Genomic DNA, 56,138 nt, shown 5'->3' with positions numbered 1-56,138 from the left:
ACGCCGCATACGCCGCTGGGACGTATTGTCGCGTCGGTGCTTATTTTGATTGGCTATTCGGTGATTGCGATTCCTACAGGACTGATTACCACGCACATGAGCAGCGCGTTTCAAAAACGTCACTGGCAGCGAAAATGTCCGCAGTGCCAGCAAAGCCAGCATGAACATAGCGCGCAATATTGTAACCGATGCGGCAGTAAGCTACCGGATTAAACAGGCTTGCCGGAGGGCGCAATCAGACGCCGTCCGGCCTGAACCGCTTATTCGCGCCAGAGAATATGGCACAGCTTGTGGTCCTTTTCCCGGCACAGCAGAACGCGGGCGAAAATGTCGTTAATTTCGCCGTCTTCGGTATCCGCCAGGCCAATCACCACCTCGGCAAAAAAGTCTGGATTCAGGTCAAAATCGACGTGCTCTTGCCAGTCTTCAGCGGGATCAAACAACTCCGCGCCGCCGCGCTCCTCGAATTGCAAATTGAACAGAATGATATCAGCCGGATCAAGATTATCCGCCGCCAGCTCAAGAAAAATATCGTAAGCCTGCTCAAGCGTTTCGTCTTCAGTCAGGCGATTGTTCAGATCCATTTCCATAGTGACTACCTGTTTACTCATGTTGGTCACGTTTTACAGCAATGGACTAAAGAAGTAAAACAATCGCTCGGTAATACGCTGCCATAACGGACGTTTTACCCACAAACGCGCATCTAACAGGCGGGAGCGCGAAATATAATCGTCTTGTACCGCAGCCAGATCGGCGCCGAAACCCGTATCATCAATGACCAGCGTAATCTCGAAATTAAGCCACAGGCTACGCATGTCGAGATTCACGGTACCGACCAGGCTCAGTTCGCCATCGACCAGCACGCTTTTGGTATGCAACAGCCCGCCTTCGAACTGATAGATTTTCACGCCCGCCGCCAGTAACTCGCTGAAAAAGGCGCGACTGGCCCAGCCGACGAGCAGTGAATCATTTTTACGGGGCAGGATAATACTGACATCCACGCCGCGCTGCGCAGCGGTACAAATAGCGTGCAGCAGATCGTCGCTGGGGACGAAATATGGCGTGGTCATAATTAAATATTCGCGCGCAGCATAGGTGGCGGTTAATAGTGCCTGGTGAATGAGGTCTTCCGGAAAACCAGGACCGGAAGCAATGGTATGAATGGTATGCCCGCTGGCCTGCTCAAACGGCATAATATTCACATCCGGCGGGGGAGGCAGAATGCGTTTACCCGTCTCGATTTCCCAATCGCAGGAGTAAACAATCCCCATTGCTGTCGCCACGGGGCCCTCCATCCGCGCCATCAAATCGACCCATTGCCCAACGCCGGCATCCTGTTTGAAAAAACGCGGGTCCACCATATTCATACTGCCGGTATAGGCGATGTAATTGTCAATCATCACCATTTTACGGTGCTGGCGAAGATCCATACGGCGTAAAAAGACGCGCATCAGATTCACCTTCAGCGCCTCTACGACTTCAATGCCAGCGTTACGCATCATGGCCGCCCAGGGGCTGCGGAAGAAAGCGACGCTACCCGCGGAATCCAGCATAAGCCGGCAGTGGATGCCGCGGCGGGCGGCGGCCATTAGCGATTCAGCGACCTGATCCGCCATGCCGCCTGGCTGCCAGATGTAAAACACCATTTCGATATTATGCCGCGCCAGTTGGATATCGCGAATAAGCGCCTGCATGACATCATCGGAGTCGGTAAGCAATTGCAACTGGTTGCCTTTGACGCCCGCAATCCCCTGACGTCGTTCGCACAGCTTAAACAAGGACGATGCGACGCTACTGTTTTCTTGCGCGAAAATGTGTTTGCAGGCTTTGAGGTCATTCAACCATTTGGCGGTAGACGGCCACATGGCGCGGGCACGCTCGGCGCGACGTTTGCCTAAATGCAATTCGCCCACGGACAAATAGGCGATGATCCCGACCAGCGGAAGGATATAGATGATTAACAACCAGGCCATTGCGGAGGGAACTGCGCGCCGTTTCATTAGAATACGTAATGTGACGCCGGCAATGAGAACCCAGTATCCCAAAATGACCAGCCAACTCACCACGGTGTAGAAGGTTGTCATAACTTTAAAAATCCTTTAGAAAGCGTGTTGTTAAGAGTTTACGCGTCAGGATTCACATGGCAAATAAAAACACGGGAAAAGCGCTGGTCTGCATCCGGCGAGGGGGTATAATGGCGCTTCTGTTACAGTGAGAGTCGTAAACATGAAGCGTAGTAGAACGGAAGTGGGGCGCTGGCGAATGCTACGTCAGGCGAGCCGCCGTAAAGCGCGTTGGCTTGAAGGGCAATCACGCCGTAATATGCGTATCCATACCATCAGGAAATGCATCTTTAATCGTCAGCGTAATTCATTACTCTTTGCGATTCACGGTGTGTGAGCCAGAAAGGGCACCGTATGCGGTGCCCAACAGGCCATCCTTTTCAAAAGATCTTCTTATACGGTTTGACCGAAACCTGCGCATAGACGCCCGCTGCGACGTAGGGGTCCGCATCAGCCCAGGATTGCGCCGCTTCTAAAGATTCAAATTCAGCAATCACCGTTGACCCGGTAAATCCGGCTACCCCAGGATCGTTACTGTCCACTGCGGGCATCGGCCCGGCAGTTAATAATCGCCCTTCATCATGCAGAAGTTGCAGGCGCGCCAGATGCGCGGGCCGTACCGAGAGGCGTTTTTCAAGCGAGTTGGCATTATCCTGAGCGTAAATAACATACAGCACGGGTAGAGCTCCTTAATCGGTAAAAGTTGCTGATTACGTTATTGGAAAGGGCCTTTATCTGCAATGTAAAGATACCGACTTTGTTAAACATGCACATTTTGTGTGGTGTTTTTGTGCGATATCATCTTTTAAATGCCGCTATCGGCAATGCCTTATTGAATATGATTGCTATTTGCATTTAAAATTCAGCTCTGGTTTTTCAACTGAAACGATTATGACTTCAATGACCCTTGATTTACCTCGTCGCTTTCCCTGGCCGACACTCCTTTCCGTAGGCATTCATGGTGCTGTAGTGGCAGGTTTGCTCTATACCTCGGTACATCAGGTTATTGAATTGCCTGCGCCAGCGCAGCCTATCACGGTGACAATGGTTTCACCCGCCGACCTGGAGCCGCCCCAGGCGGTTCAGCCGCCGCCGGAGCCGGTGGTTGAACCCGAACCGGAGCCAGAGCCGATCCCTGAACCGCCTAAAGAAGCGCCCGTGGTGATTGAGAAACCCAAACCTAAGCCAAAACCCAAGCCGAAACCGAAACCGGAACCGGTGAAAAAGGTTGAAGAGCAGCCGAAGCGCGAAGTCAAACCGGCCGCGCCGCGTCCTGCCTCACCGTTTGAAAATAGCGCCCCGGCGCGGCCAACAAGCAGCACCGCGTCGGCGACCAGCAAGCCGGCGGTGAGCGTGCCCACTGGACCTCGCGCTCTGAGCCGTAACCAGCCGCAGTATCCGGCGCGAGCACAGGCGTTACGTATTGAAGGCCGCGTAAAGGTGAAGTTTGACGTGACCGCTGCTGGGCGAGTGGAAAATGTACAGATTCTGTCCGCGCAGCCAGCCAATATGTTTGAGCGTGAAGTTAAGAATGCGATGCGCAAATGGCGCTATGAAGCAGGCAAGCCGGGTTCCGGGCTGGTGGTCAATATTATCTTCCGTCTGAACGGTACGGCGCAGATTGAGTAATCTCTGGCGCCGCCAGCCAGGAATATACCATCACCTGCTGGCGGCGTAAGCGGGTATACTTAACCCTGAACCGGGAGCGGGCGAGGTTTACCGTCCGGATCGACGGCAACATAAATAAACAGCGCCTCGGTGGCCTTGTAGCGCTGTCCAATCGGTTCTGACGCGACTTTTTTAACCCAGACTTCAATATTGATGCTAATAGACGTCGTACCGCGTTTAACGCAGCGCGCGTAGCAACATACGACATCGCCAACCGCGACGGGGCGCAGAAATGTCATTCCTTCCACGCGTACGGTTACAACCCGACCGTGCGCGATCTCTTTGGCTAGTATCGCGCCGCCAATATCCATTTGCGACATCAGCCAGCCGCCAAAAATATCGCCGTTCGCATTGGTATCGGCAGGCATGGCCAATGTACGTAAAACCAGCTCGCCCTGAGGAGTATTATCCATTGTTGTCATTGTAAAACCGACTATCAGAAAAAATTACAGCCGCGATGCTACTATGAATTTTGTGTGGAGAATAGTGGGAATAAAAGTACTGACGGGAAAGCGCAGGGCGTAAAGGCGGAGAAAATATCGCCAGGCGTTCGCAGTCTGGCGATGATAAGTCACGGGAGGGTTATGATTTATCTTCCTGTGGCAGATGCCGGTAGATATAGACGCCGCTCAGCAGGGTAAAAATGAGCGTCAGCGCCGTGAGTCCAAAGACCTTAAAGTTGACCCAGATATTTTGCGGCAACCAGAAGGCGATATAAATGTTAGCCAGACCGCACGCAATAAAAAACAGCGCCCACGCCAGGTTCAGCTTTGACCAGACCTGCTGCGGCAACGCCAGTTCTTTACCTAACATACGTTGGATTAACGGTTTTTTCATCACCCACTGGCTTATTAACAGCGCGCCGGCGAACAGCGCATAAATAACCGTCACCTTCCATTTAATAAATTCATCGTTATGGAAGAAGAGCGTCAGACCGCCGAAGACGGCAACCAGAACAAAGGTAATCAGCGCCATCTTCTCTATTTTCCGATAGCGCACCCAGCTATAAATCAGCACGATTGCCGTCGCGACAATCAGTGCGGAGGTCGCCGCATAGATGTCATAAAGTTTATAAAACGCAAAAAAGACAACCAGCGGTAAAAAATCCAGAAACTGCTTCATTCTTCAATTCCATCATCAACGAGCGTCGAATGCGCCGCGTAACGGCGCATTGCGGATTATTGGCGAATCAACATATACAGGCGGAATAAGTAGATAAGCAATACTGCGGAAATCAGATTGCTCAACGTATTCGCCAGTACAGCGCCTACATTTGGGGTCAGTACAGCGAAGCTGGGCGCGAACAGCAATAGCAATGTTTTAGCCAGTAACCAGCCTATCACCGCGGGCGCGACCAGTCTCATGTTAGCCCAGGCTAAACGCATACTGCTGCGCATTGCGGCAAACACGCCCATTTTCTCTTCAACCAACATCACTGGCGCAAGCGCCAGCACAATGGCCATAATAATCCCCGGAACGACAATCAGCATTATACCGATTTGCACTAACAGGGTAGTCAGAAAAATAAGAATAAACAGTTTAGGCAATGCAGGGGCGCTGGCGCCGATAGCGCGCAGCGCGCTAACCCGATGTCCCGCTGAAACTAACTGAATCATCAGGATGATACCGCCGGCCAGAATAGCATTGCCGATAAGCCCGGAAAACGTCGAGGCGGCAGAGGCGCGCAACAGGATCTGCTGCTGCTCCGGCGTCATATTTTGTACCAGCTCAAACAGGCCAGCGCTGCCTGCCAGATGTTCTCCTTCACTGAGTTGCGCGATTTGCGCATCGCTGGGTGAAAAGGCATGACCTAAGACCACCGTGATAAATGCGCACAGCAACGAAACCAGCAAGATAGTAATAAATTGATTTCGGAAAAAATTTCCGGCGTCACGGTAAACGGACTTCGCCGTGATAGACATGCACTCTCCTTGAGTTTTGCAGGTGTTAATTTGCGGGCAATTGTACCCTGGATAACTCTACAGTGGCAGCATCAGCAGTTGTATGGAAAAGCATATCTTTGTAAAGCGGCGGTAATCCGTATCGCGCGCGGGCGCGATTGCATGCCTCATTCACTTCGCCTCCTTCGCCCGATATCGAAAATTCGCGACAGGTTGAAGGGCGGTTTTCATAAATAGCGCAACTGACGTTTTCACCCGGCGTGCCAATTAGCGCTTTACAGTGCGGCTGTTTTTGGTTGGTACCGGCCATACAACGTAAAAAAGGGGTAACGGGCTCGGTTAATGACGCCGGAACGCGTCCGCTGGCATCGTCGCCTTCAGCCCAATAAAAGGAGACACGAAAATAGGCACAACAGGCACCGCATGTCATGCATGGGTTAAGAACGCTCATGATTCACCTGCAAAAAACTCACGTATCAATAGATTACAACGGAAATTAATCTGTCCCGCAGTGTTCGCGAATCTTAACGCCACGCGCCATTGCGGGACATTGATTACCTTAGCCAGCCTTTATCGCCAGGGCAACAGGAGCAGACAAATATTTGCATAGCGTGAATATGTCAAAATTGATCTGAATTCCTATAACCAGGATTTTCAATACAAGTTCTAAATTAATCTGGATCAATAAATGTTAAATTATAAGAACAAATGTGATCTGTGTTAGATCACTTATTACTTCATTGTGGGTATATTCATCACGCTTTTATAACCATAACGATGGAGCGGGTATGAAAAAATTTACAGTGGCGGCACTGGCGTTAACAACTCTTCTCTCAGGCAGCGCGTTCGCGCACGAAGCCGGAGAATTCTTTATGCGTGCAGGTCCGGCAACCGTCAGACCTACAGAAGGGGCGGGTGGTACGCTGGGGCATTTAAACGGGTTTGATGTGAGTAATAACACGCAACTCGGCCTGACATTCACTTACATGGCGACGGACAATATCGGGGTTGAATTGCTGGCGGCCACGCCGTTCCGCCATAAGGTGGGTACGGGCGCGACGGGTGATATCGCCACGGTCCACCTGTTACCGCCAACGTTAATGGCGCAGTGGTACTTCGGCGATTCCAGCAGCAAAGTGCGTCCTTATGTCGGCGTGGGGGTGAACTACACCACCTTCTTCGATAACGACTTTAACGATAATGGTAAAAAGACCGGGCTGTCCGATCTGAGCTTTAAGGATTCCTGGGGCGCGGCAGGGCAAGTTGGGGTAGATTACCTGATTAACCGCGACTGGTTAATTGGCGCCTCTGTCTGGTACATGGATATTGATACTACCGCCAATTATAAAATGGGCGGCGTGCAGCAGCATGACAGCGTGCGTCTGGACCCATGGGTATTTATGTTCTCGGCAGGCTATCGTTTCTAATCGCGTGATGTTGTGACGAAAAAAGACCCCGCCAGGCGGGGTCAAAAAAGGACATGACACACGGATTTTACTTGTCGGAACTCACTTGTCTTCTTTCGGTTCGCCGCAGCCTAGTTCTGCGCCAGTGAGAGGATCAACGGTGGGGTCCGATTTCGTTCTTTCTGCCATCGCTTTGAGCAGCGCCATCTGCTCGCGCGGCAATTTCACTGTCGCCAGGCCATCGCCGCCATCAACAGCAGGCATCGGTTCTGCGACATAGTTGAAGTTCTCATCGCTATTCCAGCTACCTCGCGGATCGTCGCCTTGCGACATGTTGTAGTACACGTCGGTATACTGTTCTACCGGCGGTAATTTACCCGGCGGGAAGTTGTTACGAATCGAATACAGCGCCTTTTCAAAAGAGAGCTGGTGCGCGACTTCACGGGTCATTAAGAAACTGAGCGTGTCTTTTACGCCAGGATCGTCGGTCAGATTAATCAGGCGTTCATAAATGATCTTCGCTCGCGCCTCTGCCGCGATGTTTGAGCGTAGATCGGCTGTGACTTCGCCGATAGTATCAATATAAGCCGCGGTCCACGGTACGCCGCCGGAGTTTGTCAACGCCGGGCCGCCGCCATACAGCAGAGAGGTGATATGGCTGTCATTACCATTCTGCGTCAGCGAGCGATAAAGTTCCGCTTCGTTTTCGGTACCTTCCGCCAGCTCGCCTTTAGCGCCTTTATTAAGCATTCCTACCAGTGAGCCGATAATTTCCAGATGACTCAGCTCCTCGGTGGCGATGTCCATTAACATTTCTCTACGACCGGCATCATCATCGCTTAAACCTTGCGTGAAGTAGCGGCAGGCGGCCGCCAGTTCGCCCTGCGGGCCGCCAAACTGTTCCAGCAGCAGGTTCGCTAATCCAGGATTAGGTTCGCTCACTCGCACAGTATATTGAAGTTGTTTTACGTGTCGAAACATATTGCCTCCTGCTTATTATTTATTTTTTGGCTTCAACGCCATCTGCTTCAGATCGCAGTAAAAATTGTTCCGTTGTCTGCGGAATATGTTTGATCAGCCAGTCAGCCATTTGCATTTCTTCTTTCAGAATGGCTTCAATCGTCGGAATTGAGGCAGTGTCGCCAGCTTTTTTTGCCGCCGCCAGCAGGGAGGTATAACAAGCAATTTCGAACTGCTCGAAAACATAACCGCTAATTGAACCTTTGACAATTTCATCGGAAGGGAACATGCCACCGATAGATTGCCCCATTGCTGCCATTTTACTCATGGAATCTTTCAACACCGAACGGGAAATGCCATTACGGTCCAACACTTCTTCGAGCATGGTAATTTGATGTTTGGTTTCACTAATATGTTGTTCAATTCTGGCTTTTATATCAGGATAATTTTCAATACGGCTGGCCATAGATTCAAGCATCGATTCTGCCTGTTTTTCCATGGCATGGGCGTCACGAAGCCAGTCATGATAATGTTCAGTATAATTCATTTTAAATTCCTCAATGCGTGATAATCTGCTCCGATAATAAAATCGGAATCATGCAAGCTGATAATTAAAAATATTATTTCGATTTGCGTTCAGCACTTTTATTAACATTGCTGACTGCTAAATCGGTAAGTTTTAAATCAGTTTGTTTTTCCTCGTCGAGGGTTTCTTTGAGCAGTTTTAATGCCTTGCTATAGCCGAGCTGCTCGGCCAGGGTGGCTAGCGTGCCGTAGCTGGCGATTTCGTAATGCTCGACTTTTTGCGCCGCGGCGATAAGCGCTGCATCGCGTACTTCGTTTTTCTCCGTACTTTCGATGACTTCATTGGCTTCTTCAATCAGCCCTTCCATAGCGACGCATTTCATTCTTTTCAGTTTAATGCCAGATTCAGATTCGACGATCTGATCAATACGTTCAATCTGACCCTGGGTTTCTTCAAGATGAGATTGAAAGGCCTGGCTTAATTTTTCATTGGACGTGGCTCTGGCAAGTTTAGGAAGAGCCTTGGTTAATTGTTTTTCTGCACTATAGGTATCTGAAAGTAGATGGATAAAAAGGTCTTCAACGGTTTTGATATTCATAAATCTAATTCTCCTGGGCAAAATACTGCGAGCCAGAAGACTCGCAGATTGCTTGATAAAAGCATGTGTTATATTTACATTACAGTAAATCAGGAATTATCGGATTTACGTCCGCCGTGACTATTCTGACCACCTTTTTTACCGGCTTCAGAAGCTCGTTGCGGATCGTTTTTGAAATTCCCACCGCTATGCTGACCGCCTTTGCGGCCCGCTTCAGATGCTTTTTCACGATTCTCGGCGAAATTTCCTGAACCACCACGATGTTCGGCCATATTATTTCTCCTGTCTCGTTGCTTGCTGAAAAAATCGGTTTTAACCGTGTCGACACCCTATTAAAATTAGTTGGTTAAACCGATTAGTCAAATTGACGGAAATAGTTGTGATTTACCGCGTAAATAACGCACAAAAAATGGTTTAGGGATAATATATTCTATATTTTCTTTTAGAATAAGCGATTTAACAGAAAATGCTTTGCATTGTTATTAATAACAAGCGTCACTATCTGCGGCCCTGGAAACGTTAATGCATTGTTTGTTGACATTTCTTTATATAAAGGCGGGGGAAATTGACGTGAAAACGCTAAATTTTTCGGCGTGATTAGGAGTTTTCTTAGCAAAAATTGACTTCAGACTTTTTGAAAGCTGGACGGGGAATAACACCAAAAAGATTGATGATCTACATCTGAATCGTGATTCTGGTTCGGTGCCAACCTCTCATTAAGCCGCCAGCGTTATGCTGACGGCTTAACCCGTTATGCGCGGCTGGCGGCTTTCATCGCTGAGACAAAGGACCTGAGCTCCGCCAACATCTGTTCGGGAGACGCGAGGTTTTTCTCGATAATCTTGACAATGGCTGAGCCGGAGATAGCGCCAGCCGCCCCGGCACGCACGGCCGCAGACACCTGTTCCGGCGAGGAGATACCGAAGCCCTGTAACGCAGGCGCGGCATGGTACTCTTTAAGCTTCTCAATGAGATGATGCAACGGCAATGCGCCACGGTTTTCCGCGCCGGTGACGCCCGAACGCGAAAGCAGGTAGGTGTAACCGCGGCCGTAAGATGCGACCTGGCGCAGAAGATCGTCATCCGCATTTGGCGGGCAGATGAAGATCGGCGCGATGTTATGCCGTAACGCCGCCTGGCGGAAGGGGGCCGATTCTTCAACCGGGACATCTGCGACCAGCACGGAATCTACGCCAACCTGTTCACAACGGGCATAGAACGCATCTATGCCGTTATTGAACACCAGATTCGCGTACATTAGCAGGCCAATCGGAATGGTCGGGTGTTTTTCACGAATCAGCGCCAGCATTTCAAAACACTGAGCCGGCGTGACGCCAGCGGCGAAGGCGCGTAAGTTCGCATTCTGGATGGTAGGGCCATCGGCCAGCGGATCGGAGAAGGGAACCCCCAGTTCCAGAGCGTCGGCGCCAGCGTCAATCAGTGTGTCGATAATTTTCAGTGACTGTTCAATGCCAGGGTCGCCCAGAGTTACGAAGGGAACAAAAGCGCCTTCCCGGCGATCGTTGAGTTGGGCAAATAAATTTTCGTAGCGTTCCATCAGATTTCCCCTCGCGCTTTCAGGATATCGTGTACGGTAAAGATGTCTTTATCTCCGCGGCCAGAGAGATTGACCACCAGCAGTTGCTCTTTTTCCGGCTGCTCGCGCATCATTTTCAGAGCGTGCGCCAACGCGTGGGAGGATTCCAGCGCCGGGATAATTCCCTCATGGCGGCACAACGTTTTGAAGGCTTCCAGCGCCTCATCATCGGTAATGGAGACATAATCCGCGCGTCCGATGCTATTCAGGTACGCATGTTGCGGCCCAACGGATGGGAAATCGAGCCCGGCGGAAATGGAATAGGACTCTTCAATTTGCCCGTCCGCTGTTTGCATCATCGGCGCTTTCATCCCGAAATAGATGCCAACGCGACCATGTTTAAGCGGCGCGCCATGCTCGCCGGTTTCAATACCGTGACCGCCAGGTTCAACGCCTATTAGCCCGACGTCGGTATCATTAATAAAATCCGCAAACATCCCGATAGCGTTTGAGCCGCCACCGACGCAAGCGATAACGGCATCTGGCAGACGGCCCTCTTTGTCGAGGATTTGCGCTTTCGTCTCTTCGCCAATCATGCGCTGGAACTCGCGAACGATGGTGGGATAGGGATGCGGTCCTGCCGCCGTGCCGAGCATATAGTGCGCGGTTTCGTAACTACCGGACCAGTCGCGCAGCGCCTCGTTACAGGCATCTTTTAGCGTAGCGGAGCCGCTATGAACCGGGATGACCTCAGCGCCCATCAGACGCATACGGAAGACGTTCGGCGACTGGCGCTCAACGTCTTTGGCGCCCATATAGATACGGCATTTCAGACCCAGCAGGGCGCTGGCGAGCGCAGAGGCGACGCCGTGCTGACCGGCGCCGGTTTCAGCGATAATCTCGCTTTTCCCCATCCGTTTGGCCAGCAGCGCCTGACCCAGTACCTGATTGGTTTTGTGTGCGCCGCCGTGCAGTAAATCTTCGCGCTTTAAATACAACGTGGTACGCGTACCGGCGGTAATGTTCTGGCATTTCGTCAGCGCGGTGGGGCGTCCCGCGTAGTTTTTTAGCAGATCGGCGAATTGCGCCTGAAATTCAGGATCTTTTTGCGCGCTGACGAAGGCCTCTTCAAGCTGGTTCAGCGCAGGCATCAGGATCTGCGGCACATACATGCCGCCGAATTCACCAAAGTAGGGATTGAGAAGTGTTGTCATGTTTTTTCCTTAATATGCGCGCAGTGTCTGAAAAACTGAGGCCAGAAGACGAGCATCTTTGATGCCCGGCTGTGACTCCACACCTGAATTAAAATCGAGACCGGCACAGCCGACTTGCGCCGCCTGGACGCAGTTATCGGCCGCCAGCCCGCCCGCCAGTAATACATTATCCAGCGGTTGCCCCTGTAGCAGTGACCAGTCGAAGCGCTGCCCGCTGCCGCCTTGCCCATTGTCGAAAATGTATTTATCGACATGGTGATAATCGCGTGCGGGAAGGGCATCGCTAACGCTCAGCGCCTTCCAGATTTGCACATTGCGCGGCAACGCCTCGCGCAGCGCGTTGACATACGCCTGGTCTTCGCTGCCATGTAGCTGTACGGCAGAAAGCGACAGGACGGCGGCTTTCTGGCAAACATCGGCGATATCAGCGTTCTTAAAAACGCCGACATACTGCAATGGCGCGCCGCTTATCACTTCTCGCGCCTGCTCAACGCTCACCGCGCGCGGAGATGAGGGTACAAAAATCAACCCGCCATATATTGCGCCAGCGTCACAGGCCGCTTTAGCGTCCTGGGCGCGGGTCAGGCCGCAGACTTTATTCTCGCCAAGCAGCACGCGACGGACGGCGGCGTTAAGATCGTCATGCGCCATTAACGCGGAGCCAATTAAAAAACCGTTGGCGAAGTGGCTCAGTTCGCGTACCTGACCATAGGTGTTAATCCCGGACTCGCTGATGACAGTCACGCCGTGGCCCAGCTTTGGCGCCAGCTGGCGGGTGCGATTCAAATCAATCGACAGATCGCGCAGATCGCGATTGTTGATACCTACCACTTTTGCGCCTAACGCTATCGCGCGCTCCCGTTCTTCGTCATTACTGACTTCCGTGAGCACGCCCATTTTCAGACTGTGCGCGACGGCGGAGAGTTGGCGATACTGTTCGTCATCCAGAACCGAGAGCATCAGTAAACAGGCATCGGCCTGATAGTAACGGGCAAGGTAGATCTGATAGGGATCGATAATAAAATCCTTACACAGAATCGGCTGCGGCGCGCTTTGGCTAACGACCGGCAGAAAATCGAAGCTCCCCTGAAAATATTTTTCGTCGGTGAGCACCGAGATCGCCGAGGCGTAATGTTTATAAATACTGGCAATACGCGCCGGATCGAAATCGTCGCGAATCACGCCTTTTGATGGCGATGCTTTCTTACACTCCAGAATAAAGGCGGTACGCGCGCCCTGGAGCGCATCATAAAAATGGCGTGTACTTGGCTGGATCTCATTTTGAAAGCTGGCCAGCGGCTGTTGCTGTTTGCGGGCTTCTACCCAAATCGCCTTGTCTGCGACGATTTTCGCTAAAACGGTTTGCATTATTTACCCTCTTGCCGCCAGTGCGGTGACTCTGTCATATGCGGTGCCGTTGCGCAGAACATCAAGCACGGTTTGCGCGTTGGCCTTGAGATCTTCCTGACCATGCAGACGCATCAGCATCGCCACGTTGGCGGCGACGGCGGCCTCATGCGCGGCATCGCCTTTACCTTGTAATAACCGCGTCAGAATGTCACGGTTTTCTTCCGGCGTGCCGCCAGCCAACTGATCCTGATGGTAAGGCGTCAGGCCAAAATCCTCCGCCGTAAGTTGATAGCTTTTAATTTCGCCGTCATGCAGCTCCGCGACAATCGTCGGCGCATGGAGCGAAACCTCATCCATGCCGCCGCTATGTACCACCGCCGCGCGCTGATAGCCCAGTACCCGTAAGGTTTCCGCAATCGGCAGCACCAGTTCCGGGCTATAGACGCCAATCAATGCCAGCGGCGGATGCGCCGGGTTGATCAGCGGGCCGAGTACGTTGAACAGGGTTCGCGTTTTTAACTGTTGGCGAACCGGCATCGCGTGACGGAATCCGGTGTGATATTTCGGCGCAAACAGGAAACAGACGCCCAGTTCATCTAACGCCTGACGTGATTTATCGGCGTTCATATCCAGATTAATACCGAACGCCGCCAGCAGATCGGATGACCCCGATTTGCTGGACACGCTACGGTTGCCGTGTTTCGCCACTTTCAGTCCACAGGCCGCTGCGACAAAGGCGCTGGCGGTAGAGATATTGATACTGTTACTGCCATCGCCGCCGGTACCAACGATATCCGCAAACAGATACTCCGGGCGCGGGAACGGGGCGGCATTTTCCAGCAACGCAGTGGCGGCGCCGGCAATTTCATTGGGATGCTCGCCGCGAATTTTCATGCTCACCAGCGCGGCGGCGAGCTGTTCAGGCTTAAGTTCGCCGCGGACGACCGCCGAAAACAACTGATGGCTCTCTTGTTGCGTCAGAGTTTGCGCCTGATAGAGTTTCTCCAGAATTGGCTGTAGGGTGTTGGTCGGTTCCAGCTTTTGCTGCGCCCAGGCTAATGTTTGCTCCAGTAGACGCGCGCCCTGTGTCGTCAGGATGGACTCAGGATGAAATTGAAAACCGCAAACGCGATCCGCATCATGACGTACCGCCATCACCATGCCGTTGAAATGGGCGTTAATGGTTAGCCCGGCAGGAACATTACTGCCGACCAGCGAATGATAACGCGCGACCGGTAGCGGATTCGCCAGCCCGGCGAACATCGCCTGACCGTCATGCTCAATGCTGGAGGCTTTGCCATGCAGGATTTCTCCCGCCTGACCGACATAACCGCCGTAAGCTTCGACAATCGCCTGATGCCCCAGACAAATGCCGATGATCGGTAACTTGCCGCGTAGTCGGGTCAGCAGCTCCGGCATACAGCCTGCCTCGCTGGGAACGCCCGGACCGGGGGAGAGCATTAGCACCGGATTTTTCATTGTCGCCAGGCGATCGATAAGCGTCTGTGCCGGAATATGGTTACGGTAAATCACCACGTTATGACCGTTGGTCCGTAGCTGATCTGCCAGGTTCCAGGTAAACGAGTCGATGTTATCGAGCAGCAGAATATCAGCCATCAGAAGGTCTCCTGTGCATGATGCGCGGTGGCGATAGCACGCAATACGGCGCGCGCTTTATTACGGGTTTCATCGGCTTCAGACTGCGGAACAGAGTCCAGCACGATTCCGGCGCCCGCCTGTACGGTGGCGATACCGTTCTCCACCAGCGCGGAGCGGATAACAATACAGGTGTCCAGATCGCCGTGGGCGGTGAAGTAACCGACCGCGCCGCCATAGCTGCCGCGGCGCTGTCCTTCCGCATCGGCAATCAACTGCATGGCGCGTACTTTCGGCGCGCCGCTCAGGGTGCCCATGTTCATGCAGGCGCGATAGGCGTGCAGCGCGTCGAGATCGTGACGCAGTTCGCCCACCACCCGGGAAACCAGATGCATCACGTACGAATAGCGGTCAACTTTTGTCAGATCGGCAACGTAGCGACTGCCCGGCGTACAGATGCGCGCCAGGTCATTGCGCGCCAGATCGACCAGCATCAGATGTTCGGAAAGCTCTTTATGGTCGGTACGCATGTCCAGCTCAATACGGCTGTCGAGATCTCTGTCCAGCGTACCATCAGCGCGGCGACCGCGTGGACGGGTACCCGCGATGGGGTAAATCTCAATCTGACGACTGGCGGCGTCATATTTCAGCGAGCTTTCCGGCGACGCGCCGAAAAGCGTGAAATCATTATCCTGCATAAAGAACATATACGGGCTGGGGTTGCTCTTTTTCAGCACGTAGTAGGCAGCCAACGGCGACGGGCAGGGCAGTGAAAAGCGGCGCGACGGCACCACCTGAAATATCTCCCCCGCGCGGATGGCTTTTTGCAACTGGCGTACCACCGCGCCGAACGCGTCATCGCTCTGATTGCATTCGCAGCGCATGTCCGGCACCGGCGTGACCGGCAACGGCGGCGCAGGCTGGGTTAACTGTTGGCTAAGGTACGCCAGGCGGGCGTTCAGGCGCTGTTTTTCCCGGTCGCTGGCGGTGAACAGACTGGCCTGAATACGGGTGCTTTTTTTCTGATGGTCTATCACCATCAGCGTTTCCGCTAAATAAAAGCAGTAGTCCGGGCAGTTATTGCCAGCCTCAAGGTGTGGCAGCGCTTCAAAGCCAGCGACCAGGTCGTAGGCAAACAGACCGCCGAAAAACATAGCCTCCCGCTCGTGCGTCGGTATGTTCACCACTCCCTGTAACAGGCGGAACGCATCAAATACCGACAGAGAGCATAAACGGGCGTCTTCATCTAATAATGGGCTGACGGGCGGGAAGCGTAGAACGCGACCGGCAGGCAGGACCTCGTTCTCCACGCCAGCGGGCAGGGCGGTATCCAGGAGCGGCAATAACGAGGCGCCATTATCAGATAACGCCTGAATAGTGACAGCGTCACCTAAAGCGGTAATGCGCAGCGCGCTATCTACCAGCAGCAGGCTTTTTAAATCGTCTTTACTGTCGATATCCGCGGATTCCAGCAGCAGCGTTGCCGGGCGATCGCCGCAGACCTGATGAAAAAGCGCCGTTGGGTTTTCCCGGTAGGCGGCATCGCAGGTCAATAGTTCGAGCGTGGGTTTTGGTGTTTGCATGGTTATTCTCATTATTTTGTTCAAAAAAAAGCCCGCTTAACAGGCGGGCCGGGTATCGTTTGGCTGATTACAGCTGTTCATACACCGCCCGCTATCAGGAAGTGCGCCACCAACCGTGTAATGCAAATGTCGCTGCCATTTTAGATACCCTCTTCATGTGAACTTTCGTACTAGTTAACTAGTTCGATGGAATAATGTCAACACCTATTTCAGTATATTTGCCGGAACCGTTATGATGTACATGACATACCTTTATCTCTATGGGAGCCGCCTTGAGCGACACGAATTACGCAGTGATTTACGATCTGCACAGTCATACCACGGCGTCCGATGGACTGTTGACGCCAGAAACATTAGTACACCGTGCGGTAGAGATGCGAGTCGGCACGCTGGCGATTACCGATCATGACACCACAGCCGCGATCCCTGCGGCAAGAGAAGAAATTTCACGTTGCGGGCTGGCCCTGAATCTTATTCCCGGCGTGGAGATTTCAACGGTCTGGGAGAATCATGAGATTCACATTGTGGGTCTGAATATTGATATTGCGCACCCGGCAATGCGCGATTTTCTGGCGCAGCAGACACAGCGGCGTCAGGCGCGTGGTCGGCTCATTGCGGAGCGTCTGGAAAAAGCCCATATTCCCGGCGCGTGGGAAGGGGCATTGAGACTGGCCAATGGCGGCGCGGTGACGCGCGGCCACTTCGCCCGCTTTCTGGTGGAGTGCGGCAAAGCCGCGACCATGGCGGATGTTTTTAAAAAATATCTCGCGCGTGGGAAAACCGGTTACGTTCCGCCGCAGTGGTGTACAATAGAACAAGCTATTGATGTCATTCATCATTCTGGCGGTAAGGCGGTGTTGGCCCATCCGGGACGCTACGACCTTAGCGCTAAGTGGCTGAAAAGATTAGTGGCATATTTTGCCGACCATCACGGCGACGCGATGGAAGTGGCGCAGTGCCAACAATCGCCCAATGAACGCACCCAACTGGCGACGCTTGCGCGTCAGCATCATTTATGGGCATCGCTTGGATCTGATTTCCATCAGCCCTGCCCGTGGATTGAGTTGGGGCGTAAACTCTGGCTGCCCGCTGGCGTTGAAGGCGTATGGCAGACATGGGAACAGCCGCAAATATCACAGTGAGGGAAGTATGAGCCAGTTTTTTTATATCCATCCGGATAACCCACAGCAACGGCTGATTAATCAGGCCGTCGACATTGTGCGTAAAGGCGGTGTTATTGTTTATCCAACCGATTCCGGCTATGCCCTGGGTTGTAAAATTGAAGACAAAGGCGCAATGGAGCGCATTTGCCGCATCCGTCATCTGCCGGACGGCCACAACTTCACGCTGATGTGCCGCGATTTGTCCGAGTTGTCGACCTACTCCTACGTCGACAACGTGGCATTTCGTCTGATGAAAAACAATACGCCGGGTAATTACACCTTTATCCTGAAGGGGACAAAAGAGGTGCCGCGCCGTCTGTTGCAGGAAAAGCGTAAAACTATCGGCCTGCGCGTACCGTCAAACCCGATTGCGCTGGCGTTATTGGATACGCTGGGCGAACCGATGCTCTCGACGTCGTTGATGCTGCCTGGCAGCGATTTTACCGAGTCGGACCCGGAGGAGATTAAAGATCGGCTGGAGAAGCAGGTGGATCTGATCATCCACGGCGGTTACCTCGGTCAACAGCCTACCACGGTAATCGATTTGACCAATGACTCCCCGGTGGTGCTGCGCGAAGGCGTCGGCGACGTTACACCTTTCTTATAAGGGCGTAAGCCTGTATACTACGCGGCCTTAAAATGGCGCGGCAACGCGCCGTTCATTCTCCTGTTCGACGCCTGTGAAGGCGACACCTGAAGGAAGCTCTATGAGCGAAAAGTTACAAAAAGTGCTGGCGCGCGCCGGCCACGGCTCTCGCCGTGAAATCGAATCCATTATTGAAGCGGGACGTGTCAGCGTTGACGGTAAAATCGCCACGCTTGGCGATCGTGTTGAAGTCACTCCCGGTTTGAAAATCCGTATCGACGGTCACCTGATTTCGGTGAAAGAGTCGGCGGAACAAATTTGCCGCGTTCTGGCCTATTACAAACCAGAAGGTGAACTGTGTACCCGCAATGACCCTGAAGGGCGGCCAACCGTTTTTGATCGCTTACCGAAACTGCGCGGCGCGCGGTGGATTGCGGTAGGACGTCTGGATGTCAACACCTGCGGGCTATTGTTGTTTACCACCGACGGTGAACTGGCGAACCGCCTGATGCATCCTAGTCGCGAAGTTGAACGTGAATATGCCGTGCGCGTGTTCGGTCAGGTGGATGAATCGAAACTGCGTGATTTAAGCCGTGGCGTACAGTTGGAAGATGGTCCGGCGGCATTTAAGACCATTAAATTCAGCGGCGGCGAAGGCATTAACCAGTGGTATAACGTGACGCTGACGGAAGGGCGCAACCGCGAAGTTCGCCGACTGTGGGAAGCGGTAGGCGTTCAGGTCAGCCGTTTGATCCGCGTTCGTTACGGCGATATCCCGCTGCCGAAAGGCCTGCCGCGCGGCGGCTGGACTGAGCTCGACCTCGCGCAAACGAACTATCTGCGTGGTCTGGTAGAGCTCCCGCCGGAAACCTCGTCGAAGGTTGCCGTCGAAAAAGACCGTCGTCGTATGAAAGCGAACCAGATCCGTCGGGCGGTAAAACGCCACAGCCAGATAGCTGGCGGACGCCGCTCCGGTGGGCGTAATAACAACGGGTAATCTCTACCGTGGTTTATAGGCCGAGAATCATCAGACAAGAGGGTTTGTGCCGGATGGCGGCGCAAACGCCTTAATCCGGCCTACGGTTAATAATCAATTCCCATCTGGGCTTTTACGCCCGCGTCGAAAGCATGTTTAACCGGACGCAGTTCGCTGACGGTATCCGCAAGATCAAGAATATCCCGGTGACAGCCGCGACCTGTAATAATCACCGTCTGGTGACCAGGGCGCGCGTTTAGCGCGCTTATGACCTCTTGCAGCGGCAAATAGTCATACGCCACCATATAGGTCAGCTCATCCAGTACCACCATATCAAGCAGCGGATCGGCCAGCATCCGTTTCCCATGCTGCCAAACGGCCATACATGCTGCGGTGTCTGCCTCGCGATTTTGCGTCTCCCAGGTAAATCCCGTTGCCATCACCTGAAATTCGACGCCATGCGGTTCCAGCAGATTACGCTCGCCGTTGGGCCAGGTGCCCTTAATAAATTGCACCACGCCTACGTTTTTACCGTGTCCTACGGCGCGGGCGGCAGTCCCGAAAGCCGCCGTGGTTTTGCCCTTACCATTGCCAGTAAACACGATAATAATACCGCGCTCTTCCTGTGCCTGGGCGACACGGGCGTCAACCCGATCTTTTACCTTCTGCTGGCGCTGCTGATAACGTTCATCACTCATTGGGCGATTCCTGGTTTACGGCCCGGTTGGGCGTCAAAGGTCATACCGGTTTTACGGCGACTGTCGTCGCCCATAAGCCACAGGTAAAGCGGCATAATATCGGCAGGCGTTTTTAATTTCTGTGGATCTTCCGTCGGAAAGGCGCTGGCGCGCATACTGGTGCGCGTGCCGCCCGGGTTAATGCAGTTAACACGCAGAGAACGGTTCTGGTATTCGTCCGCCAGCACCTGCATCATTCCTTCAGTAGCAAACTTCGAGGTGGCATAGGCGCCCCAGTTGGCGCGTCCCTGACGGCCAACGCTTGATGACGTAAAGACCAGCGAGCCGGCATCGGACTTCAGCAATAACGGTAACAGCGCCTGGGTGAGCATAAAGGTGGCGTTAACATTCACCTGCATGACATCCTGCCAGATCTGCGGATCTTGTTCGCTCATTGGACCGATTTCCCCCAGTAACCCGGCATTGTGCAGGACGCCATCCAGGCGGGGATAGTGCGCGGCGATGCGGTCGGCCACTTGCCGGCACTCTTCAGCGGTGCAGGTCAGCAGATCGAGCGTAAACCACTGTGGTTGAACATGTTGCTCGTCAGCAATGTGCTGCGCGACCCGACGCAGTTTCTCTTCGTTACGTCCCAGCAGAATCACCGTTGCGCCGTAACGCGCATACGTGAGCGCGGCTTCCCGCCCAATGCCATCGCTGGCGCCAGTGACCAGAATAATGCGGTTTTGCAATAGATCTTGTTTCGGTTGGTAATGCATGGCTACTCCTCAACGGCGTGGTGCACCGTCCTGCCAGGTTGTCTTATCTTCGCGTTAACTTTTCGGGTTTATGCCTGAAAGCGCCTTTTTTTTCAATCAGACAGGGGCGATAACGCCGTAAAATGAACGTCTTGTCATACTTTTTCTTCCTCAACAGGCACACGGATGAAGAGAGACTGACTTCGATGCCTGTTGTACACTGAGCGCAAGTCGCGTTATTTAATCAAGGTGGGAGTCGTGGAATTGTTGTCTGAATATGGCTTATTTTTGGCAAAAATCGTCACCGTTGTGGTGGCCATTGCCGTCATTGTGCTGCTGATCGTGAATGCTACGCAACGCAAACGTCAGCGCGGTGAGCTGCGCGTGACCAATTTGAGCGAGCAGTATCAGGAGATGAAGGATGACCTTGCTGCGGCGTTGATGGATGGCCATCAGCAAAAACTGTGGCATAAAGCGCAGAAAAAAAAGCATAAGCAGGAGGCGAAAGCCGCCAAAGCGAAAGCGAAGCTGGGGGACATTGCGACATCGGACAAACCGCGCGTATGGGTGATAGATTTCAAAGGCAGTATGGACGCTCACGAAGTTAATGCGTTACGCGAAGAGGTCACGGCGGTGCTGGCAGTGGCGAAACCCGGCGATCGGGCGGTTGTGCGTCTGGAAAGCCCCGGTGGCGTTGTGCACGGCTATGGCCTGGCGGCATCGCAATTGCAGCGCCTGCGCGATAAAAATATTCCGCTGACCGTGACGGTGGATAAAGTCGCGGCAAGCGGAGGCTACATGATGGCCTGCGTGGCGGAAAAAATTATCGCGGCGCCGTTCGCTATTGTGGGGTCAATTGGTGTTGTCGCGCAAATTCCGAACTTTAACCGCTTTCTCAAAAGTAAAGACATTGATATTGAACTGCATACCGCAGGGCAGTACAAACGTACCCTGACCTTGTTAGGCGAGAATACGGAAGAAGGGCGGCAGAAGTTTCGTGAAGATCTCAACGAAACGCATCATCTGTTCAAAGAGTTTGTGCAGCGGATGCGTCCGGCTCTGGACATTGAACAGGTCGCCACGGGCGAACACTGGTACGGTCAGCAGGCGCTGGAGAAAGGACTGGTTGATGAAATTAACACCAGCGATGAGGTTATCCTCGGCCTGATGGAAGGGCGCGAGGTGCTGAATGTGCGCTATATGCAGCGTAAAAAACTGATCGATCGTGTTACCGGCAGCGCGGCGGAAAGCGCGGATCGGCTGCTGCTGCGCTGGTGGCAGCGTGGACAAAAGCCGTTGATGTAAACCGCTATTGCCGGATGGCATTCAGCGCCATCCGGCATGGATTAATCCACCAGGTGATACTTCTCAGACAGCACATGCGCCAGGTGTTTAAACATGTTAAACACCGCGGTGCTTTTAGGGGTCGGTAACCCTTGCTCGTCTAAAAAGTAATCGCCGCTGAAAACCAGCACGCCATTTCTCTGCGTTACGCCGGTGGCGACAATACCTGCCATCGTGTCTTCATGTTCCCGAATAATTTTGTTGGCTTCAAGCAACAGTGTTTCGCGATCGATAGGTTGCGTCTCTTTATGCATTTTTTACTCCTTAAACAAGGAGATTAGTCTACGCTGAGCACTTCTGATGGGCAAATATTCTCACAGGAAATTGATGGATTTGTCATGTTGCGTTCACTGGCAAGATTTGTTTTTGCATGCTAATAAAGTTGCGTATCGAATTTTATCAGGTACAGTGTGACGCTTTCGTCAATCTGGCAACAGAATTGCTTGACATTCGACCAAAATTCCGTCGTGCTATAGCGCGTGTGTGCAAAAAAGCCTGTTAACTCAGTCACCTGAGGGTTACATTTCGTACACAAAGCCAGTACAAGGGGTTGATATCCGCAGACGCAGAGACCATATATCGTTGTCTCGTCGCCAGTGGAAGGTGAATCAACGTGCGACGCATTCCTGGAAGAATCAACTTAGGTAAAGGTGAATATGGGTAAAGCTCTTGTCATCGTTGAGTCCCCGGCAAAAGCCAAAACGATCAACAAGTATCTGGGTAATGACTACGTGGTGAAATCCAGCGTGGGTCATATCCGTGATTTGCCGACCAGTGGCTCAGCAGCTAAAAAGAGCGCCGACTCTACCTCCACCAAAACGGCTAAAAAGCCCAAAAAGGATGAACGTGGCGCTCTCGTCAACCGTATGGGGGTTGACCCGTGGCACAACTGGGATGCGCACTATGAAGTGCTGCCCGGTAAAGAGAAGGTCGTCTCTGAACTGAAACAGTTGGCGGAAAAAGCCGACCACATCTATCTCGCAACCGACCTTGACCGCGAAGGGGAAGCCATTGCATGGCACCTGCGGGAAGTGATCGGCGGCGATGACGCGCGCTACAGTCGCGTAGTCTTTAACGAAATAACAAAAAATGCCATTCGCCAGGCGTTTGAACAGCCGGGCGAGCTGAACATTAACAGGGTCAACGCCCAGCAAGCGCGCCGCTTTATGGACCGCGTGGTAGGCTATATGGTCTCGCCGCTGCTGTGGAAAAAGATCGCCCGTGGTTTGTCGGCAGGTCGCGTTCAGTCTGTCGCGGTCCGTCTGGTCGTTGAACGCGAGCGCGAGATTAAAGCGTTTGTTCCGGAAGAGTTCTGGGAAATTGACGCTAATACGACGACGCCGTCTGGCGAGGCGCTACCGCTACAGGTGACGCATCAGAACGACAAGCCATTCCGGCCGGTAAATCGCGAGCAGACGCTTGCCGCCGTCAGCTTGCTGGAAAAAGCGCGCTATAGCGTACTGGAGCGTGAAGACAAACCGACCAGCAGCAAACCTGGCGCGCCGTTTATCACCTCCACGCTACAACAGGCGGCCAGCACCCGGCTGGGCTTTGGCGTGAAGAAAACCATGATGATGGCGCAGCGTCTGTATGAGGCGGGCTACATCACCTATATGCGTACAGACTCCACCAACCTGAGTCAGGATGCGGTCAACATGGTGCGTGGTTATATTGGCGATAATTTCGGCAAGAAATACCTGCCGGATAACCCGAACCAGTACGCCAGCAAAGAAAACTCTCAGGAAGCGCACGAAGCGATCCGTCCTTCCGACGTTGCTGTCATGGCGGAGTCGCTGAAAGACATGGAGGCTGACGCGCAGAAGTTGTATCAACTAATTTGGCGTCAGTTTGTCGCCTGTCAGATGACGCCAGCGCAATATGACTCTACTACGCTTACCGTTGGCGCAGGCGAATTCCGTCTGAAAGCGCGTGGGCGTATTTTGCGCTTTGACGGCTGGACAAAAGTGATGCCGGCGCTGCGTAAAGGCGATGAAGATCGCACATTGCCTGCCGTGAATAAGGGCGATGCGCTGACGCTACTTGAATTGACGCCTGCTCAGCACTTTACTAAACCGCCAGCCCGGTTTAGCGAGGCTTCTCTGGTTAAAGAGCTTGAGAAGCGCGGTATTGGTCGTCCGTCTACCTATGCGTCGATTATCTCGACCATTCAGGATCGCGGCTATGTTCGCGTTGAAAACCGTCGCTTCTATGCGGAAAAAATGGGTGAAATCGTCACCGACCGGCTGGAAGAAAACTTCCGCGAATTGATGAACTACGATTTTACCGCGCAGATGGAAGATAGTCTGGATCAGGTTGCAAATCACCAGGCCGAGTGGAAAGCGGTGCTGGATAACTTCTTCAGCGATTTTACTCAGCAGCTCGATAAAGCCGAGAAAGATCCGGAAGAAGGGGGGATGCGTCCTAACCAGATGGTGCTGACCAGCATCGACTGTCCAACCTGTGGCCGTAAAATGGGAATTCGTACTGCCAGTACGGGGGTTTTCCTTGGATGTTCAGGTTATGCGCTTTCGCCGAAAGAGCGTTGTAAAACGACCATTAACCTGGTGCCGGAAAATGAAGTTCTGAACGTGCTGGAAGGCGACGACGCCGAAACCAACGCCCTGCGCGCCAAACGTCGCTGTCAGAAGTGCGGTACGGCGATGGACAGCTATCTGATCGATCCGAAGCGTAAATTGCATGTGTGTGGTAATAACCCGACCTGTGACGGCTACGAGATTGAAGAAGGCGAGTTCCGCATCAAAGGGTATGACGGCCCGATCGTTGAGTGTGAGAAATGTGGTTCCGAAATGCACCTGAAAATGGGGCGTTTTGGTAAGTACATGGCCTGTACTAACGACGAATGTAAAAATACCCGTAAGATCTTGCGTAACGGCGAAGTTGCGCCGCCGAAGGAAGATCCTGTTCCATTACCGGAACTGCCGTGTGAAAAATCGGACGCGTACTTTGTGCTGCGCGATGGCGCCGCAGGGATATTCCTGGCGGCCAATACGTTCCCGAAATCACGTGAAACGCGCGCGCCATTAGTCGAGGAGCTTTACCGGTTCCGCGATCGCCTGCCGGAAAAACTGCGTTATCTGGCGGATGCGCCGCAGCAGGATCCAGAAGGCAATAAAACCGTTGTTCGCTTTAGCCGCAAAACAAAACAGCAGTACGTTGCGGCGGAAAAAGACGGGAAGGCGACGGGATGGTCAGCGTTCTTCGTCGACGGTAAGTGGGTTGAAGGCAAGAAATAACCCCGGCCTGTCGCCACTGTAGTCAAGCGGGCCGCGTAAGCGGCCCTTTTTTATATCCCCTTCATATTTCAAGTGGCTGATGTGTTGGCTACGGATTACTCGGCCCATCTATAGGCCTCGCCCTGACGGGCCGTCGCACGCGACGTTCAAATCTGCTCCCGGCAGATTTGTCGCTCACCCCAGTCACCTGGTTATCTATGCTCCTGGGAACTCACTCGCTTGTTGCCTTTAATCACTCGAATTATTTTGGGTATAGCGGGCTTATTATTTTATCGCGCTGGCTATACAGTTCAGATATAAATGATATAGTGGTTATAGTTAACACCTTTTTTATTATTAAATCGTATTAGCAGCCCAATGATGTCTGCAGATAAACGATGGCCTGATGGCGCTAATCTGGATGATGTATTATGAAATTGCAGCAGCTTCGTTACATTGTTGAAGTGGTTAATCATAACCTTAACGTCTCCTCTACCGCTGAGGGGTTGTATACTTCCCAGCCGGGGATCAGCAAGCAGGTTAGGATGCTGGAAGATGAGCTTGGCATCCAGATTTTCGCCCGCAGCGGTAAGCATCTGACTCAGGTGACGCCCGCAGGTCAGGAGATTATTCGTATTGCGCGTGAGGTGCTTTCCAAAGTCGATGCCATTAAGTCGGTCGCCGGCGAGCATACCTGGCCGGATAAAGGCTCGCTCTATATTGCCACTACCCATACTCAGGCGCGTTACGCATTGCCAGGCGTGATTAAAGGCTTCATCGAGCGTTATCCGCGCGTTTCGCTGCATATGCACCAGGGGTCGCCAACGCAGATTGCGGAAGCGGTATCGAAAGGGAACGCCGATTTCGCGATTGCCACGGAAGCGCTGCATTTATATGACGATCTGGTGATGTTGCCATGCTATCACTGGAACCGTTCGATAGTGGTGACGCCGGATCATCCATTGGCGGCAACGTCTTCCGTAACGATCGAAGCGCTGGCGCAGTATCCGCTGGTGACGTATACCTTCGGCTTTACCGGGCGTTCCGAACTGGATACCGCTTTTAATCGCGCAGGATTAACGCCGCGGATCGTCTTTACTGCAACCGATGCGGATGTGATTAAAACGTATGTCAGGTTGGGACTGGGCGTTGGCGTCATTGCCAGCATGGCGGTCGATCCGCTTGCCGATCCTGATTTAGTGCGGATTGACGCGCACGATATTTTTAGCCACAGCACCACAAAAATTGGTTTTCGCCGTAGTACTTTTTTACGCAGCTATATGTATGATTTTATCCAGCGTTTTGCGCCGCATCTGACGCGTGACGTGGTGGATACGGCGGTGGCGTTGCGTTCTAATGAAGAAATTGAAGCGATGTTTCAGGATATAAAGCTGCCTGAAAAGTAATAGCATCGTCGGTTTGTGTCGTAGTGGCATGGCAGACAAAGCCGCCTTTTGCAATATCCCTCGAAGTATTACGGGTAATGATCAGCAAAATAGTGTTGAATTACCCGTCCCGCCAGTTTCTTTTTCCAAATAGTTATCTTGAGTCAAAAGATTGATTTATTCACTGGCAACGATTCGTAAATTGACTGGATTTTTGACTAAAGTTTATTTAGGATTTGTCTCATCTGATGATTAATTGTACCGATTGTTTGGTGCTGAAATGATAAGTGATACCGATAGCATGAGGTTAGTAATGCCTTCTGAAAACCAGGAACCGCGCCGCGACCCTGAGCTCAAACGTAAAGCATGGCTGGCGGTTTTTGTGGGTTCTGCGTTGTTCTGGGTAGTGGTAGCGCTTGTTATCTGGCATTGGTGGGGCTAAGTGAGCATTACGTCGGAACGCGAGCGCGTGATCGCGCCCCCGATTCAATCTTGTGACGATGATAACACCCCGGATACGACCGTTTTTCGGTCTGTTCCGCAACACTGGACGCTCACACCGCAGCAGCGGGCATTTATTGATGCTTTTGCTGATGAGGTGTCACAAAAATAATATTCGTCTTTTTATTGGCGTTACTGTTTTATTAACGCTGTCTTATTACACCGCAGCAACCGTGTGCTGAGCGCCTCTCAGTATTGATTAAACACAGTTGGTGTCGCCTATGTTAACGTCAAATATAAAGTATTGGTCATGGACTGGCGCGTTTATATTATCGCTACTGTTCTGGGCCGAGTTAATCTGGATTGCCGTCTAATCTCGTCAAAGCCCGATAATGCGTTATTTATCGGGCTTTTTCATCTTCGCTCCTCGCCTGTTAGGTTTCTCCTCTTTTAGCAATTTGGGTTGTTATCAAAACGTTACATTTTGTTTGTGTTATCTTTAATACAACCCTGTGGAGAATCAGGGTAACGCAACCCTGTCATTTAAGGAGGAGCTATGTCGTCAACCCTACGAGAAGCCAGTAAGGATACATTGCAGGCCAAAGATAAAACGTATCATTACTACAGTCTGCCGCTGGCTGCCAAATCCCTGGGCGATATCGCCCGTTTGCCCAAATCACTTAAAGTGTTACTGGAAAACCTGTTGTGCTGGCAGGACGGCGAATCTGTGACTGATGAAGATATTCAGGCGCTGGCCGGTTGGCTTAAAAATGCCCATGCCGATCGTGAAATTGCCTGGCGGCCCGCCCGTGTCCTGATGCAGGACTTTACCGGCGTGCCTGCCGTTGTCGACCTGGCGGCGATGCGTGAAGCCGTTAAACGCCTCGGCGGCGATACGTCGAAAGTGAATCCGTTATCGCCGGTTGATCTGGTTATTGACCACTCTGTGACGGTCGATCATTTCGGCGATGACGATGCGTTTGAAGAAAACGTGCGGCTGGAAATGGAACGTAACCATGAGCGTTATATGTTCCTGAAATGGGGAAAGCAGGCATTCAGCCGTTTCAGCGTGGTGCCGCCCGGCACCGGCATTTGCCATCAGGTTAACCTGGAATACCTGGGTAAAGCCGTCTGGAGCGAATTACAGGACGGGGAGTGGATTGCTTACCCGGACTCGCTGGTGGGGACTGACTCCCATACGACCATGATTAATGGTCTGGGCGTATTGGGGTGGGGCGTGGGCGGTATCGAAGCGGAAGCGGCGATGCTTGGTCAGCCCGTGTCGATGCTTATCCCGGATGTCGTCGGCTTTAAGTTAACCGGTAAACTTCGGGAGGGGATCACCGCCACTGACCTGGTGCTCACCGTCACGCAAATGCTGCGTAAGCATGGCGTAGTGGGTAAATTTGTTGAATTTTATGGTGATGGTCTGGATTCGCTGCCGTTGGCGGATCGCGCGACCATCGCTAATATGTCGCCGGAATATGGCGCCACCTGTGGTTTCTTCCCCATTGACGCCATCACCCTGGAATATATGCGATTAAGCGGACGTAGCGACGATCTGGTCGAGCTGGTTGAAACCTACGCGAAGGCGCAGGGAATGTGGCGTAATCCCGGTGACGAACCGGTCTTTACCAGTACGCTGGAACTGGATATGGGCCATGTCGAAGCCAGCCTGGCCGGGCCGAAACGCCCGCAGGATCGCGTAGCGTTAGGCGATGTGCCGAAAGCCTTTGCCGCCAGCGCCGAGCTGGAGCTGAATACCGCGCAAAGAGATCGCCAGCCGGTTGACTATACGATGAACGGACAGCCATATCAGCTTCCGGATGGCGCTGTCGTCATTGCCGCCATCACCTCCTGCACGAATACCTCGAATCCCAGCGTGCTGATGGCGGCGGGATTACTGGCGAAAAAAGCAGTAACGCTGGGGTTGAAGCGTCAACCGTGGGTCAAGGCTTCTCTGGCGCCGGGGTCAAAAGTGGTATCTGACTATCTGGCGCAGGCCAAACTTACGCCTTATCTGGATGAGCTCGGTTTTAACCTGGTCGGTTATGGCTGTACGACCTGTATCGGGAACTCCGGTCCGTTGCCGGAGCCTATTGAGACCGCGATTAAAAAAGGCGATCTGACGGTAGGGGCCGTGCTTTCCGGTAACCGAAATTTTGAAGGGCGTATCCATCCGCTGGTGAAAACGAACTGGCTGGCGTCGCCGCCGCTGGTGGTCGCGTATGCGCTGGCCGGAAACATGAATATTAACCTCGCGACAGACCCGCTGGGGTACGATCGTAAAGGCGATCCGGTATACCTGAAGGATATCTGGCCTTCGGCGCAGGAAATTGCTCGCGCCGTTGAACTGGTATCATCGGATATGTTCCGTAAAGAGTATGCGGAAGTGTTTGAGGGTACGGAAGAATGGAAATCGATTCAGGTTGAATCGTCCGATACCTACGGCTGGCAGTCGGATTCAACCTATATTCGCCTGTCGCCTTTCTTTGATGAAATGCAGGCCCAGCCTGCGCCCGTCAAAGATATCCACGGCGCGCGTATCCTGGCGATGCTGGGTGATTCGGTGACGACCGACCATATTTCCCCGGCCGGCAGTATCAAGCCGGACAGTCCCGCCGGACGCTATCTGCAAAATCACGGCGTTGAGCGGAAGGATTTTAACTCTTATGGATCACGGCGCGGCAACCATGAAGTGATGATGCGCGGTACGTTCGCCAATATTCGTATTCGCAACGAAATGCTGCCCGGCGTCGAAGGTGGGATGACGCGGCATTTGCCGGGTACGGAAGCGATGTCGATTTATGATGCCGCGATGCTATACCAGCAGGAAAAAACGCCGCTGGCGGTAATTGCCGGGAAAGAGTATGGGTCGGGATCGAGCCGTGACTGGGCGGCAAAAGGTCCGCGGCTGTTAGGTATCCGCGTGGTGATCGCCGAGTCGTTCGAACGTATCCACCGCTCAAACCTGATTGGGATGGGGATCCTGCCGCTGGAGTTTCCACAGGGCGTAACGCGTAAAACGCTGGGACTGACCGGGGAAGAGGTGATTGATGTCGCGGATCTGCAAAACCTGCGCCCTGGCGCGACCATTCCGGTTATGTTAACGAGAGCGGACGGCAGCAAAGAAACTGTGCCTTGTCGCTGTCGCATTGATACCGCCACCGAGCTGACTTACTACCAGAATGACGGCATATTGCACTATGTCATTAGAAATATGCTGAACTAAAGCCGTTTATCGGGCCTGCCGTAAACAGGCAGGCCCGCGCTTTAATACCGGTGGCTTACTTGCTTAGTAGGTGGCCCATTTTGGCCGCTTTAGTATCGAGATAATGCTCATTATTTGGATTACGACCCACAATGAGCGGAACGCGTTCGACGATATTAATTCCCGCCTCGGTCAGTATTTCGACTTTCTTCGGATTATTGGTCAGCAGGCGAACTTCATCCACGCCCAGTAATTTGAACATATCCGCGCACAGGGTGAAATCACGCTCATCGGCGGCAAAGCCGAGCTGATGATTGGCCTCCACCGTGTCATAGCCTTGATCCTGTAACGCATAAGCGCGAATTTTATTAAGCAGGCCGATATTGCGGCCTTCCTGACGGTGGTAAATCAGAATACCGCGTCCTTCTTCCGCAATATGCGTCAGCGCGGCTTCCAGTTGAAAACCACAATCACAGCGCAGACTAAAAAGCGCGTCCCCAGTAAGACATTCGGAATGAACGCGAGCCAGTACCGGCGTTTTACCTGAAATATCGCCAAAAACCAGCGCGGCATGGTCGTGTCCGGTTGCCAGTTCTTCAAATCCCACCATCAGAAAGTCACCCAATGGGGTTGGCAGTTTGGCTTCTGCCACACGTTTAAGCTGCATGTATTTCTCCAGATTATGCTGACGCCTGCGGTGTCGTCGCCTGTTGGCTTGTATCCCGCTATTTTGCCATAAGGCGGCGGACATCACCTAATCACTACCACGTAATTGCTCAGGAATGGCACAAATTTGTCAATTTTCCAGTCCGGCGAGAATTTTCAGTTATGATTGTGATACTTACTTATAAAAGGAGCATCCATGCTTTCAATTGCGAGGCGCACCGCGGCAGGCGCCGCCCTGTTGCTTATCATGCCGCTTGCCGTATGGGTATCAGGCTGGCAGTGGCAGCCAGGACATCAGGTCTGGTGGCTAAAAACGCTATTCTGGATAACGGAAACCGTGACCAAACCCTGGGGCGTTATCACGCATGTGATTCTTTGTGGATGGTTCTTATGGTGCCTGCGATTTCGCCTGCGCGCCGCCATTATGCTGTTTGCGATTCTCGGCGGGGCGATTATCGTCGGGCAGGGCGTGAAGTCATGGGTAAAGGAGCGCGTACAGGAGCCGCGGCCATTTGTGGTCTGGCTTGAAAAAACGCACCATATTCCCGTCGATGAGTTCTACACTTTAAAGCGTACAGAACGCGGACATTTAGTGAAAGAGCAGTTGGCCGGGCAACAGAACATCCCTGTTTTCCTGCGTCAGCACTGGCAAAAAGAGACGGGCTTTGCGTTTCCCTCCGGACACACCATGTTTGCAGCGAGCTGGGCGCTTTTGGCCGTGGGTCTGTTATGGCCGCGCAGACGGACTTTCACCATCGCGTTTTTGTTAGTCTGGGCGACCGGCGTAATGGGCAGCCGTTTGCTTCTGGGAATGCACTGGCCGCGAGATTTAGTGGTCGCCACGCTCATCTCCTGGCTATTAGTTACCCTGGCGACCTGGCTGGCGCAGCGAATTTGCGGGCCGCTTATGCCGCCTCGTGAAGAAGCGCAAGAAATTGCTGAACGCGAGCAGGAAAGCTGACAACGGTTGATTTTCTGACTATTGCCCTTAAATCATCTGATGGCGGGCGCATTTCCATTTCGCGCGAGGCGGGAAAATGGTAATTTAGAAGGCTGGATGCGGTAAGTTGGACACGATTTATTCGCGCAAACCACATAACGGGAAGTAATGTGAAATATTTACTCATTTTCTTACTGGTATTGGCGATTTTTGTTATTTCGGTGACGCTGGGCGCGCAGAATGATCAACAGGTGACGTTTAACTACCTGCTGGCGCAAGGGGAGTATCGTATCTCCACGTTGCTTGCTGTGTTGTTCGCCGTCGGTTTTGCGATTGGCTGGCTGATTTGCGGCCTGTTCTGGCTGCGGGTCCGCGTTTCCCTTGCCCGCGCTGAACGTAAAATTAAACGACTGGAAAACAAGCTCTCGCCAGCAACCGACGTTGCGGTCCCTGCCGATTCGTCGGTTGTAAAGGAATAATCATTTATGTTGGAGTTGTTATTTCTGCTGTTGCCTGTAGCCGCTGCCTATGGGTGGTATATGGGTCGCAGAAGTGCGCAACAAACAAAACAGGATGAAGCTAACCGTCTGTCGCGCGATTATGTCGCAGGGGTTAACTTCCTGCTGAGTAACCAACAAGATAAAGCGGTGGATCTGTTCCTCGATATGCTTAAAGAGGATACGGGCACCGTTGAGGCTCATCTCACTCTCGGTAATCTGTTTCGCTCACGCGGCGAAGTCGATCGCGCCATTCGTATTCATCAAACGCTCATGGAAAGCGCTTCATTGACCTATGAACAGCGTTTACTGGCTGTTCAGCAACTGGGGCGCGACTATATGGCCGCCGGTTTATATGACCGCGCGGAAGATATGTTTAACCAACTTACCGACGAAACGGAATTTCGCGTAGGCGCGTTACAGCAGCTCTTGCAAATCTATCAGCTAACCAGCGACTGGCAAAAGGCGATCGAAGTAGCAGAACGGCTGGTGAAACTGGGCAAAGATAAACAGCGTATCGAAATCGCCCATTTTTACTGTGAGTTAGCGTTACAGCAGATGGGCAACGACGACATGGATCGCGCGATGGCGTTGCTGAAAAAAGGTGCCGCCGCAGATAAAAATAGCGCCCGGGTGTCTATCATGATGGGGCGCGTTTATATGGCGAGAGGGGATTACGCCAAAGCGGTCGAAAGCCTGCAACGTGTGATCGTTCAGGATAAAGAGCTGGTCAGCGAAACGCTGGAGATGCTGCAAACCTGTTATCAACAGCTCGGTAAAAATGCCGAGTGGGCGGAGTTTTTACGTCGCGCCGTTGAGGAGAATACCGGTGCTGGCGCTGAGTTAATGCTTGCCGATATTCTGGAAGCACGTGAAGGTAGTGACGCAGCTCAAGTCTATATCACGCGTCAGCTACAGCGACATCCTACCATGCGGGTGTTCCATAAGCTGATGGATTACCATCTCAACGAGGCGGAAGAAGGGCGAGCGAAAGAAAGCCTGATGGTACTGCGTGATATGGTTGGCGAGCAGGTGCGCAGTAAACCGCGGTATCGTTGTCAGAAATGCGGTTTTACCGCCTATACCTTGTACTGGCACTGTCCGTCCTGCCGGGCATGGTCGACCATTAAACCTATTCGCGGACTTGATGGGCAGTAGTATATAAAAAAAGCTTCAATTTAGTTACAACATACTTAATGACATAAGACAAGAAACGACGCTGGCATCGGCGGCCAGGGCTTATCAGGTTGTCAATCGAACCTGTTAATTTCCCTGCGCCGCAGGTAGAATGCACGCCGTTTATCCAATTTGCGCCACTTCCGGTGCCCATCATCAAGAAGGTCTGGTCATGACGTTTACTGCTTCATCTTCTTCCTGCGCTATTACTGAATCGCCTGTCGTTGTGGCGTTGGATTACCATGAACGCGATAAAGCCCTGGCGTTTGTCGATAAAATCGATCCTCGCGATTGTCGCTTAAAAGTGGGCAAAGAGATGTTCACGCTGTTTGGTCCACAGCTCGTTCGGGATCTCCAGCAACGTGGGTTTGATGTCTTTCTTGATCTAAAATTTCATGATATTCCCAACACCACGGCCCGGGCAGTCGCTGCAGCGGCAGACCTGGGCGTCTGGATGGTAAACGTTCACGCGTCTGGCGGAGCGAGAATGATGGCCGCAGCGCGCGACGCGCTGGCGCCATTCGGTAAAGATGCGCCGTTACTCATTGCCGTGACCGTGTTGACCAGTATGGAAACCAGCGATCTGCGCGATCTGGGCGTGACGTTGTCACCGGCGGAACATGCGGAGCGGCTGGCGCGCCTGACGCAGCAATGCGGGCTGGATGGCGTGGTCTGTTCCGCTCAGGAAGCGGTCAGATTTAAACAGGTCTTTGGCGCTGCATTTAAGCTGGTGACGCCGGGCATTCGGCCCGCAGGCAGCGAGGCAGGCGACCAGCGACGCATTATGACGCCCGAACAGGCATTATCCGCCGGCGTCGACTATATGGTGATTGGCCGCCCGGTTACGCAATCGGTAGATCCGGCGCAAACGCTGAAGGATATTAACGCGTCACTGAAACGGGAGGCATAATGAGCGATTCCAATAGTCGTCTGGTTTATTCAACACAGACGGGGCGCATTGAAGAACCTAAAACGGCGCCGGTTCGTCCCAAAGGGGATGGTATCGTTCGCATTCAGCGTCAAACCAGTGGCCGTAAGGGTAAAGGCGTATGTTTGATTACCGGTATCGAGATGAATGATGCTGAATTAACCAAACTGGCGGCTGAACTGAAGAAAAAATGCGGCTGTGGCGGGGCAGTAAAAGAAGGGATTATTGAAATTCAGGGTGATAAACGCGACTTGATAAAATCATTGCTGGAAGCTAAAGGAATGAAAGTAAAATTAGCTGGCGGCTAATGAAAACGCCACGGTTGTAAATTACCGTGGCGTAAAAGTCAACTTTGTCTATTTTTGTAATCCAGACCTGAAAAGAATAAGCGTATTATTTTGAGCCGTTCAATATTTAAACGTCTGGATTATTTTCCAACCTGATGACCAATCACGCCGCCGACCGCCGCGCCGCCCAGGGTGCCTAATGTACTGCCGTCCGTTAACACTGCGCCGCCTAACGCCCCCGCACCTGCGCCAATAGCCGTGTTGCGATCGCGCTTGGACCAGTTTGAGCAGGCGCTCAGAGACATTGCTACGGTGATTGCCAGCACAGCAGCGGCCATTTTTTTGCTCGTCATAAACATAATACTCTCTCCTGAATTAACGATTCACGGAATTAAGCTCACTATAACTATAGTTAAAATAAAACCTGTTAAGAGATTTTCCGTAAAACCTGATTGCGCAGGGGTATATCACGCAGGTGATAGTCACTTCCTGTTATTTCGCTAATATTAATTTTACGACGTTACGCTCGTTACAACAGGTAAATAGTCTTAATTGGGATGTCAGAAAAGTCTTAGAGAGAGGATGATTTGCCATAGGGCAAACCATCGGGAAATATTTTAAACGGATGAGCCAATAACATTGACTAGCAGCCCCGCATGTTCTAACTGCATTTGATCGCTGGCGGAAATTTTGGAATCCGTAATGACACGATGGAAGCGAGAGAGCGGGCCCAGGGGATAGGGATGCACACAGCCAAATTTGGAGCTGTCGGTGAGGACAATCGCTTCTGAGCCTTTTTCCAGAACAGCGTTAACCACATCCGATCGCATCATGTCGCGTCCGGTAAAACCGGTATCAGCCTGCCAGCCATCAATACCGATAAATGCTTTGCTGAAATGCACTTGATGGATAAACTGTCGCGTCAACGGCCCTACCATGCTTTCACTTTTTTTCTGATAGATTCCACCGAGGAGAATGACTTCGCAAGGGGTCTCTTTGAGCAGGTGCGCGATATAACTGCTCACGGTGATGATCGTGACATCTTTTTGTTCCGCCAGCGTCCGGGCCAATAGCGCATTGCTGCTGCCATTTTCAATAAAAACGGATTCCCCTGGACGGACCAGCGAGGCGGCGAACTCCGCCAGTCGGCGTTTTAGCGTGTAGTTCGTCATCATGCGAGTCTCTACGTCATCGCTCTCAAGCGAAACGGCGAAACCGTGCGCACGGCGTAAATAGCTCTGTTTTTCCAGGGTATTCAGATCCTGACGAATCGTGACTTCAGATACGCCGGTAATTTTCGCCAGTTCAGCAACGCTCATCTGGCCTTTATCAACCACCATTTGCAAAATTGATTGTTGTCGGGAGTTCATAGTATTAATTTTATACGTTAAGAGGAGTCAACAGACAGTCAGAGAGCCGGGAAGGACTAACGGCCATCCCGGACAAATAATCGCTATCAGATTTCCCAGGGCGACCCGGGAGCCTGGGATGGCGAGATACCGTCTTTAACCTGATCTAACAGCTCTGCTCTCAATATTTCAAGGTTATTGATGGCCGAGTGGTAATCGCCAGCAACAAGGATATCCAGCACGGTATCAATGCGTGCGGCAATTCGTTGTGCTTCGATATCAGACATGTTTGTCATCCTTAATGTCAGAAAAGGTTTCAATTCATGATGCAGAAATTAATCTGAAAAGAGAAGGGAAAAATAGGGCTATGCCTGTCTGCACAGGCTGTTCTCCCTATTATCGCCGCCATTAACGCATTTTTTTCGTCTGATAACGTTTGTACCAGCGTTCAAAAGAAACGGCGGGCATAGGTTTAGCGAATAAAAAGCCCTGTCGTTCATTGACACCGTTTTTTGTCAGGAAGGCATCTTCTTTAGCATTTTCTACGCCTTCGGCAATCACTTGTAAATTTAGCGCCTGAGCCACCGCGACAATCGCCCGAACCAGAGATTGCGACAGCGGTTGCTTATGGATATCTCTGACGAAAGCCTGATCCAGTTTAACGGCATCAATAGGGAACCGGGCGAGTTGAGAAAGCGAAGAATACCCGGTGCCAAAATCATCCAGATGAATCTGGGCGCCGAGCTGACTAAATTGCTGGATAACCGATAGCGCCAGCGTGTCATTTTCGATCAGGCAGCTTTCCGTTAGCTCGACATCGATCGGGCAATACTCAAAATTCAGATCGTACAAAGCCTGTTTAAGCGCAGTAAAAAGCGTCTGGTCGGCCAGTTGTCGCGCCGAAAAGTTAACGGCTACGCGCAAGTTAATCCCCTTATCGCGCCATCTCGCAATCTGGCGAACCACATCCAGAATCACCCAGCGGCCCAGCGGGACGATGAGTCCTGACTCTTCGGCATATGAGATGAACTCCAGCGGCGGAATTAATCCGCGTTCCGGCGATTGCCAGCGTACCAGCGCTTCCAGGCTACGTACTTCGCCGCGCCAGGTAATTTTGGGCTGATAGTGAATAAGTAACTGGTCGTTTTCCAGCGCTTTTCGCAGGTTTGTATCCAGCCAGTGATAGTCAAATACGCGCTGATTCATTTCCGGCGAAAAAACGCAGAACTGACCGCGGCCACCTTCTTTGGCGTTATACATTGCGGTGTCGGCAGTGCGAATGAGACTTTCGCTGTCCTGTCCGTGCCGGGGGGCCAACGAAATGCCAATGGCGCATCCCGTGTAAACTTCAATGAGTCCAATACGAAACGGTTGCCGCAGACGGGTAAGGATTCGTGAGGCTACTGCTTCCAGCGCGGCCTGAGACGTATGGGCAGCGAGGACAATGAATTCATCTCCCCCCAGTCTGGCCAGCAATTGGTCTTCCTCCAGACAACTCAACAGCGCCAGCGAAACGGCCTGTAAGAGCTGATCGCCAAACATATGCCCATAGGCGTCATTAATTTTCTTGAAGTTATCCAGATCGAGATAAACGATACCCACCTGCGACTCGCCAGCCGAGGCAATAGCATGATTAATAAATTCATGAATAGCATTGCGATTGGGCAGGCCGGTGACGGTGTCTGTATTCGCCAGTATGCGTAAACGCTCCTGAGCCCGCCTTTCTTCGGTGATATCCGTGCCTGCGCAGATCAGGAAAATTTCGTTTTTTCCGCTACCGTTATGGACGAATTTATTACGAAATAAGAACAGGCGTTGGCCTTTACGGGTCTTTATCCAGCGTTCGATTTCATAGGCATTGCCATTGCGAAAAAAATTCTCAATGTAGTGCCGGGAGGCAACCGCCTCCCGGCGACTCATAAATAATTTAAAGACGCTTTGACCAATTACATCTCGCTCTTTTAAGCCTGTGTACTCTTCGCATAACCGATTAAATCGACAGATTTTTCCCCGACTATCCAGTATCGCAATGACTGAGTTGGCTTCTGATACGATTTGCTCGGCAAAAGAGAGCTCCTGCGCCTGCGTTGGCGCGATGGCAGGCGCATCAGGCCAGGTTGCCAGGCAGCCAGCCCATTCACGGTTATTAATCTTACGGCCTACCAGGTGCACTGCGGTAACCTGTTTTTCTATCAACAACGTTATCAGCAGACTGGACGTAATCGCCGTTATTTCCCGGATACGCCCGGCTTGCTCCGGCGATAGCTCGACCGTTTTTTCTGCATCCGTTTCACCTGTCGGGGAGAGATACAGCACGTTGCGGTCATCAGCCAGACGCCAGTGAGAGTGAAGGGGATTTAGCGCCGTTTGTTCCTGAATCTGTTTCATCATGCGTACCATCCCATTTAAGCGCCAGGTGCCCGAAAAGAAAGGTTAGCCATGTTATAAATAAGGGTAATTATGGCTGAACGTATTGTTTTATCTATGTATTCATATGTAATCCAGATTCTGGAAAAAGCATAGTCGCCAGCTAAAAATAACAAGAAATGGGGCGCTTGAATAAGATTAAACTTAGAGCATGACGGAAGGGAGAAGAAGAAAAGAAACGGCCTTTGCCTTCTCAGCAAAGGCCGTTGAGCGAGCTAAGCGTGGTTACGCTGCCGGTCGGGCAATAATGCTGCGGGTTTCCATGCGAACTTCCGCAATAGTGACATCAATGACATCCGTCACTTTATAAACCGTCTCACCTTTAATCTGTACCGTACCGTTTTCCTGGCTGCATACCAGTTCATCGCGAACGGCGTGCAGGAACGGAGCTGGGATAAAGGCGATAGCGCCGTTATCGACCAGTCGCACACGCATACCACCGCGGCTGACGTCAATAATTTCTGCCGCGAAACGGGTATTTGTCCCCGCCTTATCGTTAAGGAAGCGTGCATATAACCAGTCGCCGACATCGCGCTCCGCCATGCGGTTCAGGCGACGGCGTTCCGCCATTTGCTGGGTGATATCTTCCTGCGGACGCGCAATAGCTTCCCCCTTGATGACCGCTTTCAGCAGGCGATGGTTAATCATATCGCCATACTTACGGATGGGAGAGGTCCAGGTGGCATAAGCCTCAAGACCAAGACCGAAATGCGGCCCCGGCTCGGTGCTGATTTCCGCAAAAGACTGGAAGCGACGAATGCGGCTGTCAAGGAAACCGGAGGGCTGCGCATCCAGTTCGCGACGCAGTTTACAGAAGCCTTCCAGCGTCAGCACCTCTTCGGCATCGACATGCAGACCATGCGTTTTCAGCAGCGCGGCAAGCGCGTCGGCATTCGCGGGATCGAAGCCCGTATGTACGTTGTAAATACCGAAACCGAGCTTATCGCGCAGTACGCGCGCGGCGCAAAGGTTAGCGGCGATCATCGACTCTTCTACGATACGGTTAGCGATACGGCGCGGTTCCGCCACAATATCCAGTACTTCGCCTTTTTCGCCAAGCACAAAGCGGTAATCCGGGCGGTCTTTAAAGACTAACGCATGATGATGACGCCACTCACTGCGGCTTAGACAAATACGGTGCAACAGACGAATCTGCTGGGCAATGCCTTCGTTATCCGGCTGCCAGGTGCCGTTATTTTCCAGCCAGTCGGAGACATTGTCGTACGCCAGCTTGGCCTTCGATTCGATGGTGGCCGCAAAAAAGGCGATATCATCGTCAATGGTGCCGTCCGCGGCGATTATCATGCGACAGGCGAGCGCCGGACGCACTTCGTTGGCGCGCAGTGAGCACAGATCGTCAGACAGCTCACGCGGCAGCATAGGAATATTAAAGCCCGGCAGGTAGTTGGTGAAGGCGCGAATTTTCGCGGCGTTATCCAGCTTACTGCCTTCGGCAATCCAGGCGGTAGGATCGGCGATAGCCACCGTAAGCTGGAGTCTGCCGTCCGCTAATTCCTCAGCATATAGCGCGTCATCCATATCTTCAGTGCTGGCGCTATCGATAGTGACGAAATTCAGCGCGGTCAGATCCTGGCGCTCCAGCCCTTCGTCCAGCATCTCCGTCGCTACGCCGTTCGGTGCTTCTTTTTCCAGGTTGTGGCGGGCAAGCGTAACCCACCAGGGAACAAAGTGATCGTCGGCAAAGGTGATGTACTGCGTTAAATCGGCGTAAAACGAACGGTCGCCTTTAAGCGGATGGCGGCGCATTTCGGCAACCGCCCAGTCACCTTCTTTGAACTCATGCTGAACGCCGCGCGCGGCGCGGCAGGGAATCGCGTCTTTCAGCAACGGATGATCCGGCACGATGGACAGGCGGTCATTTTTACCCTGAACTTTTCCCACAAAGCGCGTCAGGAACGGTTCGATCAGTTCTTCCGGCTCGGCAGACTCCCGTTCTTTTTCCGTGTGGATGACCGCGACGATACGATCGCCATGCATCACTTTTTTCATCTGCGGCGGAGGAATGAAATAGCTTTTTTGCGCGTCAACCTCAAGGAAGCCAAAGCCTTTTTCCGTGGCTTTTACGACCCCTTCAGCGCGCGGCGTCTGGGAATGCAGTTGCTGTTTAAGCTGCGCTAGCAGCGGGTTGTCCTGAAACATATTCGTCTATTTTCGTAGCCAAAAGAGCGGCTGACAGTTTTACGCGATTCTGCCTGGCGCAGCAAGCGCTCTTTCAGTAATGGATGAGTTAATAGGTTTCGCCCAACGCGATTTTTAAACGATTTAACCATCCGCACACGCCGCACCAGCCTAACATATTAATGGCCTGCTCCGATGAAACTCCCCTGGCGAGTAGCGGGAAAAAATGCGCGGCGCTAAAGCGATCGGGCGCTCTGGTGAGCCATTGTATCGCCTGTGTCAGCGCAGGCTCAAGCTCCCAACGAGCGATATCGTCGTCTTCCTGGCGTAACGTGATGACAGCGCGACGCCACGCGCCAGGTTGGGTTGCCTGTTCGTTAAAGCAGGCGGCGCTGCCGTTGATACGTGATGTGAGGAGCGTGATAAGTGGAAGTAAAGAAGGGAGCGACGCGGTGTGTAATGTGCTGGTCAGTATGCGTTCGAGTAACGCGAATGAAGACGGATCGCGGATGAGTACCGGCGCCATCATTTGGCATTGTGAAGACGAATATTGCCGCCGAATTTTGGTATGGGCTGGAGGATATTCTACCAGACTGGCGGCGGGCCGCCATATCGTCTGGGGGTTTTGAAACCGCGCGGCCCTGGCAAAGCGCTGCATCTCCTGGCCGGGCAGTTCGCGCACGGGCAGACGGCAAAACGCCTGAAATATCGCCGCTACCCGCGCCTGAAAACCGATAAACCCAATGATCTGATTGATGAGTACGGTATCCCGGGCGGTTAATCCCACCTCTGCAAGCTGTTCGCGGGCCCGCGTATTGATAACGGAGGGGGAGCCGGCAAGCTGACGAGCGTATTGCGTAATTTGCGCCAGCCGTTGATTGCTCTCTCTTGAGGCGTCAGGGCCAGGTAGCGGCGCCAGACGCGCGGCATAATGGCGGCACAAACGCTGAACCCCAAATACCTGAGCGGCGGTCAGCGCGGTGCACATACGTTCATAGGTGCTAAACGTATGAAGCCGGTCGTTGAGAACCGTGCGGGGAAATAAGACATCCGCCAACTGGCGAGCGGGCTTTAACCATGACTCAAAAGGCGTCAACGCGGTTTCTGATACCGTTAAATCCAGTAAAAAACGATCGTTAACATACGCGGCTTCCGGCATCAGCGAAAGCGGGGTTTGTGACGACATAGTGGATTGTGTTTCATGATACCAGTGGCTTTTACCCGCTTTTCGGCATTGTTCCATAGGGTTTCCCGAGGATGAAATGGCGATCGATAATGATTCGGCGTCGGATCGTTTATGCTGGATTATCCTGGCGTATGCGGGAAAGGGATGAAAGATTGTTAGGTGATAACAAATATCAGAACGCTATATAACGAGATGAGTGGTGAGTGAGGGGAATGGGGCAGCACAGCCGTGCCGCCCGCTAATAAACTTAATGCGCTTACTTCAGTTCCAGTTCATTCATTGCCGCAATGCTGAACCCGCCGTCAACATGGACGACTTCGCCAGAAATGCCTGCCGAGAGATCGGAACACAGAAACGCCGCTGAGTTACCCACATCTTCAATAGTCACGGTGCGACGAATTGGCGTAACGGCCTCACAATGCGCCAGCATTTTACGGAAGTCTTTAATACCGGACGCCGCCAGCGTGCGGATTGGACCCGCAGAGATGGCGTTGACGCGAACCCCTTCCGGTCCCATAGCGTTTGCCATATAACGCACGTTGGCTTCCAGAGAGGCTTTCGCCAGACCCATGACATTGTAGTTCGGGATGGCGCGCTCCGCTCCCAGATAAGACAAGGTCAACAGCGCAGAACCCGGATTCAGCATGGTGCGGCAGGCTTTCGCCATGGCAACAAAGCTGTAAGAGCTAATATCGTGAGCGATTTTAAAGCCTTCGCGGGTAACCGCATTAACATAATCGCCGTCCAGCTGATCGCCAGGCGCGAAACCGATCGAGTGTACAAAACCGTCAAATTTCGGCCAAACGTTACCCAGCTCCGCAAACATAGCGTCAATGCTGGCATCTTCAGCGACATCACACGGTAAAACGATGCTGGAACCCAGCTGGGCAGCAAATTCTTCTACGCGGCCTTTCAGTTTGTCGTTCTGGTAGGTGAACGCCAGTTCAGCTCCTTCGCGGTGCATCGCCTGTGCGATACCATAGGCGATGGACAGTTTACTGGCCACGCCAGTGACCAGAATGCGCTTACCGGAAAGAAAACCCATAGCTTTAATCCTTATAGTCATTGCTTATTTTTTGCTTTTACGAACAATGGTTAACAGCAACTTTTCAACATTATTCGAAATTAGTCTGAAATTATATCCCACTCCTGGCCCCGTGTGTCACGCTATTTTTCCGCCGCTCTCTCCGGCAGGTGACGTTCTAAAACCACACGGTAACAAAGTCCCTGAGGATTTTGAGCACTCCCCAGGGCCAAACTGGCAAATCAAAGAGTCTAATGGGACAGGCCCTACGGTGCAGTATACCAGCTGGTGTAAGGTTCGCCTCATCCAACCAGAGACACCGGGACGGATAGCAAGTACGATAGCGATGCGCCTTCCACCAGACAAATAAAGGTTCTGTAGGAAGCCTGAATATTCATCCGAATGGTTTACCTCACCTATTAGCAATGTTATGGACATGTAATTTTAACCAGCAAATGCTTAACAAAAATAATTTCTTTTTTAGGTGCTGAAGGTTTTCTCTATTTATTGATGCAGAGTAATACTGAATATGAAAAATTTTGGAAATCAGGTGATTACAGTAGTTACAAATCAGGTTTTTATATGTTTGCATGTATATTATAATAAATTTTCAGAGGATGAGACATATGCCGTTTACATTTCAGATCGGAAATCATAGTTGCCAGATATCAGAAAGGTATTTAAGAGATATCATCGATAATAAAAGAGAGCATGTTTTTTCAACGTGTGAGAAATTTATAGATTTTTTCAGGAATATATTCACCAAGCGAAGTTTAATTTCTGACTATAGAGAAATATATAATCTACTGTGCCAAAAAAACGAGCATCCCGATATTAAAGGGCCTTTCTCTCCAGGACCATTTTCGAAGCGAGATGAAGACTGTACACGATGGCGCCCCCTTCTTGGATATATTAAACTTATTGATGCCTCCAGGCCTGAAACAAGAGATAAATACACTGTAGAAGTATTAGCGTATCAAGAAAATATGTTACTACTACAGATGTTTTACGATGGAGTATTAGTGACCGAGACGGAGTGTTCTGAGCGTTGCGTCGATTTTTTAAAAGAAACGATGTTTAATTATAATTCCGGGGAAATTACGCTTACCGCTTTGGATAATGATAACCAGCCGCCGAGCGAAGCAGGTAGTAATGGAATCTATGAGGCTTTTGAGCAACGTTTGATAGACTTCCTGACCACGCCCGCCACGGCGTCTGGTGATGAGAGCGGCGCTACTGATCAGACGGATGCATCACAACCAGCGGCAATAGAGGCGTTTATTAACTCGCCGGAGTTTCAGAAAAATATTCGCATGCGTGATATTGAAAAAAATAAAATAGGTAGCGGAAGTTATGGGACAGTCTATCGGTTACATGAAGAATTTGTTGTTAAGATTCCAATTAATGAGCGGGGAATAAAAGTGGATGTTAACTCTCCGGAACATCGTAATTGTCATCCTGATCGTGTCAGTAAGTATTTGAACATGGCCAATGGCGACAAGGATTTTTCTCGTTCGGCCTCCATGAATATTAATGGTAAAGACGTTACGGTTTTAGTTTCAAAATATATTCAAGGTCGGGAGTTCGATATTGAAGATGAAGACAACTATCGAATGGCGGAGGCGCTTCTTAAATCCCGGGGGGTTTTTATGCATGATATAAATATCTTAGGTAATATTCTGATTAAAGAAGGGGTTCTTTTCTTTGTGGATGGCGATCAAATCGTGTTGTCACAAGAATCCCGGCAACAGCGAAGCGTTTCTCTTGCAACAAGGCAACTGGAAGAGCAAATTAAGGCCCATCACCTGATAAAATTAAAGCGGGCAGAGACCGAAGAAAATACTGAAGATATTGAATATTATAAGTCACTTATTGCGGATCTTGATGCGTTAATCGGAGAGGAAGAACAGACACCTGCGCCAGGAAGACGTTTTAAACTAGCCGCGCCTGAGGAAGGGACTCTTGTGGCTAAGGTATTAAAGAATGAATTAAAAAAATAGCATTTAGTTCAGTTCTTTTCTGCGAATCGCCGGGGGCTCATTCGCTACAGATTTGCCGATCAATTATTGAGAGTTGCTATTCGCTTAAAGGTCGTTCGGGGGATCTGGACAGCCTGTAGCGGAGATGCAACTCGCCATTAGGGTTGGCGATGCCGCGCTGCCATAGTGGGTGAAATGCCACGCGATGGTGCAACACCATTAACTCGCCTTGATTTTTCCCCTCTGCCTGACAAGAAAAACCTGGCTTTACGGATGGTCTCATGCCGTCGTATTAGCGTTGTTCGGCGTAGTATGTAAATTTCCTTATAGCAATAGAAGAACATTCTCAAAACATAAAATTAGCAAGTTATCATGAAGTTAACATATATTGTTTTTTTCGATCATTTTTTATATATTGATCGTTTTTATTGATTGATTTGCGTTAAAAGCGCATTATCAGGGAGTTAAGATCAAGTGGAGTGGTCACATGCGCTATTTTTTTATGGCAGAGCCGATAAGGGCAATGGAGGGGGATTTACTGGGTGTCGAAATTATTACCCATTTTGCATCGTCGCCAGCTCGTCCGCTACACCCTGAGTTTGTTATCTCGTCATGGGACAATTCGCAGAAGCGCCGTTTTCTGCTTGATCTGTTGCGGACAATCGCGGCCAAACATGGCTGGTTTCTACGCCACGGCCTGTTCTGTATCATAAATATCGATCGGGGTATGGCGCAGTTTGTCCTTCAGGACAAAGATATTCGCGCATTACTACACGCCATGCTATTTGTGGAGCTGCAGGTCGCTGAACATTTTTCATGTCAAGATAACGCCTTAATCGATCCTTTAATACACGCGCTTCATAAGCAACCTAATCCATTATGGCTGGGCGACCTGGGCGTAGGGAACGCAACCGCTGCGCCATTAGTTTGCGGGTGTTTTAGCGGCGTAAAACTTGACCGCAGCTTTTTTGTCTCACAAATTGAAAAAATGACGTTTCCGCTGCTCGTCAAACATATCCGGCATTATTGTGACAAGATTGTGGTGGGTGGCCAGGAAAACGCACGCTATTTGTCGGCGTTAAAAACGGCAGGCATTTGGGCAACCCAGGGCACGTTATTTCCTTCCGTTGCGTTAGAAGAGGTTGAAACATTGCTGTTGGGCAGTCGCATGAACACCCTCAGAGAATCGAACTGAGGGTATTTGTTTCGCTTAGCGATCCTTTCGCCATGCGTCAGCGGTCAGCGCCTCGCCAAAATGGCCTGCGATTAAACGGCGGGTAAGCTCATGTAGCGGAGAGGCGAGCACATCGGCGGTGCTGCCGCGTTCAACCACTTCCCCCTGATGCATCACTAATACCTGATCGCTAATATGTTTCATCATGCCGATATGCTGCGTGACATAGATATAGGAGATGCCTTGTTTTTCCTGCAATTCAAGCATCAGATTGATGAGCTGCGAGCGCATGGACATATCAAGCGAAGCCAGCGCTTCGTCCGCGATAATGACTTTAGGGCGTAAAATCAGCGCGCGGGCCAGGCCCAGACGCTGTTTCTGCCCCGGCGCCAGCATATGCGGGTAGTAGCTCACGTGATCGGGCAATAGCCCCACCATACGCATCGTCTCGACAATCTGTTTGCGCCGCTGTTCCGGCTCCAGATCGGTATTAAGGCGCAGGGGGAAGTCAAGGATCTGCGAAATACGTTGACGTGGATTCAGTGACGTTGAGGGGTCCTGAAAAATCATTCGAATACGTTGGCTTCGAAACGAATAGTCGCCGTAATGCAGGGGATGATCGTCAATGAGAAGCTCGCCGCTGGTGGGTTCAATCATGCCGGCCAGCATCTTTGCCAGCGTGGATTTGCCGGAACCGTTTTCGCCGATAATGGCCAGAGTCTGACGCTCACGAAGCGTAAAGCTTAATGGTTTCACGGCGTCGACGGTCTGGCGGCGAAACCATCCTGTCCGGTAGCGAAAGGTTTTACTCAGGTTGCGCACTTCAAGCAGAGTTTCCACCATATCACTCTCTCTCCATATTCAGCGGAAAATGACAGGCATAGAGATGATTTTTCGCGCCGGTTAAGCGTGGCGTGATAATGCATTCTCGTTGCGCGTAAGGGCAGCGCGGCCCCAGACGACAACCTATCGGTAACTGTTCCAGTAGCGGGATCGCACCCGGCAGCGTATTGAGACGGCTTTTATGCGGCATCGCGCTGCCAAAATCCGGAATCGCGCGGATAAGCGCCTGCGTATAAGGATGATGTGGCGTCGTCACCAGATCTTTACTTGGCGCGGTTTCTACCGTCTGGCCGCAGTATAAGACGTTGATTTTGTCAGCCCACTGACTCAGCATTTGCAGGTCGTGGCTAATCAACAGAATGGTGGTATTACTGTTTTGATTCAGTCGGGTCAGCAGGCGAAAAATTTGCGCCTGCGTCGTTGGTTCCATTGAGTTGGTGGGTTCATCAGCGATCAGGAGTCGCGGTTGATTCGCCAGCGCGATAGCGATCATAACTTTCTGACATTCGCCATCGGTTAGTTCATAGGGAAAACTGCGCATCGCGTCTTTATGATCTTTAATTCCCACCCGGTGCAGTAATTCAATTGCACGCCGTTTACGCCAGCCAAAACGCTGCCACCAGCGGCCTTTATAGGTCCAGGCGGGAATATTTTGCATTAACTGGCGGCCGACGCGTTCGGAAGGATCAAGGCACGACTGCGGCTCCTGGAAGATCATCGACACATTATGCCCGACCAGCTTACGCCGTTCACGAGAGGAGAGGCGCAGCAGATCGATATCATCAAAACGCATACGGTCGGCAGTGACTCGCCAGTTGTCTTTCGCGACGCCGCAAATAGCTTTAGCAATCAAGCTCTTTCCGGAACCCGATTCACCTACCAGGCCGCGAATTTCACCTTCGCTTAATGTCATACTGACGCGATCGACCGCTTTTACCCAACCTTCGCTGGTTTTAAATTCAATGGTGAGATTGCGGATATCCAGTAACGGCATTATTCCACCCCCGCAATAATCGCACGACGAATCCCATCTCCGAGCAGGTTTACCAGTAAAACACTGAGCGTTATCGCCGCGCCGGGTAGCATAACGGTCCACGGCGCGACATAGATTAGCTCCAGCGCATCCCCCAACATGGCGCCCCATTCAGGAGAGGGAAGCTGCGCGCCGAGATCTAAAAATCCCAGCGCGGCGATGTCCAGAATCGCCATCGACAGCGCCCGGGTAATTTCGGTGACCAGACCGGCGGTAATATTCGGTAAAATGGCGAACCACAGAATATTCAGCGTTGTCGCGCCATCCAGACGGGCGGCAATGACGTACTCTTTTTCCAGTTCATCATGCACCATGCTGTAGACGGAACGTACCATTCGCGGCAACAGGGCCAGCCAGACGGCAAACATCGCGTGTGACAGATGTGGGCCGGCAAATGCCACGACGATAATCGCCAGCAAGAGCGAAGGGATGGAAAGCAGCGTGTCCAGAATATGGTTCAGTACGGCAGAGCGTAAACCGTGAGTCGCGCCTGCCACTACGCCGAGGACTAATCCACATAGCGTAGCCGCCAGCGTTACGATAAACGCGCCGCCGACCGTGGGCGCCGCGCCGCTTAACAGGCGGCTCAGCACATCGCGCCCCAGATCGTCAGTCCCCAGAAAAAAGGAGACTTCGCCATAGCGTGACCAGGAGGGCGGCAGTAGCTGATAGCCCAGAAATTGCTGATCGATACCATAGGGCGCGATCCAGCCGCCAAAAATACACAGCAACGCCAGACCGGCACATCCATACAGACCCACCATCGCAGGCGCGTCGCTATAAAATTTGCGCCAGGCAGTGCGCAGGGTGCCTGGCGGGCGCTTTTCGCTGTATACGCTATCGTAAGGCATACCATTCCTTATGTTTCAGAGGGTTAGCCATAGCACCCAAAATATCGGAAATCACATTGACCACAATAACCAGCGAGCCAATGACCATCACGCCAGCGGAAATAGCGGCATAGTCCTGCTGACGAATGGCGTGAATTAACCATCGTCCCAGTCCTGGCCAGCTGAAAACCATTTCGGTAATCATCGCCAGCGTTAACATGGTTGAAAACTGCAGGCCAAGACGGGGAATGACCGGCGGCAGCGCATTATGCAACACGTGACGGCGTAAAATCGTAAAGCGCGACAAGCCGCGCGTGGCCGCCGCTTTAACGTAGTTCTGATCGTAGACCTCAATAGTGCTGATTCGCATCAGGCGGATCACTTCTGTGGTCGGCGCGACGGAAAGCGTGAGCACCGGTAAAACCATATGCCGTATGGCGCTCATCACCATTTCATCACGCCACGGCGAATCTGAAATCCAGGCGTCAATGATGGCGAAACCGGTAACCGGTTTAACTTCATAAAGCAGGTCAAATCGCCCGGATACCGGCAGCCACCCTAGCGTGAGCGAAAAGAACAGTGTGAGCAGAAGCGCCAGCCAGAAAACCGGAATTGAGAAACCTAATAGCGCCAGCGCGCTGATAAAACGATCCGGCCATTTGCTACGCGTCACGCCAGCCAGCATCCCGACCGGGATGCCGACCATTAGCGCAAAACCAAAGGCGAGAATGCACAGCTCCATCGTGGCGGGAAACACCTCTTTAAGCTGTTCGGAGATCAGTTGGCCGTTAATGCTGGACACGCCAAAGTCCCAGTGCAGCAGACCGTTGAACCAGAAAACCCAGGCATTCCATAATGATGCGCCTTGTAGCGGCGCGTGCGGCGTAAAATAGCTCAGGCTAAAGCCGATAAAGGTCAGGAAGAAGAGCGTCACCAGCAACAGCAATAACCGACGCAGGGTGAAGATAATCATGGTTTTTTCACCTCTTCGTGTTTTTCGCGGGAGACGCCGGCAAAAGACGCATTGCCGAACGGGCTTAACACCAGCCCTTTAATATCGTAGCGGTAAGCCTGCAGGCGTAGTGATGATGCCAGCGGCAGTATCGGCAGCTCTTTCTCCAGGATATTCTGCGCTTCCTCATATGCTTCTATGCGCGAAGCCAACTGCTGCGACGACAGTGCTTTACGCAGCACGCTGTCAAATTCAGGGTTACACCAGTGGGCGAAATTGGTTTGCGAATTGATGGCCGCACAGCTTAACAGTGGTCTGAAAAAGCTATCCGGATCGTTGCTGTCCGTGGCCCAGCCGGATAAGGTCAGATCGTGATTCATATCCATCAGGCGCGCCTCCTGAAAACGACCTTCAACCGGCACAATGACCACTTTTACGCCAACCTGCGCCATATCCGCCTGAATAAGCTCCGCCGTTTTTAGCGGACTTGGGTTCCAGGCCTGAGAACTGGTCGGCACCCAGAGATGCAGCGTAAGATTCTCAATGCCCAGCGCTTTTAGCTGTTCGCGCGATTTTTCCGGATTGTACTCCGTAATTTTGGCATCGTTATCGTAAGCCCATGAGGCTCTCGGTAAAATGGAGGCTGCGGTTTCCGCCGTGCCGTAATAAATCGACTGCATCAGACGCTGGTTGTTGATCGATAAGGCCAGCGCATGGCGCACTGCGGGATTATTCAACGGCGGCTTATCGGTGTTAAAGGCCAGATAGGCGATATTCATCCCCGGGCGCAACGTCAGACGTAAACGCGGATCGTCGCGTAAAATAGTTAGCTGGCTGGCGGCGGGCCAGGCCAGAACATCGCATTCACCGGTCAGTAATTTCGATAAACGCCCGGTACCGCCGGAGCCTAAATCCACCACCACTTGCGGCATCAGCGGTTTGCCGCGCCAAAACCCATCGTGGCGCTGGAGACGAATAAACTGTCCGGCACGGTACTCCGAAAGCTGGAAAGGCCCGGTGCCGACCGGTTGGCGGTCTAGCAGTTCCTGGCGATCTTTTCGGCTAAGCTGCGCGGCGTACTCAGCGGACATGACGGAAGCGTAGTGTGTGGCCAGATGCCATAAAAAGGAGGCGTCTGGCTGCGTCAGGCGAAACTCAACGGTGTTATTGTCCAGCTTACGCACGCTTTTTACATTGTCGGCGAACTGTAGGCTATCAAAGTAGGGGAAGCTACTGCCGTTGATGTTATGCCACGGATGCCGACGATCGAAAATCCGCTGAAAGGTAAAGACGACATCATCAGCATTGAGTTTTCGGGTCGGCGTAAACCAGGCTGTTTTTTGAAAGGAAACGTCGCGGCGCAGGTGAAAACGGTACGTTGCCCCGTTATCCAGCACTTCCCAGCTTTCTGCCAGCTCTGGGACTAAACGATAAGTATAGGGATCGACATCCAACAGGCGGTCATATAACTGGGCTGCCAGGGTATCGACGATGAGGCCGCTGCTCGCTTTTTGCGGATTAAAGGTGTTGACCTGCCCGCTGACACAATACACAAAGCCGCTATCGCGAATATCTGCACTCGCAGTTTGTTCGGGCGCAGTCGCAGCCGTAGCCTGACTACTCAGTAGACCCGCTATCACGATCAGAGACGATAAAACCAGGCGCATAATAGTTAAGTTTTTGAAGTTCAATTTGCAAAGTGTATCGCACTTCGGCCCGCCACGTAAAAATGTCGGTGGATAACTGGCGTAAATGTCGTCAATTAGCCGGAGAAATAGCTAAAGCTGATGCTTTTTAAGCAAGGCGCGAAACTGGTGGTAGGTGAGCGCCAGCAAATCGGCGGCTCGTTTCTGGTTAAATTTCGCCTGCTGTAAGCTACGTTGCAGCAGCGCTTTTTCCTGTTGCAGTTGAAACTCACGTAATTTGAGCGGCAGGTCAGGCGTGACGGATGCCGCTGGCAGGGCGGGCGCGGGCGGTTCAGCGGGATGGCGTTGAAAAGGATCGATAACAATTTCATCCAAAGGATGTTCACTGCTGCCGTGGCGATACACTGAACGTTCGACTACGTTTTTCAGCTCGCGGACATTACCCGGCCAGGCGTAATGCAACAACGTTTCTTTTGCCCGATCGGTAAAACCGGGAAATAAGGGCAGACGTAGCTCACGACACATCTGAATAGCAAAATGCTCGGCCATCAGCATGATATCGCTCTGGCGTTCGCGCAGCGGCGGCAGTTGTACAACATCAAAAGCCAGCCTGTCGAGCAGATCGGCACGAAATGTCCCTTCCTTCACCATGGCGGGTAAATCGGCATTAGTGGCGCATACTAATCGCACATTAACCTGTAACGGCTGGCTGCCGCCGACGCGCTCTAGCTCGCCATATTCAATCACCCGCAGCAGCTTTTCCTGTACCAGCATCGGCGCTGTCGCCAGTTCATCCAAAAACAGCGTGCCGCCATCGGCGCGTTCAAAGCGACCGGGATGGCGTTTTTGCGCCCCGGTAAAAGCACCCGCTTCATGACCAAACAGTTCGGAGTCCAGCAGGTTTTCGTTAAGCGCCGCGCAGTTAAGCGAGATAAGCGGCCCCTGCCAGCGTGAAGAGAGATAGTGCAGGCGATTGGCGATAAGTTCTTTACCCGTACCGCGTTCGCCAATAATCAGCACTGGCTTATCCAGCGGCGCGAGCCGGGAGACTTGTTCCAGTACTTCAAGAAAACGGTTTGCCTCGCCGAGCAGGTTATCTTTAAATTCAGCCATGATGAAAATCGCCACTTGTTAGTGTTTTTCACCACTTTATCCTTTTTTGCTGGCGAGGTAAAACGAAACAATTTCTTTATTATCAGTGATATGAAAAGTTGGCACGCAAATTGTATTAATCATGTAGCAGGGCATCGCCCGTTATCAGAACATTATGTGAGGATTGAATTATGGGTATTTTTTCTCGTTTTGCCGACATCGTGAACGCCAATATCAATGCGTTGTTGGAAAAAGCGGAAGATCCGCAGAAGCTGGTGCGCCTGATGATTCAGGAGATGGAAGATACGCTGGTGGAGGTTCGCTCGAACTCCGCGCGTGCTTTAGCGGAAAAGAAACAGTTATCCCGTCGTATTGAACAGGCCACGACTCAGCAGACCGAGTGGCAGGAAAAAGCGGAACTGGCTCTGCGCAAAGATAAAGACGATCTGGCGCGCGCCGCATTGATTGAAAAACAAAAGCTGACCGATTTAATTACTACGCTTGAACAGGAAGTCACGCTGGTGGATGACACGCTGGCGCGCATGAAGAAAGAGATTGGCGAGCTGGAAAACAAACTCAGCGAAACACGCGCTCGCCAGCAGGCGCTGATGCTGCGTCATCAGGCGGCGAGTTCTTCCCGTGATGTCCGTCGTCAGCTTGACAGCGGCAAACTGGATGAAGCCATGGCGCGGTTTGAATCCTTTGAACGTCGTATCGATCAAATGGAAGCGGAAGCGGAAAGCCATCGTTTTGGTAAGCAGCAATCGCTGGACCAACAGTTTGCCAACCTGAAAGCCGATGATGAAATCAGCGAGCAGCTGGCGCAGTTGAAAGCCAAAATGAAGCAAGATAATCAATAATGACAATGGCGGCGCCGATACGCGCCGTCGCTCATCAGCTTTAGGTGTAAGGAGAACGCATGAGCGCGCTATTTCTGGCCATCCCGTTAACCATTTTTGTGTTGTTTGTGTTACCGATTTGGCTGTGGCTGCATTACAGCAACCGCGCTGGTCGGGGAGAACTGTCGCAAAGCGAGCAGCAACGCTTACTGCAACTCACAGACGACGCGCAACGTATGCGCGAGCGCATTCAGGCGCTGGAAGACATTCTTGATGCAGAGCATCCGAACTGGAGAGAGCGCTAATGGGTGGAATCAATCTGAATAAAAAACTATGGCGTATGCCGCAAAAGGGCATGGTGCGTGGCGTTTGCGCCGGGATCGCCGACTACCTTGATGTACCGGTAAAACTGGTGCGTATTCTGGTCGTGCTGTCGATTTTCTTTGGGCTGGCGTTTTTTACCGTAGTGGCCTATATCGTTCTGTCTTTTGTACTGGACCCTATGCCGGATAATCTGGCCGCAGGCAAACCGCAGCCGACCAGCGGCGAACTGCTGGATACCGTAGACAGAGAGCTTGCCGCAGGCGAAAAGCGTTTGCGAGAAATGGAACGCTACGTCACGTCAGATACGTTCACATTGCGTAGTCGTTTCCGTCAACTGTAAGTGATATATCTGGAAGGTGAAGATGAATACTCGCTGGCAACGCGCCGGGCAGAAGGTGAAGCCCGGCTTCAAAATAGCAGGTAAGCTGGTTCTGTTGACCGCGTTACGCTACGGGCCTGCCGGCGTGGCGGGATGGGCGGTAAAATCCGTCGCCCGTCGTCCGCTAAAAATGTTGCTGGCGTTTGCGCTGGAGCCAGTACTTCGTAAGGCGGCGAATAAAATTTCGCAGCGTTACAAATAGCGAGTCTGGTCATAATATTTCGTTAAGCTCTGGCGTATAGTGTGTGCGAAATACATTACGTGTCAGGACGGAAGTATGTTGAAAAAAGGAATATTTGCGTTAGCGTTATTCGTAGCCATGCCGCTTTATGCCGCAGAATACTGGATAGATGTCCGCATTCCGGAACAATATCAGCGTGAGCATATTCAGGGCGCGATTAATATCCCATTGAAGGAGATTAAATCTCATATCGAAACGGTAGTTCCAGACAGGAACGATACGGTAAAGTTATATTGCAACTCCGGACGACAGTCGGGCATGGCAAAACAAATGTTGCTTGATATGGGGTATACGCACGCGATGAATATGGGCGGCATCAGTCGTCTTGATATGCCGAAAGTAAAAAAATAGATAATCTATTGCTCAATACTCATACTAACCGCGGCGCTTAATGCGCCGTTGTTGATCTCTCCGGGTAGTTGATAATAACGTTTTTGCACATATCTATAACGCAGGCTCGTTATTATTTTTTCTTCTCTTCAGGCTCAACAGGATGTCAATGAAGCGACTTAAAACTGAACTCAACGCGCTGGTCAATCGTGGGGTAGACAGGCATTTGCGTCTTGCCGTAACCGGGTTGAGCCGCAGCGGTAAAACAGCGTTTATCACGGCGATGGTTAACCAGTTGCTTAATGTCCACGCGGGCGCGCGCTTACCGTTGCTCAGCGCGGTACGCGAAGAACGCCTGCTTGGCGTAAAGCGCGTGCCTCAACGTGATTTTGGTATTCCCCGTTTTACCTACGACGAGGGGATACTTCAGCTTTATGGCAATCCTCCCGCCTGGCCCACACCGACGCGCGGCGTCAGTGAGATTCGGCTGGCGTTGCGCTATCGCTCAAACGACTCGCTGCTGCGCCATTTTAAAGATACCTCGACATTGTATCTGGAGATTGTGGACTATCCAGGGGAATGGTTACTCGATCTGCCCATGCTGGCTCAGGATTATTTAAGCTGGTCCCGTCAGATGAACGGCTTGTTACAAGGACAACGCGCTGAGTGGGCCGCAAAATGGCGGCAACTTTGCGACGGGCTCGATCCGCTGGCGCCCGCCGATGAAAACCGGCTGGCGGAGATTGCCGTCGCCTGGACGGATTATTTGCATCAGTGTAAATCGCAGGGATTGCACTTTATTCAGCCTGGACGGTTTGTTTTGCCGGGCGATATGGCGGGTGCGCCAGCGTTGCAGTTTTTCCCGTGGCCGGATGTGGACGCCTTCGGCGAGTCAAAACTGGCGCAGGCGGATAAGCAGACCAACGCTGGAATGCTGCGCGAACGCTTTAACTACTATTGCGAAAAAGTGGTCAAAGGGTTCTATAAAAATCATTTTCTACGCTTTGATCGCCAGATTGTACTGGTCGACTGTCTGCAACCACTTAATAGCGGGCCGCAGGCGTTTAATGATATGCGTCTCGCTTTAACGCAGCTGATGCAAAGTTTTCACTATGGCCAGCGAACTCTGTTTCGCCGCTTGTTTTCGCCGGTGATTGATAAATTGCTGTTCGCCGCGACGAAAGCCGACCATGTCACCCTCGACCAACATGCCAATATGGTGGCCTTGCTCCAGCAGCTTATTCAGGATGCCTGGCAAAATGCCGCGTTTGAAGGCATTAGTATGGATTGCCTGGGGCTGGCGTCGGTACAGGCGACCACCAGCGGCGTGATTGAGGTCAACGGTGAAAAAATCCCGGCTTTACGTGGAAACCGTTTGAGTGACGGCGCGCCGTTAACCGTGTACCCCGGCGAAGTGCCTTCGCGTTTGCCAGGGCAAGCGTTTTGGGATAGTCAGGGTTTTCAGTTCGAAGCCTTTCGTCCACAGGTGATGGATGTTGATAAACCGTTACCACATATTCGTCTGGACGCTGCGCTGGAGTTTTTAATAGGAGATAAGCTGCGATGAGCGAACCGTTAAAACCGCGTATTGATTTTGCAGAACCGCTAAAGGAGGAGTCTACGTCGGCCTTCAAAGTGCAGCAAACTTTCAGCGAAGCGGAGTCGCGTACATTTGCGCCTG

Annotated in this window: 62 protein-coding genes, 1 pseudogene and 1 other annotated feature (2 of these 64 cut by a window edge); of the genes and pseudogenes, 27 read left to right on the top strand and 36 right to left on the bottom strand. The window is 52.1% G+C overall.

Annotated features, from left to right (window positions below; all coding sequences use genetic code 11):
• Positions 1-213 carry the 3' portion of an ion transporter gene (locus tag NBA72_RS03215; protein WP_000059074.1) on the top strand. It extends 624 nt beyond the left edge of the window, so only the last 213 of its 837 coding nucleotides appear in the window; its start codon lies off the left edge, out of view; its stop codon occupies positions 211-213.
• 47 nt (positions 214-260) lie between these two features.
• Here the strand turns inward: NBA72_RS03215 and NBA72_RS03210 are convergent, their stop codons facing one another.
• Together NBA72_RS03210 and cls are read right to left on the bottom strand one after the other, a co-directional pair.
• Positions 261-590, bottom strand: coding sequence for an HI1450 family dsDNA-mimic protein (locus NBA72_RS03210; protein ID WP_000425070.1), 330 nt, complete (start codon positions 588-590; stop codon positions 261-263).
• Between the two features lie 33 nt (positions 591-623).
• Positions 624-2,084 carry a cardiolipin synthase gene (gene cls / locus NBA72_RS03205; RefSeq protein ID WP_000206886.1) on the bottom strand — a complete coding sequence of 487 codons (1,461 nt, stop codon included), beginning with the start codon at positions 2,082-2,084 and terminating at the stop codon, positions 624-626.
• Between the two features lie 142 nt (positions 2,085-2,226).
• Between cls and NBA72_RS03200 the strand changes: the two genes are divergently transcribed.
• Positions 2,227-2,400 carry a YciY family protein gene (locus NBA72_RS03200; protein WP_001531561.1) on the top strand — a complete coding sequence of 58 codons (174 nt, stop codon included), beginning with the start codon at positions 2,227-2,229 and terminating at the stop codon, positions 2,398-2,400.
• A 43-nt stretch (positions 2,401-2,443) separates the two neighbouring features.
• On the opposite strand, the gene NBA72_RS03195 is transcribed toward NBA72_RS03200, so the two are convergent.
• Positions 2,444-2,740, bottom strand: a complete 297-nt coding sequence (locus tag NBA72_RS03195) for a YciI family protein (protein WP_000967605.1) — start codon at positions 2,738-2,740, stop codon at positions 2,444-2,446.
• A gap of 223 nt (positions 2,741-2,963) precedes the next feature.
• Here NBA72_RS03195 and tonB point away from each other — a divergent pair, with 223 nt between their 5' ends.
• The gene (gene tonB / locus NBA72_RS03190; RefSeq protein ID WP_001534062.1) at positions 2,964-3,692 is read left to right on the top strand and encodes a TonB system transport protein TonB; all 729 of its coding nucleotides are present in this window, start codon (positions 2,964-2,966) and stop codon (positions 3,690-3,692) included.
• Positions 3,693-3,751: 59 nt separating this feature from the next.
• On the opposite strand, the gene yciA is transcribed toward tonB, so the two are convergent.
• The 4 genes from yciA to NBA72_RS03170 all read right to left on the bottom strand — a co-directional run bounded on the left by yciA (position 3,752) and on the right by NBA72_RS03170 (position 6,083).
• On the bottom strand, positions 3,752-4,153 hold the full coding sequence (yciA, locus tag NBA72_RS03185; protein ID WP_000210317.1) for an acyl-CoA thioester hydrolase YciA: 402 nt from the start codon (positions 4,151-4,153) through the stop codon (positions 3,752-3,754).
• 160 nt (positions 4,154-4,313) lie between these two features.
• Positions 4,314-4,853 carry a septation protein A gene (locus NBA72_RS03180; protein WP_000808682.1) on the bottom strand — a complete coding sequence of 180 codons (540 nt, stop codon included), beginning with the start codon at positions 4,851-4,853 and terminating at the stop codon, positions 4,314-4,316.
• Between the two features lie 56 nt (positions 4,854-4,909).
• Positions 4,910-5,653, bottom strand: a complete 744-nt coding sequence (locus NBA72_RS03175) for a YciC family protein (protein WP_000028507.1) — start codon at positions 5,651-5,653, stop codon at positions 4,910-4,912.
• Between the two features lie 25 nt (positions 5,654-5,678).
• Entirely contained in the window at positions 5,679-6,083 is a 405-nt protein-coding gene (locus NBA72_RS03170) for a YkgJ family cysteine cluster protein (RefSeq protein ID WP_000114955.1), read from the bottom strand.
• A gap of 337 nt (positions 6,084-6,420) precedes the next feature.
• Between NBA72_RS03170 and ompW the strand changes: the two genes are divergently transcribed.
• Positions 6,421-7,059, top strand: coding sequence for an outer membrane protein OmpW (gene ompW / locus NBA72_RS03165; protein ID WP_000714798.1), 639 nt, complete (start codon positions 6,421-6,423; stop codon positions 7,057-7,059).
• A gap of 81 nt (positions 7,060-7,140) precedes the next feature.
• Here ompW and NBA72_RS03160 read toward each other — a convergent pair whose 3' ends face one another.
• From NBA72_RS03160 to trpL, 10 genes are all read right to left on the bottom strand, one after another.
• Positions 7,141-8,019 (bottom strand): manganese catalase family protein, encoded by an 879-nt coding sequence (locus NBA72_RS03160; RefSeq protein WP_000488349.1) that lies wholly within the window; start codon positions 8,017-8,019, stop codon positions 7,141-7,143.
• Between the two features lie 19 nt (positions 8,020-8,038).
• Positions 8,039-8,545 carry a ferritin-like domain-containing protein gene (locus tag NBA72_RS03155; RefSeq protein WP_001109977.1) on the bottom strand — a complete coding sequence of 169 codons (507 nt, stop codon included), beginning with the start codon at positions 8,543-8,545 and terminating at the stop codon, positions 8,039-8,041.
• Between the two features lie 73 nt (positions 8,546-8,618).
• Positions 8,619-9,122, bottom strand: coding sequence for a YciE/YciF ferroxidase family protein (locus NBA72_RS03150; protein WP_001022822.1), 504 nt, complete (start codon positions 9,120-9,122; stop codon positions 8,619-8,621).
• A gap of 89 nt (positions 9,123-9,211) precedes the next feature.
• Positions 9,212-9,394 carry a general stress protein gene (locus tag NBA72_RS03145; protein ID WP_000807657.1) on the bottom strand — a complete coding sequence of 61 codons (183 nt, stop codon included), beginning with the start codon at positions 9,392-9,394 and terminating at the stop codon, positions 9,212-9,214.
• 479 nt (positions 9,395-9,873) lie between these two features.
• Positions 9,874-10,680, bottom strand: a complete 807-nt coding sequence (gene trpA, locus NBA72_RS03140; RefSeq protein ID WP_000443029.1) for a tryptophan synthase subunit alpha — start codon at positions 10,678-10,680, stop codon at positions 9,874-9,876.
• Positions 10,680-11,873 (bottom strand): tryptophan synthase subunit beta, encoded by a 1,194-nt coding sequence (gene trpB, locus NBA72_RS03135; protein WP_000209483.1) that lies wholly within the window; start codon positions 11,871-11,873, stop codon positions 10,680-10,682. The genes trpA and trpB overlap by 1 nt, the downstream gene beginning before the upstream one ends.
• A 9-nt stretch (positions 11,874-11,882) precedes the next feature.
• Positions 11,883-13,241 (bottom strand): bifunctional indole-3-glycerol-phosphate synthase TrpC/phosphoribosylanthranilate isomerase TrpF, encoded by a 1,359-nt coding sequence (trpCF, locus tag NBA72_RS03130; protein WP_001195281.1) that lies wholly within the window; start codon positions 13,239-13,241, stop codon positions 11,883-11,885.
• Positions 13,242-13,244: 3 nt separating this feature from the next.
• Complete coding sequence (trpD, locus tag NBA72_RS03125; protein WP_000763492.1) at positions 13,245-14,840, bottom strand: bifunctional anthranilate synthase glutamate amidotransferase component TrpG/anthranilate phosphoribosyltransferase TrpD; 1,596 nt, start codon at positions 14,838-14,840, stop codon at positions 13,245-13,247.
• Positions 14,840-16,402, bottom strand: a complete 1,563-nt coding sequence (gene trpE, locus NBA72_RS03120) for an anthranilate synthase component I (RefSeq protein WP_042947123.1) — start codon at positions 16,400-16,402, stop codon at positions 14,840-14,842. Before trpE ends, trpD begins: the two co-directional genes overlap by 1 nt.
• A gap of 22 nt (positions 16,403-16,424) precedes the next feature.
• Positions 16,425-16,520: a sequence feature (Trp leader region), on the bottom strand.
• Positions 16,497-16,541, bottom strand: a complete 45-nt coding sequence (gene trpL / locus NBA72_RS03115; protein ID WP_010989026.1) for a trp operon leader peptide — start codon at positions 16,539-16,541, stop codon at positions 16,497-16,499. (Overlaps the previous feature by 24 nt.)
• Positions 16,542-16,662: 121 nt before the next feature.
• On the opposite strand from trpL, the gene rnm reads away from it, so the two are divergent.
• From rnm to rluB, 3 genes are all read left to right on the top strand, one after another.
• Entirely contained in the window at positions 16,663-17,544 is an 882-nt protein-coding gene (gene rnm / locus NBA72_RS03110; protein ID WP_000500437.1) for an RNase RNM, read from the top strand.
• Positions 17,545-17,551: 7 nt separating this feature from the next.
• On the top strand, positions 17,552-18,172 hold the full coding sequence (locus NBA72_RS03105) for an L-threonylcarbamoyladenylate synthase (protein WP_000077250.1): 621 nt from the start codon (positions 17,552-17,554) through the stop codon (positions 18,170-18,172).
• 100 nt (positions 18,173-18,272) lie between these two features.
• Positions 18,273-19,148, top strand: a complete 876-nt coding sequence (gene rluB, locus NBA72_RS03100; RefSeq protein ID WP_001291233.1) for a 23S rRNA pseudouridine(2605) synthase RluB — start codon at positions 18,273-18,275, stop codon at positions 19,146-19,148.
• A gap of 86 nt (positions 19,149-19,234) precedes the next feature.
• On the opposite strand, the gene cobO is transcribed toward rluB, so the two are convergent.
• A complete protein-coding gene (gene cobO / locus NBA72_RS03095; protein ID WP_042947125.1) occupies positions 19,235-19,825 on the bottom strand; it encodes a cob(I)yrinic acid a,c-diamide adenosyltransferase in 591 nt (196 codons plus the stop codon).
• The gene (locus tag NBA72_RS03090; RefSeq protein ID WP_000559310.1) at positions 19,822-20,583 is read right to left on the bottom strand and encodes a YciK family oxidoreductase; all 762 of its coding nucleotides are present in this window, start codon (positions 20,581-20,583) and stop codon (positions 19,822-19,824) included. The genes cobO and NBA72_RS03090 overlap by 4 nt, the downstream gene beginning before the upstream one ends.
• 237 nt (positions 20,584-20,820) lie before the next feature.
• On the opposite strand from NBA72_RS03090, the gene sohB reads away from it, so the two are divergent.
• Entirely contained in the window at positions 20,821-21,867 is a 1,047-nt protein-coding gene (gene sohB, locus NBA72_RS03085) for a protease SohB (RefSeq protein WP_000422082.1), read from the top strand.
• A 41-nt stretch (positions 21,868-21,908) separates the two neighbouring features.
• Here sohB and NBA72_RS03080 read toward each other — a convergent pair whose 3' ends face one another.
• Entirely contained in the window at positions 21,909-22,160 is a 252-nt protein-coding gene (locus NBA72_RS03080; protein WP_000548616.1) for a YciN family protein, read from the bottom strand.
• 402 nt (positions 22,161-22,562) lie between these two features.
• Here NBA72_RS03080 and topA point away from each other — a divergent pair, with 402 nt between their 5' ends.
• From topA to acnA, 5 genes are all read left to right on the top strand, one after another.
• Positions 22,563-25,160 carry a type I DNA topoisomerase gene (gene topA / locus NBA72_RS03075; RefSeq protein WP_000513593.1) on the top strand — a complete coding sequence of 866 codons (2,598 nt, stop codon included), beginning with the start codon at positions 22,563-22,565 and terminating at the stop codon, positions 25,158-25,160.
• Between the two features lie 410 nt (positions 25,161-25,570).
• Positions 25,571-26,545, top strand: coding sequence for an HTH-type transcriptional regulator CysB (cysB, locus tag NBA72_RS03070; protein WP_000776233.1), 975 nt, complete (start codon positions 25,571-25,573; stop codon positions 26,543-26,545).
• 280 nt (positions 26,546-26,825) lie between these two features.
• The gene (locus NBA72_RS03065) at positions 26,826-26,966 is read left to right on the top strand and encodes a YmiA family putative membrane protein (RefSeq protein ID WP_213083417.1); all 141 of its coding nucleotides are present in this window, start codon (positions 26,826-26,828) and stop codon (positions 26,964-26,966) included.
• A 280-nt stretch (positions 26,967-27,246) separates the two neighbouring features.
• Positions 27,247-27,339 (top strand): small membrane protein YmiC, encoded by a 93-nt coding sequence (ymiC, locus tag NBA72_RS03060; protein ID WP_223148964.1) that lies wholly within the window; start codon positions 27,247-27,249, stop codon positions 27,337-27,339.
• Positions 27,340-27,521: 182 nt separating this feature from the next.
• Positions 27,522-30,197, top strand: coding sequence for an aconitate hydratase AcnA (gene acnA / locus NBA72_RS03055; RefSeq protein WP_439004979.1), 2,676 nt, complete (start codon positions 27,522-27,524; stop codon positions 30,195-30,197).
• 55 nt (positions 30,198-30,252) lie between these two features.
• Here the strand turns inward: acnA and ribA are convergent, their stop codons facing one another.
• Entirely contained in the window at positions 30,253-30,843 is a 591-nt protein-coding gene (ribA, locus tag NBA72_RS03050) for a GTP cyclohydrolase II (RefSeq protein ID WP_001176284.1), read from the bottom strand.
• Positions 30,844-31,038: 195 nt separating this feature from the next.
• Between ribA and pgpB the strand changes: the two genes are divergently transcribed.
• From pgpB to yciH, 5 genes are all read left to right on the top strand, one after another.
• Positions 31,039-31,803, top strand: coding sequence for a phosphatidylglycerophosphatase B (pgpB, locus tag NBA72_RS03045; protein WP_000948651.1), 765 nt, complete (start codon positions 31,039-31,041; stop codon positions 31,801-31,803).
• Between the two features lie 149 nt (positions 31,804-31,952).
• Positions 31,953-32,261: a LapA family protein gene (locus tag NBA72_RS03040; RefSeq protein WP_000876301.1), complete on the top strand. Its 309-nt coding sequence runs from the start codon at positions 31,953-31,955 to the stop codon at positions 32,259-32,261.
• 6 nt (positions 32,262-32,267) lie between these two features.
• Positions 32,268-33,437: a lipopolysaccharide assembly protein LapB gene (gene lapB, locus NBA72_RS03035; RefSeq protein ID WP_000891378.1), complete on the top strand. Its 1,170-nt coding sequence runs from the start codon at positions 32,268-32,270 to the stop codon at positions 33,435-33,437.
• A gap of 190 nt (positions 33,438-33,627) precedes the next feature.
• Positions 33,628-34,365 (top strand): orotidine-5'-phosphate decarboxylase, encoded by a 738-nt coding sequence (gene pyrF, locus NBA72_RS03030; RefSeq protein WP_001529407.1) that lies wholly within the window; start codon positions 33,628-33,630, stop codon positions 34,363-34,365.
• Entirely contained in the window at positions 34,365-34,691 is a 327-nt protein-coding gene (yciH, locus tag NBA72_RS03025) for a stress response translation initiation inhibitor YciH (RefSeq protein WP_001285199.1), read from the top strand. The genes pyrF and yciH overlap by 1 nt, the downstream gene beginning before the upstream one ends.
• A 119-nt stretch (positions 34,692-34,810) precedes the next feature.
• On the opposite strand, the gene osmB is transcribed toward yciH, so the two are convergent.
• From osmB to NBA72_RS02980, 9 genes and pseudogenes are all read right to left on the bottom strand, one after another.
• The gene (osmB, locus tag NBA72_RS03020) at positions 34,811-35,029 is read right to left on the bottom strand and encodes an osmotically-inducible lipoprotein OsmB (protein ID WP_000481166.1); all 219 of its coding nucleotides are present in this window, start codon (positions 35,027-35,029) and stop codon (positions 34,811-34,813) included.
• Between the two features lie 258 nt (positions 35,030-35,287).
• Positions 35,288-36,040 (bottom strand): DNA-binding transcriptional regulator YciT, encoded by a 753-nt coding sequence (gene yciT / locus NBA72_RS03015; RefSeq protein WP_042947133.1) that lies wholly within the window; start codon positions 36,038-36,040, stop codon positions 35,288-35,290.
• Positions 36,041-36,126: 86 nt separating this feature from the next.
• On the bottom strand, positions 36,127-36,306 hold the full coding sequence (locus NBA72_RS03010) for a YciZ family protein (RefSeq protein WP_001279854.1): 180 nt from the start codon (positions 36,304-36,306) through the stop codon (positions 36,127-36,129).
• A 121-nt stretch (positions 36,307-36,427) separates the two neighbouring features.
• On the bottom strand, positions 36,428-38,410 hold the full coding sequence (gene pdeR / locus NBA72_RS03005) for a cyclic di-GMP phosphodiesterase (RefSeq protein WP_077917522.1): 1,983 nt from the start codon (positions 38,408-38,410) through the stop codon (positions 36,428-36,430).
• A gap of 261 nt (positions 38,411-38,671) precedes the next feature.
• Positions 38,672-40,606, bottom strand: coding sequence for an exoribonuclease II (locus tag NBA72_RS03000; RefSeq protein WP_000485041.1), 1,935 nt, complete (start codon positions 40,604-40,606; stop codon positions 38,672-38,674).
• Between the two features lie 244 nt (positions 40,607-40,850).
• Positions 40,851-41,828, bottom strand: a pseudogene (locus tag NBA72_RS02995) (carboxymuconolactone decarboxylase family protein); the annotation flags it as partial.
• 199 nt (positions 41,829-42,027) lie between these two features.
• Complete coding sequence (gene fabI / locus NBA72_RS02990) at positions 42,028-42,816, bottom strand: enoyl-ACP reductase FabI (RefSeq protein WP_000506501.1); 789 nt, start codon at positions 42,814-42,816, stop codon at positions 42,028-42,030.
• A 117-nt stretch (positions 42,817-42,933) separates the two neighbouring features.
• Positions 42,934-43,233: a hypothetical protein gene (locus NBA72_RS02985; RefSeq protein WP_031612860.1), complete on the bottom strand. Its 300-nt coding sequence runs from the start codon at positions 43,231-43,233 to the stop codon at positions 42,934-42,936.
• Entirely contained in the window at positions 43,208-43,387 is a 180-nt protein-coding gene (locus tag NBA72_RS02980) for a hypothetical protein (protein WP_010989024.1), read from the bottom strand. Before NBA72_RS02980 ends, NBA72_RS02985 begins: the two co-directional genes overlap by 26 nt.
• 34 nt (positions 43,388-43,421) lie before the next feature.
• Between NBA72_RS02980 and steC the strand changes: the two genes are divergently transcribed.
• Together steC and NBA72_RS02970 are read left to right on the top strand one after the other, a co-directional pair.
• On the top strand, positions 43,422-44,795 hold the full coding sequence (gene steC / locus NBA72_RS02975) for an SPI-2 type III secretion system effector kinase SteC (RefSeq protein WP_065310883.1): 1,374 nt from the start codon (positions 43,422-43,424) through the stop codon (positions 44,793-44,795).
• Between the two features lie 466 nt (positions 44,796-45,261).
• Positions 45,262-45,969: an EAL domain-containing protein gene (locus NBA72_RS02970; RefSeq protein ID WP_042947141.1), complete on the top strand. Its 708-nt coding sequence runs from the start codon at positions 45,262-45,264 to the stop codon at positions 45,967-45,969.
• Positions 45,970-45,984: 15 nt separating this feature from the next.
• Here the strand turns inward: NBA72_RS02970 and sapF are convergent, their stop codons facing one another.
• From sapF to pspF, 6 genes are all read right to left on the bottom strand, one after another.
• The gene (gene sapF, locus NBA72_RS02965; RefSeq protein ID WP_000230462.1) at positions 45,985-46,791 is read right to left on the bottom strand and encodes a peptide ABC transporter ATP-binding protein SapF; all 807 of its coding nucleotides are present in this window, start codon (positions 46,789-46,791) and stop codon (positions 45,985-45,987) included.
• Position 46,792: 1 nt separating this feature from the next.
• Positions 46,793-47,785 (bottom strand): peptide ABC transporter ATP-binding protein SapD, encoded by a 993-nt coding sequence (gene sapD, locus NBA72_RS02960; protein ID WP_001649208.1) that lies wholly within the window; start codon positions 47,783-47,785, stop codon positions 46,793-46,795.
• Positions 47,785-48,675, bottom strand: a complete 891-nt coding sequence (gene sapC / locus NBA72_RS02955) for a peptide ABC transporter permease SapC (protein WP_001146150.1) — start codon at positions 48,673-48,675, stop codon at positions 47,785-47,787. Before sapC ends, sapD begins: the two co-directional genes overlap by 1 nt.
• On the bottom strand, positions 48,662-49,627 hold the full coding sequence (gene sapB / locus NBA72_RS02950; protein WP_000583298.1) for a peptide ABC transporter permease SapB: 966 nt from the start codon (positions 49,625-49,627) through the stop codon (positions 48,662-48,664). Before sapB ends, sapC begins: the two co-directional genes overlap by 14 nt.
• Complete coding sequence (gene sapA, locus NBA72_RS02945) at positions 49,624-51,273, bottom strand: peptide ABC transporter substrate-binding protein SapA (RefSeq protein WP_001241628.1); 1,650 nt, start codon at positions 51,271-51,273, stop codon at positions 49,624-49,626. Before sapA ends, sapB begins: the two co-directional genes overlap by 4 nt.
• A gap of 111 nt (positions 51,274-51,384) precedes the next feature.
• Positions 51,385-52,365 (bottom strand): phage shock protein operon transcriptional activator, encoded by a 981-nt coding sequence (pspF, locus tag NBA72_RS02940; RefSeq protein ID WP_000807306.1) that lies wholly within the window; start codon positions 52,363-52,365, stop codon positions 51,385-51,387.
• Positions 52,366-52,535: 170 nt separating this feature from the next.
• Between pspF and pspA the strand changes: the two genes are divergently transcribed.
• From pspA to NBA72_RS02905, 7 genes are all read left to right on the top strand, one after another.
• On the top strand, positions 52,536-53,204 hold the full coding sequence (gene pspA, locus NBA72_RS02935) for a phage shock protein PspA (protein ID WP_023216549.1): 669 nt from the start codon (positions 52,536-52,538) through the stop codon (positions 53,202-53,204).
• A gap of 59 nt (positions 53,205-53,263) precedes the next feature.
• Positions 53,264-53,488 carry an envelope stress response membrane protein PspB gene (pspB, locus tag NBA72_RS02930; protein WP_001274953.1) on the top strand — a complete coding sequence of 75 codons (225 nt, stop codon included), beginning with the start codon at positions 53,264-53,266 and terminating at the stop codon, positions 53,486-53,488.
• Complete coding sequence (gene pspC, locus NBA72_RS02925; protein ID WP_000508938.1) at positions 53,488-53,847, top strand: envelope stress response membrane protein PspC; 360 nt, start codon at positions 53,488-53,490, stop codon at positions 53,845-53,847. The genes pspB and pspC overlap by 1 nt, the downstream gene beginning before the upstream one ends.
• Positions 53,848-53,869: 22 nt before the next feature.
• Positions 53,870-54,088 carry a phage shock protein PspD gene (pspD, locus tag NBA72_RS02920; RefSeq protein WP_001097607.1) on the top strand — a complete coding sequence of 73 codons (219 nt, stop codon included), beginning with the start codon at positions 53,870-53,872 and terminating at the stop codon, positions 54,086-54,088.
• A gap of 75 nt (positions 54,089-54,163) precedes the next feature.
• Positions 54,164-54,478 carry a thiosulfate sulfurtransferase PspE gene (pspE, locus tag NBA72_RS02915; protein WP_000913432.1) on the top strand — a complete coding sequence of 105 codons (315 nt, stop codon included), beginning with the start codon at positions 54,164-54,166 and terminating at the stop codon, positions 54,476-54,478.
• A 148-nt stretch (positions 54,479-54,626) separates the two neighbouring features.
• A complete protein-coding gene (locus tag NBA72_RS02910) occupies positions 54,627-56,024 on the top strand; it encodes a YcjX family protein (RefSeq protein ID WP_042947148.1) in 1,398 nt (465 codons plus the stop codon).
• Positions 56,021-56,138, top strand: the 5' portion of a protein-coding gene (locus NBA72_RS02905; protein WP_042947150.1) for a YcjF family protein. 944 nt of this gene lie beyond the right edge of the window; 118 of the gene's 1,062 nt are visible here — the first part of the coding sequence; its start codon is at positions 56,021-56,023; its stop codon lies off the right edge, out of view. The genes NBA72_RS02910 and NBA72_RS02905 overlap by 4 nt, the downstream gene beginning before the upstream one ends.

The organism is Salmonella sp. NW1250 (assembly GCF_051812965.1).
Classification (GTDB): Bacteria; Pseudomonadota; Gammaproteobacteria; order Enterobacterales; family Enterobacteriaceae; genus Salmonella; species Salmonella enterica.
This window is presented reverse-complemented; position numbering and strand designations above follow the sequence as displayed.

Coding starts and splice junctions, on each gene's coding strand:
- NBA72_RS02910 (WP_042947148.1), top strand. CDS start 54,627: ATGAAGCGACTTAAAACTGAACTCAACGCGCTGGTCAATCGTGGGGTA.
- tonB (WP_001534062.1), top strand. CDS start 2,964: ATGACCCTTGATTTACCTCGTCGCTTTCCCTGGCCGACACTCCTTTCC.
- yciH (WP_001285199.1), top strand. CDS start 34,365: ATGAGCGATTCCAATAGTCGTCTGGTTTATTCAACACAGACGGGGCGC.
- cls (WP_000206886.1), bottom strand. CDS start 2,084: ATGACAACCTTCTACACCGTGGTGAGTTGGCTGGTCATTTTGGGATAC.
- NBA72_RS03065 (WP_213083417.1), top strand. CDS start 26,826: ATGAGGTTAGTAATGCCTTCTGAAAACCAGGAACCGCGCCGCGACCCT.
- acnA (WP_439004979.1), top strand. CDS start 27,522: ATGTCGTCAACCCTACGAGAAGCCAGTAAGGATACATTGCAGGCCAAA.
- NBA72_RS03000 (WP_000485041.1), bottom strand. CDS start 40,606: ATGTTTCAGGACAACCCGCTGCTAGCGCAGCTTAAACAGCAACTGCAT.
- pyrF (WP_001529407.1), top strand. CDS start 33,628: ATGACGTTTACTGCTTCATCTTCTTCCTGCGCTATTACTGAATCGCCT.
- trpE (WP_042947123.1), bottom strand. CDS start 16,402: ATGCAAACACCAAAACCCACGCTCGAACTATTGACCTGCGATGCCGCC.
- NBA72_RS03200 (WP_001531561.1), top strand. CDS start 2,227: ATGAAGCGTAGTAGAACGGAAGTGGGGCGCTGGCGAATGCTACGTCAG.
- rluB (WP_001291233.1), top strand. CDS start 18,273: ATGAGCGAAAAGTTACAAAAAGTGCTGGCGCGCGCCGGCCACGGCTCT.
- NBA72_RS02985 (WP_031612860.1), bottom strand. CDS start 43,233: ATGTCCATAACATTGCTAATAGGTGAGGTAAACCATTCGGATGAATAT.
- pspA (WP_023216549.1), top strand. CDS start 52,536: ATGGGTATTTTTTCTCGTTTTGCCGACATCGTGAACGCCAATATCAAT.
- yciA (WP_000210317.1), bottom strand. CDS start 4,153: ATGACAACAATGGATAATACTCCTCAGGGCGAGCTGGTTTTACGTACA.
- ymiC (WP_223148964.1), top strand. CDS start 27,247: ATGTTAACGTCAAATATAAAGTATTGGTCATGGACTGGCGCGTTTATA.
- NBA72_RS03175 (WP_000028507.1), bottom strand. CDS start 5,653: ATGTCTATCACGGCGAAGTCCGTTTACCGTGACGCCGGAAATTTTTTC.
- NBA72_RS03010 (WP_001279854.1), bottom strand. CDS start 36,306: ATGTCTGATATCGAAGCACAACGAATTGCCGCACGCATTGATACCGTG.
- sapC (WP_001146150.1), bottom strand. CDS start 48,675: ATGCCTTACGATAGCGTATACAGCGAAAAGCGCCCGCCAGGCACCCTG.
- trpA (WP_000443029.1), bottom strand. CDS start 10,680: ATGGAACGCTACGAAAATTTATTTGCCCAACTCAACGATCGCCGGGAA.
- topA (WP_000513593.1), top strand. CDS start 22,563: ATGGGTAAAGCTCTTGTCATCGTTGAGTCCCCGGCAAAAGCCAAAACG.
- pspB (WP_001274953.1), top strand. CDS start 53,264: ATGAGCGCGCTATTTCTGGCCATCCCGTTAACCATTTTTGTGTTGTTT.
- sapA (WP_001241628.1), bottom strand. CDS start 51,273: ATGCGCCTGGTTTTATCGTCTCTGATCGTGATAGCGGGTCTACTGAGT.
- cysB (WP_000776233.1), top strand. CDS start 25,571: ATGAAATTGCAGCAGCTTCGTTACATTGTTGAAGTGGTTAATCATAAC.
- trpCF (WP_001195281.1), bottom strand. CDS start 13,241: ATGCAAACCGTTTTAGCGAAAATCGTCGCAGACAAGGCGATTTGGGTA.
- fabI (WP_000506501.1), bottom strand. CDS start 42,816: ATGGGTTTTCTTTCCGGTAAGCGCATTCTGGTCACTGGCGTGGCCAGT.
- NBA72_RS02980 (WP_010989024.1), bottom strand. CDS start 43,387: ATGCAAACATATAAAAACCTGATTTGTAACTACTGTAATCACCTGATT.
- lapB (WP_000891378.1), top strand. CDS start 32,268: ATGTTGGAGTTGTTATTTCTGCTGTTGCCTGTAGCCGCTGCCTATGGG.
- pspF (WP_000807306.1), bottom strand. CDS start 52,365: ATGGCTGAATTTAAAGATAACCTGCTCGGCGAGGCAAACCGTTTTCTT.
- trpB (WP_000209483.1), bottom strand. CDS start 11,873: ATGACAACACTTCTCAATCCCTACTTTGGTGAATTCGGCGGCATGTAT.
- steC (WP_065310883.1), top strand. CDS start 43,422: ATGCCGTTTACATTTCAGATCGGAAATCATAGTTGCCAGATATCAGAA.
- cobO (WP_042947125.1), bottom strand. CDS start 19,825: ATGAGTGATGAACGTTATCAGCAGCGCCAGCAGAAGGTAAAAGATCGG.
- NBA72_RS03150 (WP_001022822.1), bottom strand. CDS start 9,122: ATGAATATCAAAACCGTTGAAGACCTTTTTATCCATCTACTTTCAGAT.
- rnm (WP_000500437.1), top strand. CDS start 16,663: ATGGGAGCCGCCTTGAGCGACACGAATTACGCAGTGATTTACGATCTG.
- NBA72_RS03105 (WP_000077250.1), top strand. CDS start 17,552: ATGAGCCAGTTTTTTTATATCCATCCGGATAACCCACAGCAACGGCTG.
- pdeR (WP_077917522.1), bottom strand. CDS start 38,410: ATGATGAAACAGATTCAGGAACAAACGGCGCTAAATCCCCTTCACTCT.
- ompW (WP_000714798.1), top strand. CDS start 6,421: ATGAAAAAATTTACAGTGGCGGCACTGGCGTTAACAACTCTTCTCTCA.
- NBA72_RS03180 (WP_000808682.1), bottom strand. CDS start 4,853: ATGAAGCAGTTTCTGGATTTTTTACCGCTGGTTGTCTTTTTTGCGTTT.
- NBA72_RS03170 (WP_000114955.1), bottom strand. CDS start 6,083: ATGAGCGTTCTTAACCCATGCATGACATGCGGTGCCTGTTGTGCCTAT.
- pspD (WP_001097607.1), top strand. CDS start 53,870: ATGAATACTCGCTGGCAACGCGCCGGGCAGAAGGTGAAGCCCGGCTTC.
- NBA72_RS03155 (WP_001109977.1), bottom strand. CDS start 8,545: ATGAATTATACTGAACATTATCATGACTGGCTTCGTGACGCCCATGCC.
- NBA72_RS03210 (WP_000425070.1), bottom strand. CDS start 590: ATGGAAATGGATCTGAACAATCGCCTGACTGAAGACGAAACGCTTGAG.
- sapD (WP_001649208.1), bottom strand. CDS start 47,785: ATGCCGTTACTGGATATCCGCAATCTCACCATTGAATTTAAAACCAGC.
- yciT (WP_042947133.1), bottom strand. CDS start 36,040: ATGAACTCCCGACAACAATCAATTTTGCAAATGGTGGTTGATAAAGGC.
- pspC (WP_000508938.1), top strand. CDS start 53,488: ATGGGTGGAATCAATCTGAATAAAAAACTATGGCGTATGCCGCAAAAG.
- osmB (WP_000481166.1), bottom strand. CDS start 35,029: ATGTTTATGACGAGCAAAAAAATGGCCGCTGCTGTGCTGGCAATCACC.
- NBA72_RS03145 (WP_000807657.1), bottom strand. CDS start 9,394: ATGGCCGAACATCGTGGTGGTTCAGGAAATTTCGCCGAGAATCGTGAA.
- NBA72_RS02970 (WP_042947141.1), top strand. CDS start 45,262: ATGCGCTATTTTTTTATGGCAGAGCCGATAAGGGCAATGGAGGGGGAT.
- NBA72_RS03080 (WP_000548616.1), bottom strand. CDS start 22,160: ATGCATAAAGAGACGCAACCTATCGATCGCGAAACACTGTTGCTTGAA.
- pspE (WP_000913432.1), top strand. CDS start 54,164: ATGTTGAAAAAAGGAATATTTGCGTTAGCGTTATTCGTAGCCATGCCG.
- NBA72_RS03160 (WP_000488349.1), bottom strand. CDS start 8,019: ATGTTTCGACACGTAAAACAACTTCAATATACTGTGCGAGTGAGCGAA.
- trpD (WP_000763492.1), bottom strand. CDS start 14,840: ATGGCTGATATTCTGCTGCTCGATAACATCGACTCGTTTACCTGGAAC.
- pgpB (WP_000948651.1), top strand. CDS start 31,039: ATGCTTTCAATTGCGAGGCGCACCGCGGCAGGCGCCGCCCTGTTGCTT.
- ribA (WP_001176284.1), bottom strand. CDS start 30,843: ATGCAGCTTAAACGTGTGGCAGAAGCCAAACTGCCAACCCCATTGGGT.
- sapB (WP_000583298.1), bottom strand. CDS start 49,627: ATGATTATCTTCACCCTGCGTCGGTTATTGCTGTTGCTGGTGACGCTC.
- sapF (WP_000230462.1), bottom strand. CDS start 46,791: ATGGTGGAAACTCTGCTTGAAGTGCGCAACCTGAGTAAAACCTTTCGC.
- NBA72_RS03090 (WP_000559310.1), bottom strand. CDS start 20,583: ATGCATTACCAACCGAAACAAGATCTATTGCAAAACCGCATTATTCTG.